Consider the following 56,829-nt stretch of genomic DNA (forward strand, 5'->3'; position numbering starts at 1 on the left):
CTGGATCTCTTTTTCAGAGATGTCAGAGTCCATCAAAGCGATATTATTTTCATTAACCAACGCAAAAATCCAGTTGAGAAAAAAAGATTTCAGGTTGGGATAGATGTAACAATCTATATAAGTATTTTCGGAATTGATATGTTGCAGAATTTCTTCGTATGACAAAGAAAAATTCTGATCTATTAAGAAAAACATTGGAGTTTTTCGTAGATTTCATTAACCGTATTTACCAATCCATTTTCGAATATATCGATTCCAAATTCTTCTTCAATCTTTACGGTAAGTTCTGCTAGATCAAAGGAATCGAAATTAAGGTCTTCTCTAAGTTTTTGTTCGGGGCTGATTGCTGCAACAGGCTCTTCGAATTTATTTTTCTTAATAGAATTAATAATCGCTAATAATTTTTCTACCATCTTTTTGTGTTTACAGCGCAAAATTAACAATATTTTCGTGTTATTACAATTAGAATTGGAGAAATTTAGAATATAACAGATGTAAATTATTATTTTTTAATTTTTAGAAAGAATTCGGATTTATAAGTTTCGCCTATCGGAATTTCTTTTCCGGAGTTGAGGAAAACATTTTTCACATCGATTTTCTCTATTTTTTCAAGATTAAGGATAAAAGATTTATGAACTCTGGCAAAGTTTTCAGGTAATTGATTTTCCAGAGATTTTAACGTGTCAAGAACGATATATTCCTGATTTTCAGTTTTGATGTTGACGTAATCTTTGATGCTTTCTATATAAAGGATCTCATTGAAATTGATGCGATGCTGCTGACCGGAAGATTTGACAAAGAAATAAGAATCATTAGAATCCCTATTGACAGCAAAACGTTCCTGGGCTTTCAAAGCGCTTTTTTGGAAACGGTCAAACGAAATCGGTTTCAGAAGATAATCCACAACGTTGTGTTCATAGCCTTCCAAAGCATATTCTGCATAAGCTGTTGTAAGAATATACTTCAGTTTGTTGCCAACGATTTTCATAAAATTAATTCCGGTCAGTTCCGGCATTTGTATATCCAAGAAAATCAAATCGGCTTCTTTTTTCTGAATGTATTCCAAAGCCTCAATCGGATTCTCTGAAGAATAAACCAATTCCAGGAAAGGCATTTTCTCCACATAACTACTTAATAAAGAAACTGCCAGCGGCTCGTCATCGACAACAATACATTTAATTTTATTCATTTCTCAAATCAATTTTCAAATCTACAGAATATTCGGTTTCGGTTTCAATGATATTGAGTTTGTGTTTTTTGGGGTAAAGGATTTCCAGCCTTTTTATTACATTGCCAATTCCAATTCCGGAAAGAGAATCTTTTGATTTCAATTTTTTAAAATTATGAAGGTGAAACTGGAGTTTTTGATTCTCATCAGAAATTTTCAAAGTAAAACCTTTTCCACCAAAATCTCCATGTTTGAAGGCATTTTCAACAAACGGAACCAGCAACATCGGAGAAATATTAAGATTCGGGAAGTTGATTTTTTTATTAATTATTAATAATTCGGGATTTTTAATCCTGAGTTTTTCCAGTTCTATCAGACTTTCAAGATAGCCGACTTCCTTTTCCAAAGAAATAAAATCCTTCTCCAAATCTTTTGTGCTGTAACGCAGCAACTGGCTTAATTCTTCGATCGCAGGAAGGGCTTTTTCTGATTGCTGGTAAACCAAAGAATAGATATTATTAAGTGTATTAAATATAAAATGCGGATTGATCTGGGTTTTCAAAGCCTGAAGTTCCGAGTTCTTTTTTTCTTCTATCAATTGTCTCTTCTCAATTTCTGCTTCGGACATTAATTTAAAAAAACAGAAAACGGTACTTATAAAAATCGTAGTACTGCTGTAATAGATATTATCGTAAAAATAAAATCCAAAACCGGTCCCTTCGGCATAATTCCTTATTCCAAAAAAATAAGGCGAAAAAATCTCTTCTACAAAGTAGCGAATCAACACAAAACAAAAAACACTTAACAGAAAAGCAAGCAATGTCTTAGAAAGATTTTGAATATTAAAGAACTTCGGAATTACAAAAAAATAGTTAACGTAAAAACATATAAAACTTGTAATAGCAAAGGTTATTTTAAAATAATCAACTTTTGTCCCGAATATCAGATAAGGAAATATAAAAGTTCCGAGAATGTATACACACCAATAAAATAGGTGTAGAAATAATAGCTGTTGTTTTTTCATACCCAAATTTAAGCTTCTGAATTTTCTTTAACCAAATCATTTCCGACAAACCTCCTTTTTTCATCGATGAAAAAAGTTTGGTCGGATTAAAATTCTGTAAAATCTAAACACTATTTCATAAAAACATTAGTGAAAATACATTTGCATCAACAAATCAGAATTATGACAACAAAATATCTATTTATCGCCACATTATTTTCCACGCTTACTTTTGCTCAATCTCAGCAAGACAGCCTTAAGCAAATCGAGCAGGTTAATATCCTTGTAAAGAAAAAACTGCTGGAAAGAAAGGCTGACCGGTTAATCTTCAATGTTGATGCGTCCATCGCTTCACAAGGTATGGATGCAGGTGAGACTCTGGCTAATGTCCCAATGCTGAAGGTAGATGAAAATATGGGAACCATTTCAATCATTGGAAAAAGCAATGTCAATGTGATGATCAACGGGAAAATGCTGAATCTCTCTGGAATGGCTCTTCTGAATTACCTGAAATCGATTCGCTCAGAAAATATTTCAAAAATCGAAGTCATCACCACACCGCCGTCAAAATACGAAGCTCAAGGAAACAGTGGACTTATCAATATTATTCTGAAGAAAAACCCGAATCTCGGATTCAGTGGGAATATAAGCACTGGTTTGACACAACGAACTTACTTCAATGGCTACACCAACGGGACACTGAACTACCAAACCGAGAAATTTAGTCTAAGCTTAAAGACCAACTATATCAAAGGTGCAAAACGCTCTAACGAACGCTTTAATATTATTGGACAGTCCCAAAACTACAGCGAATCTACCCGAAAAGATATGTGGGAAGATTTGACACCTAGCTTAAACGCTTCTTATAAAATCAACAAGAACTCAGAAGTTGGGATTGAGTACATTTTTGATAATGGTAAAAACGGAATGAACATACTGAACACCACGAAAAACATCAGCCCGGAATTGGATGAAACTAACTTCATTACCAATACATTCCACAGAGAAAAGTCACCAACACATACTCTTAGCACTTATTATGATTTGAAGTTGGATTCGCTTGGAAAAAAACTGAGTTTAACCGGAAATTTTTACCGCAATGATAATCCAACCGAAGTTAATTTTTCAACCTTGACTTTGCCGCAAAACACCATTCAGGATGTGAAAACATTATCAAAAATAAAACCTCAGATTTTTTCTATTCAGGGTGATTTGGAACTGCCTTTTTCATTCGGGACGATAGAGACTGGTGTGAAATATAATCAGTTCAGGAATTCTGCGGATTTGAAATATCTTACGCTTGAAGATAATCAATATATCATTGATGAAGAAAAAGGAAGTCAGTTTCTGTATAAGGAAGAAAATTATGCCGCCTATGCCAGTTTTGCAAAAACCTTTGGAGAACATTGGGAAACCAAAGCAGGATTGCGTTATGAAAACACGTTGGTGAAAAGTTCTGTCAAAGATTTCACTTACGGACAGTGGTTTCCTTCGGCTTATATATCTTACAAACAGGAAAAAAACGTCTTCAGTTTGTCCTATTCCAGAAGAATCAACCGGCCAAGTATGAGCAATCTGAATCCGTTCCGCTGGTACTCTAATCCAAATTCTTACTCTACGGGAAATCCTTTGCTCACGCCGTCTTACATCAACAATTATGAGTTAGGCTATACTTATAACAACAAATTATCAGCAAGCATCTATTACCTCAGACTGAAAAATGCTTTTGGACAAGTTTCTAGTTTGGACCTGGTGTCGCAAACCGGAACTTACCTTAACTATTACAACAATAGTTTTTATGGCGCCAATCTCTCTTATACTGACAGCTTTTTCAAGTTTTGGGAAACATCATTCTCGATGAATTCGAGTTATCAGACTTCAGAAGTTTTTAATATTGAAGCTGATACGTTTGACGGATATTCGGTAAGTTATTCCTGGAACAATACATTTTTTCTCAATAAAAATAAAACGGTTGCCGTATTCCTCAACTATGAACACCAGTTGCCTTACAGAAACGTGGCATATCATTTCAAAAATTTTATGGAGATGAGTTCGGGAATCAAAATTTCATTAATGGAAAAGCAACTTCAAATCAATGCAACTGTGAACAATATTTTCGCGATGCGTTACAAAGCCGATATCTATTTTCGTGACAGCCAGCAAAGCTTCAATAATTATTGGGATGGACGCGCTTTCCGACTTAGTGTGAATTACACATTTGGGAACAAGAAAAAACAAATCCAGAAAAAGGCCATCAATTTTGAAGAAAAAGATAGAGCTCAGTAATCTATTGATGTAACAAATCGGGCTTTCGGGAGTCTAATAAGTTACAAACTAAACTATGAAGTTAAAATCTATTCTTCCAATCTCTGCATTATTTCTAAGTCAAATCTACTTTGCTCAAGAAACACCAAAAAAAGAAACCGGCAACAAAGAAAAAGAAATAGAAGCGGTAAACATTACTAAAACTAAAAAAGCCGTTGAACAAAAAGCGGACAGAACCATCTATGATTTTTCCGAGCAACCACATCTTAACTCCGGAAATACATTAGAAGGTTTACAAAAAATCCCTGGATTGGTAGTTTCCGAGATGGCGGGAATGATTTATCAGGGAAAATCGCTGGACGTTTATATGGACGGTCGTCCGCTGAATATCTACAGTTCGCAACTAACAGCTTATCTGGAAGGACTTCCGGCAAACAGCATCGAGAGAATCGAAATCATTACACAACCTGGAGCAGAATTTCCTGCAACTTCTGGTGGCGCGATTATCAATATTATCACAAGCAGAAATGCAAAATCGTATTTGTCTGCAACTTATGCCGGAGGTTATCGTTTCAGTAATTATGAGCATTACAGAAGTAAGTTCAATAATAGTTTAACGCTCAACTCAAAAAATAAATGGTTTGGATGGCAGCTGAATGTCGGACAAAATTATAATGAAAGCGAAACAAAATCCACGATTGACGAAATCTCTCGACTTTACAATGATAACGTCAACAGAAATCAATATTTGCGAAGCGCCTTCACATTTGATATCGGGCAAGACCGACTGCTTTTGAATTACAATCTATCGCTGGGTTCTTCGGATCGTTATGTGGATGGTTATTCTCTGTACAAAGGAAAAGAATCTATTGATAAGGACAAAATTGATCAAAGCAATACGAGAAATGAAGTGACGGCGACGTATCAGAAAAAATTTGACGATAAGAACAAAAAACTGGAATTCAAAGGTTCTTATACTAACTTCATTAATGATTTTGCGCAAGCAAGTCTAATTATAAAACCAGATCCAAATGCTTCAGAAAATGGTTCTAATCAGAATGTTTACAATTTCAGAATCGATTATGCACAACCAATTCAAATTTTGGATGAAGGAAAATTAAGTTTAGGTGCTTATTATGACCAATTAGAATTTTCTGCAGATCTTTTTGGAATAGAAAATCTGGATTATAAAAGTAAAACTACAGCATTTTATTCCGAAGCGAGTGCAACTAAAGGGAAAATGGATTTTGTTTTAGGTCTTCGTGGAGAGTATTACAACATTAATGGGACAAGCTTAGATTTTGAAACTGGGACTTATGATAAATTAAGATCATTTGAAAAATTCAAAGTATTTCCGAATGCGAGTATCCAGTACAATATCATTCCGAAAATCGCTTTCTTTAATGTCAATTACAACAAGAAAATCACTTTGCCTAATGTTGCTAACCTGAATCCAAACAACACCAGATACGGAGGCAATAACATCAATTTCTCAGGAAATCCCAATCTACAGCCAACGATTTTTGATAATTTCGAGATCAAGTTAAGCGCTTTGAATTACGCATTCATAGGATATAATTTCACGAATACAAAGAATCAGGTTGTTCAAATTGTAAAAAGAGAAGGTGATGCTATCTCTCAAACCAGCGACAATCTTGACCGTTTGAAAACGCATAATTTCAATATTGGATTCCCAATTCCTTTGGCCATTTTCAATACGCCGTTCAAAGACATTATGAAAATGGATATGAATCCTGACCAAGTGAGTTTTATTTTCCTCTATGGTTCTTACCAGTTGCAGCAAATGGACCAGATTATCAATCCGAAAGGCTACTGGACATATAATGTTTCCGGACAGTTTATTTTGCCATACAAAGTTAAATTCAATGCCAATTACACGTATCTTACCAAAGGAAATGAGTTCTTTTATTATCCAAACAAATCATTCTACAACACATTGAATTTATCACTGTCAAAGAAATTCAATAAAGACAGAATGACGTTAACCTTGTTTGCAAATGATGTTTTCAATACCAACGAAACGAACCTGAGAACAACTAACGCACTTCCAAACGTGTACATCAGAAATAAAAATGATACGAGAAACTTTGGACTTTCTTTCAATTATAAAATCCCGACGAAAAATAAGTTGGCGAAAGAATCTCCAAACCTGCTTAATCAGGAGAAAAAAGAAGAAACGTCCACTTTATAAAAACTAAAAAAACCGAAAGATTCCTTTCGGTTTTTTTATTAATTTATTCTTCACAAGCTTTCCAGACTGCATCGTTTTGCGGAACAGGAGCGATTATAATAACATTTTCTTTTGTCACTGGATGTACAAATTCCAATTTCCTGGCGTGAAGAGAAATTCCTCCATCAGAATTGGAACGAGGCGCGCCGTATTTCAAATCACCTTTGATTGGAATCCCAATTTTTGAAAGCTGAGCACGAATCTGATGATGTCTTCCTGTTTCCAAATCGACTTCCAATAGAAGATAATTGTCTAAGGTCTTGATCAAATTGTAGGTAAGTATCGATTCTTTTGCGCCTTCAGTTGCTTTGGGATAGACAATCGCCTTATTATTTTTCTCATTTTTCTTGAGATAATGAACCAATCTCTGCGACTGTGGAATCATTTCTTTTCCAACAACTGCCCAATATGTTTTTTTAACTTCACGATTCTTTACCATCTGAGTCAATCGGGAAAGCGCTTTGGAAGTTTTTGCATAGATAACCAAGCCCGAAGTTGGTCTGTCAATCCTGTGAACCAAACCAAGAAAAACATTACCTGGTTTTTTATCTCTTTTCTTGATGAAATCTTTAATCAGTTCCAGCAAAGACAAGTCACCGGTTTTGTCGCCCTGAACAAGTTGTCCGGCTTTTTTGTTGATGACAAGCATATGATTGTCTTCGTAAACGATTTGAGAATCGTCAAAATATTGACTCATTTTATTTACTAAATAATTACAGTAAGTGTTGCAGCTTTTTCCAGGTTTCTGGGTCATAAAGACCTTGACTTTTCAGATAATCTGCAATTTCTCTCAAGTCACTAATCAACTCAATGGAAACCGGAATTTCCTTTAATTTATTATGGGAAATTATTTCCTGCATCTCTTTCAGTTTTTTCAACAGCTTTTCCATTTGATTGAATTTTTCTTGTCTAGCCGCCAAAGTATCAATTGTAAAGTTTTCTATTCTTTCAACCAAATCATCCAATTCCTGCAAATCCTGCACGGCTTCGAAATCGTCATTTTCGATAGCCAGTTTCTGCATATAACTTTTATATTCGAGAATCAGAGCCGGCGCTTCAGTAATGGGACAATCGGCAATCCATTCTTCGAATTCTAGCTCATCGTTATCCAGAAAACGTTGTATTTCTTCTTGGTAATTCATCAAAATTGTGTTTTAAAATTTCCTATTAAAATTAATAAAAAATTTTAAACTATCGATGTTGTTGCAGAAGCCACTTCGGTATTTCGTCCACAAGTTCTGCCGAAAGGATATTGTTATGATATTTGTCTTTATATTCCCAAAGAAAAACTTGACCTTTAGATTTCATTTCATCAAAAAATTTGAAATTGCTTTGAGGAAAATTATCCGTGTCTAAACTTCCGTGAACAATCCAAATCGGCATTGTGAGAAATTCATCTATTTTATCAAATTGAGAAATTCCGGAAACATTAATTGCAGCGGCAAATAAGTCAGGTCTTTTGGAAATCGCATTGGAAGTCGTCGCGCCTCCCATAGAAAATCCCATGACATAGATTCTGTTACGGTCAATATTTTCATTAATGACTAAAGAATCAATGGACTTCAAAACCAAATCCAAATACTCATTAGACTCAGAAACTTTAACATTTCTACTTTCATCGAGATGATAATTGGAGGAACGAATTGGGAATTGTGGTGCTAAAACATAAACCGGATATTGTTTTCTATTTTCTGGCAACAGCCACATTTTGGACAAAACGCCCATTTGAGAAGTATTATTCGTACCAATTGCACCAGAACCGTGAAATACCAAAACCAACGGATACTTCTTATTTTGTTCAACTTTTTTTGGTTTTAGAAAACGATAATTCACAACTACTTTTCCGTTATCAAATTTTCCGGGTTTGAAATCAGAATAATCTAAGCTTTTGATGTATTTGATTCTGGCCAAAGATTGTAAAGAGTCGGCTTTATCAAGAATTTCAGTCTTTGTTCCATATTTCATTTTCTGCGAAGTGCATGAAAATAAAAATAAAACAGAAAATAGAATTGTAAAAATTTTAGAAATCATTCTTTATTATTTTAACCACAAAAGTCACAAAAGAAATATTCATCAAATCTTTTGTGACTTTTGTGGTTTATTCTTAAAGTTTAATAACTTTCCTTGTCATTTGGAAAATCAGAACTTTTCACATCTTTTACATACTGAGAAACTGCTCCTGTAATTTCAGAGTACAAATCCAAATACCTTCTTAAGAATTTTGGAGAAAAACCTTGATTCATCCCAACCATATCGTGATAAACCAAAACCTGACCATCGCAATCTGGTCCGGCTCCGATTCCGATAGTCGGGATAGAAATGCTTTCCGATGCTTTTTTAGCAAGCGTTGCAGGAATTTTTTCCAAAACAACAGCAAAACATCCTAATTCTTCCAACAATTTGCAGTCAGAAATCAATTTTTCAGCTTCCGCTTCTTCCTTTGCTCTTACTTTATAAGTCCCGAATTGATAGATACTTTGTGGTGTCAAACCAAGATGTCCGCAAACAGGGATTCCTGCGTTCACTATTTTTCTGATGGAATCTTCAATTTCTTTTCCACCTTCGATTTTGATGGCGTGTGCGCCACCTTCTTTCATCATTCTCACTGCAGAATCCAAGGCCTTTTCAGGATTACTTTGATACGTTCCGAAAGGCAAATCTGCCACAACCAAAGCTCTTTCTACACCACGAACAACGCATTGTGTATGATAAATCATTTGGTCAAGTGTAATTGGCAAAGTCGTTTCGTGGCCAGCCATAACGTTTGCCGCAGAATCTCCAATTAATATAGAATCCACACCGCCTGCGTCCACCATTTTCGCTGTTGTAAAATCATAAGCCGTCAGCATTGTAATCTTTTCCTTATCGAATTTCATTTTTCGTAAGGTTTCAGTCGTGATTTTTTTAATTTCAGAATGTACAGACATAGGAATTATAAGTGATAAATTATTAATGATAATTGATCATTAATAACGATTGATATTGTAGAATTGATCAGTTTATGAAAACGATGGAATGAAAATCACTTATCATCTATACAACGACGTGACCAAGCTTGATTAATTTTTCTCTGTTTAGGATTTTGATGTTTCTTCCTTCAACCACAATCAAGTCATCTTGTTTGAATTCGGAAATCAATCGGATGGCACTTTCGGTCGCAGTTCCAATCAGGTTGGCGATTTCTTCTCTGGTTAAAGAGATTTTGATGAAACCTTCCGGGTCAGTTCCCAGTTTTTGTTCTAACAAAATTAAAATTTCCGCCAATCTTTCTCTCACTGTTTTTTGAGCAAGGAAAGTGACTGTGTTTGCAGATTCGCCCAATTCATAAGCAATTTTCTGAAGCATTGCGTAAGATAATTTTGGATCAACTTCTAACAGCTTCAAGAAAATATCAGACGGTAAAAACTGAACTTTCATTGGTGTCATTGCTTCCGCTTTGGCCTGGAAATTTTCTCCGCAAAGCAAAGAACGGTAGCCTATCAAATCGTTTTCTTTACAGAATCTCAGAATCTGGTCTTTACCATAAACGCCTGATTTTGACAATTTTGCAGTTCCTTTTTCGATAAAATAAACACCTTTTGGCGATTCGCCGTCTTCGAAAACGACATCACCTTTAGAAAATTCAAGAACTTTGAGTGCATTGCTGTAAACTTCAAAATCTTCCGGAGTAAGACTTTCACGCAAAGATTCTTTGTTAAATGCTTTTGAGAAGTTTTCTTCTATAACCAATTGTTGTTCAAGAGACATACCTATGACATTTGTCAGCAAAAATAAGACTTTTTAACACTACATACCAAGATTTTTGACGTAATTTTGCAATCCAAATATCTGAGTATTTTTTAATGGCAGAACAATGCTTTCACTGCGGTCAGAAAATCGACAAGGAAAGACTTCTTTTCGATGAGAAAATCTTTTGCTGCAACGGTTGTCAATCGGTTTACGAAATCCTGAACGTTCACAATCTCGACAATTTTTACAATATCAATAAAAATTCCGGAATCCGGCCAAGCAATGAGAACAATGCTCAGTTTGATTACCTTGACTCGCCCGAAATTTTCACCAGAGTTGTCGATTTTTCCGAAGGCGGAACAACGCTGGTAACTTTCAAAATTCCTGTAATCCATTGCTCTTCCTGTATCTGGTTATTGGAAAGCCTTCACACCATCAATAACAAAATCAAATATTCTCAGGTTAATTTCACAAGAAAGACAGTTCAGATCTCTTTCAAAGAAGACGAAATAAAACTGAGTGAAGTTGCAAAATTCTTGACCAACCTTGGGTATAAACCTGTTATCAACCTGGAAACAGCTGAAAAAAAACAGGATAAACTCGATAAAAGCTTATTAATCAAATTAGCCGTTGCAGGGTTTGCTTTCGGAAACGGTATGTTTTTTAGTTTCCCGGAATATGTTTCGGGTAACGATGTCTGGTTCCATTCTTTCAAACATTTATTCAGGGTTATTTTATTTTTACTGGCAACTGCTGTGGTATTTTACTCTGCTTCAGATTATTATAAATCAGCTTGGTATGGATTAAAAAATAAAATCATCAACATCGATGTTCCGATTGTTCTGGGAATCTTCGTGCTTTACGGAAGAAGCATCTATGAAGCTGTAACAGATTATGGACCAGGTTACTTCGATACACTTTGCGGATTATTGTTCTTTATGTTGCTTGGAAAAACGTTCCAGAAAAGAACCTACAACTCATTATCTTACGACAGAGATTACAAATCTTTCTATCCTATTGCCGTTACCAAAGTGGATTTTGATGGAAAACAGGAAAATATTTTGTTATCCGATTTGGCTGTTGGCGACAGAATTATGGTTAGAAATCAGGAAATCATCCCAGTCGATTCAATTCTGATTAAAGGTGAAGGAAACATTGACAACAGTTTTATTACTGGAGAATCTGCACACATTTCTAAAAAACCTGGTGACAAAATTTTTGCCGGAGGAAAACAATCAGGCTCGGTTTTAGAATTGGAAGTCATTAAAAGTGTTGACCAAAGTTACCTTACTCAGCTTTGGAATAAAGAAGCGTTCAAGAAGTTCGAAACTGGTCTTGACACAATGACCAACACAATTAGTAAATATTTCACTTTCATCATTTTAGGAATCACTCTGGTTGCCGGAATCTATTGGTCAACTATTGATTTGGAAAAGATGTTTCAAGTGATTTCCGCAATTTTGATTGTAGCTTGTCCATGTGCATTAGCATTGTCTGCACCTTTTACTTTTGGTCATACTATGAGAATCCTGGGTCGAAATAAATTCTATGTGAAAGATACATTAACCATAGAAAGATTGGCTAAAGTTGACACATTAGTTTTTGACAAAACTGGAACAATTACTGAAAATAAGAAAACGAATATCAATTTCATCGGAACTGAAATTGAAGAATTTGATTTGAAAAATATTAAATCCTTACTTAAAAATTCTAATCATCCACTTTCCAAATCGCTTTATGACTTCCTGAAAGTGAATGATGACTATTTTGAAATTGAAGATTTTGAGGAAATTTCCGGAAAAGGTTATCAGGGAAAAGTAAGAGGAATTATTTACAAAATCGGTTCTGCAAGTTTCACAGGACAGGAATCTCAGAATCTTGAAACCGCAGTTTATATCAGCAAAAATGGAGAATTTATTGGAAAATTCATCTTCAAAAATGAATACCGAAATCATTTGTCTCAACTTTTCAAAAATCTAAAAAATTACCGAATCAATATTCTGAGTGGCGACAACTCTTCCGAGAAGCCTATCCTGGAAAAACTGATTCCATCAATTTCTGAAATGAAATTCAATCAAAATCCTGAAAACAAACTGGATTTCATCAAAGCGTTACAAGATAAAGGAGAAAAAGTAGCCATGCTTGGTGACGGATTGAACGATGCGGGCGCTCTGAAACAGAGTAATGTCGGGATTGCTATTGCAGATGACAGCAACTCTTTCACCCCTTCTTCCGATGTGATTATGAACGGCGAAAAAATCCCGGAACTGGATAAATTCCTGAAGCTATCAAAAGATGCCATCAAAATTGTAAAATTCACATTCATAATCAGTTTATGTTATAATGTTGTCGGAGTTGGGTTTGCTGTTTCCGGCCATATGCATCCACTTTTCGCAGCCATTTTTATGCCTCTGAGTTCTGTAACGGTTGTAACATTCACAACACTTTCTACATGGATCAGAAGTTCAAAATATTTTAAAATAAGTATTTAGAAGCCTCTTATTTAGAGCGATTATAAATTATCCATATTTTGTCCATTCTGACCAAAGTCAGTAATTTTCACTAAATTTGACGACCGTTTTTGCTTTAAATTTGTGAGCTGATATGGAGATTCTCTACTTAATGATTATCTGCAGCGTTTCTTTAGCTGTTATATTCCTGATTATCTTTATAATCGGCGCAAAAAAGGGGCAGTTCGAGGACGATGAATCACCTGCTGTAAGAATTTTATTTGAGGACGAGGTGAAATCAGAAGAGGAGAAAAAAGACACTCCGGAACAAAACAAAAAAGAATAATTGCTATTTGTAGATATGGAAACACAAAAATTTAGTTATGACAACGGGATTGTTCGCGCCTTTCTTATTGCGACAGTCGTTTTCGGTTTAGTAGGTTTTTTATTGGGACTTACGGCTGCGTTGTTGCTATTTTATCCTGAATTACCCGAATTTTTCTTGGGAACAGATGACCCGACAATCAGAACGCTTAGAAGTGAAGGATTACAAGGCCTTGTTAACTCTCAGGGAGCGTTTGGATTTGGCCGTATAAGAATGATGCACACTAGTATGGTGATTTTTGCATTTGTCGGAAACAGCTTTTTCTCAGGATTTTACTACTCAATCCAAAGATTATTGAAGACAAGAATGTGGAGTGATACGCTGTCTTGGATTCATTTTTGGGGATGGCAATTAGTACTTGTAAGCACGATTATCACTTTCTTTATGGGGCTTAACACCTCTAAAGAATACGCAGAACACGAGTGGCCGATCGATATTTTGATTACCTTAGTTTGGGTTCTGTTTGGTCTTAATATGTTTGCCACTGTAGCGATCCGAAGAGTGAGACATTTGTATGTGGCAATCTGGTTCTACATCGGGACTTGGGTTGCGGTTGCAATGCTCCATATATTCAACAACCTTGAGGTTCCATTATCGTTTACAACCTGGAAATCATATTCGGCTTATGCCGGTGTTAAAGATGCTTTAGTGCAATGGTGGTACGGTCATAATGCCGTGGCATTCTTCCTGACGACTCCGGTTCTTGGGATGATGTACTACTTCGTACCAAAAGCTGCTGACAGACCAGTTTTCTCATACAAATTATCAATTATCCACTTCTGGTCATTAATCTTTGTTTATATCTGGGCAGGACCTCACCATTTACAATACACGGCACTACCGGCATGGGCACAAGCAGTAGGAACAGGTTTCTCTATTATGCTGATCGCACCATCTTGGGGAGGTATGCTGAACGGACTTCTTACACTGAGAGGAGCTTGGGATAAAGTAAGAGAAAATCCGGTGCTTAAATTCTTCGTAGTCGCTGTAACTTGTTATGGTATGGCAACTTTCGAAGGACCGCTTTTAGCAACTAAAACTGTAAATAAAGTTGGTCACTTTACGGACTGGGTGATTGGTCACGTACACTTAGGTGCACTTGGATGGAACGGATTCATGGCATTTGGTGTCATTTATTATCTCGTTCCAATTTTATGGAGAACCAAATTGTGGTCTGTGAAATTAGCTAACTGGCATTTCTGGTTAGGAACTTTCGGGATTATTTTCTACGCGGTTCCATTGTATATCTCAGGATTCACACAAGGGTTGATGTGGAAACAGTTCAATCCGGACGGGACTTTGGTTTATAAAAACTGGTTGGATACTGTAACGGCAATTCTTCCTTATTTCAAAATGAGATTTGTTGGAGGATTCTTATATTTCTCCGGAGCCATATTAATGGTGGTTAATTTGGTTGCTACGGCAAGAAAAGGTTCTTTCCAAAAAGAAGTTCCTGCGGAAGCACCAGCTTTGGCCAATGTAAAAAAAGGAAGAAAAGAAGGCGAAACTTTCCACCTTTGGTTAGAAAGAACACCGCTTTACTTATCCATATTATCTTTCATTGTATTAGCAATTGGTGGCGCTTTGGAGATCCTTCCTACGATCTTTGTAAAAGACAACGTTCCTACGATTTCTGCGGTTAAGCCTTATTCTCCATTGGAATTGGAAGGTAGAGATATCTATATAAGAGAAGGATGTAACGCTTGTCACTCACAGATGATCCGTCCTTTCCGTGATGAGGTGGTAAGATTCAATGGGAAAAACGGACAATACTCTAAAGCAGGAGAATTCATCTATGACAGACCTTTCCTTTGGGGATCTAAGAGAACAGGGCCGGATTTGCAAAGAGAAGGCGGTGTAAGACCGGATTCTTGGCACTTCAAACATATGTACAATCCAAGATCGACATCTGCAGGTTCCATTATGCCTAGATATCCCTGGTTAATCGAGAATACTCTTGACAGAAGCAAAACAAAAGCTAAGTTGGAACTGATGAAAAATACTTTCGATGTTCCTTATACAACAGCACAGATTGATACGATGGACAATTGGATGAATCACCAAGCTAATGCTATTGTTAAGAATGTATTTGCGGAAGCTGATGATGTTAAAAAATCTTTTGCAGAAGCCAAGGCTAATAAGACAAAAGCCGGTGAGCAATTTGTACCGCTTGAAAAGAGAGAGATTGTGGCCTTGATATCTTACCTGCAAAGGCTGGGAACCGATATCAAAACAACAGAAATAAAAACTGCTAGTAATTAAAATTAAATAAAATGATTCCGCAAAGTTTTAAAGACATCGTCTCCAATGTGGAAAACGCAGGTTTTTTCCAAACTTTAGCAATGATCATCTTCATTCTGTTTTTTCTGGTTGTGGTTTATATTGTAATCAACAGACCGAAAAAGTATTACAACGAAGAAGAGAATGCACCGCTGGAAAAAGACGATGACGAAGATCAAACTTTGTAACTTATAAAGAAATTAATCATGAAAAGAAGAACACCTGTTTATATTAATATTTTAATCGTTTTAGGATTATTACTTGTCGTTTTTTATATGTTCTCACAAACATCAGACTTTCTGACATCCAGATATTTCTTGGGAACAGCTTTGATCAGCATCATTGTAGTTTTCATTCAGAATGCAATTGGTGATTTGATTGAGAATGAAAAATTCAAAAAATTAACGGACACCGAAAAAGCAAAATATCTGACCGAGAAAAAAGTGCCTTATTTCCAATACCTATGGAACGGAGCATTCAAAAGCCAGTCTGAAAAAGAAGAAAAAGATATCCTTATCGACCATGGATTCGACGGAATTATGGAGCTTGACAATCAGCTTCCAAAATGGTGGTTAGGCCTTTTCTACTTTGGAGTTGCATATTGTATTTTATATGTATCATCATATTTCCTGACAGATTTCGCACATCCTTACAAAGAATACGAGCAAGAATACAGAGAGCAAACCGCTGCTATCAATGATTATATGGCAACAGTAACTCAACCAACACTTGAAACGGCTGTTTTTTCTGAAGATAATGTGGAAGCTGGTAAAGCCGTATTCGAAACTAACTGCGTTTCTTGTCACGGTGAAGGCGGAAAAGGAGGAATCGGACCTAACTTAACAGATAATTTCTGGATCAATCAGCCGGAGAAAACATTATTCAAGAATGTATTCTACATGGTTGAAAACGGAAGTAAAAATAACCCTACAATGCAGGCTTGGGGTAAGAATGGCGTTGTGAATGGTTTTGAAATGCAGGCTGTAGCAGCTTACGTCTATCATATCAATCAGGAACAGGCTCCTATCACACCTGCACAAGGTGGTGCTGCTCCTCAGGGAACTGAGGCACACTGGGAAAAATCTAATTAATACATACAAAGAGATTGTCAAAGGATATCGTTCTATTTAGGAATGATATTTGAAAAAAGAATTATAACTAATTCATTTTTCGGACAATCTCTTTTTTTATCTAAATAACATGAGTACTACAGAAAAAAAATACAACGAAGCCGAAAGCTGGGTAGTAGAAGCTGAGACATTCAGAGACTCTGTTGGTACAATGGATAATACCGGAAAGAGAAGATGGGTTTATCCAAGAAAACCTAAGGGGAAATATACCAATTACAGAGTTCTCGTAAGCATCTTCTTATTAATAGTCTATTTTACATTGCCATTCCTTAAGTTCAACGGGAATCCGCTATTGATGTTCAATATCATAGACCGTCAGTTTTTCATATTCGGTCAGCCTTTTTATCCTCAGGATTTTTTCATTCTGGCGTTAGGGGCAATTACTTCATTAATATTCATTATTCTTTTTACGGTTGCCTTCGGGAGGATCTTTTGTGGATGGATTTGTCCGCAAACGATCTTTTTAGAAATGATTTTCCGCAAGATAGAATATGCAATAGAAGGCGACAGAAACAAGCAGATCAAGCTGGACAATCAACCCTGGAATTCTGAGAAAATCTGGAAAAGAGCATTAAAATGGTCAATTTTCATTCTGATTTCAGTCATTATCACTCATATTATGTTCATGTACATTGTGGGTTATGAGGAAGTCTTCAGAATCATGCAACAGGGGCCGTTTGAAAAACCTACCAATTTTTTGGTCATGATTCTTTTTACTGCTGCATTTTATTTTGTGTTTGCATGGTTCAGAGAACAGGTTTGTACAATGGTTTGTCCATACGGAAGATTACAAGGCGTTTTGATCGATAAAGAAACCATCAACGTTTTCTACGATTATAAAAGAGGAGAAAACCGTTCCAAATGGAAAAAAGGAGAAGACAGACGAGCTGTAGGAAAAGGTGATTGTATAGATTGCAAACAATGTGTTGTGGTTTGTCCTACCGGGATCGATATCAGAGACGGATTACAAATGGAATGTGTCAACTGTACAGCCTGTATTGATGCCTGTGATGAAGTAATGATAAAAGTAGGCTTGCCAACAGGTTTGATCCGTTATGCTTCCGAAAAAGAAATCGAAGAGCAACAACGCTTCAAATTTTCCGGAAAGATGAAAATCTACACTGTCATTTTAACATTATTGGTTGGATTCTTAGGCTATCTTATTTACAACAGAGGCGAAATGGAAGCAAAATTCCTGAAACCTCCTGGATCCACTTTCTTTGTAAGAGATGGGAAAATCACTAATACTTATAATTATACGTTTCTCAACAAATCTAACGAGACAAAAACTGTTATTATCAAAATCATTGAACCTTCCAACGGAGAGATATCATCGGGTTATTCATCGAACAAAATTATTTTGAAACGTGATGCAATGATAAAAGGAACCATTAATGTAAGTTTCCCGGAAAGTCAAATTAAACTTTCAAAACAAAATCTGACGCTTGGGGTTTATGATATGAATGGTGAATTGCTGGATTCTTACAATACTTATTTCGAAGGTCCTTTCAAATTTCAATTTTAATAAAGATCAGAAATGAAAAAATTACATTGGGGACACGGTTTGGCTATTGCATTGGGATGTTTTATCCTCTTCATCTTATTTCTGATTTTTATATTCCCGATTGGGAAGCAGAATGCAGATATGATCTCCAACAATTATTATGAAGAAGAATTGGAATATCAGAAAATAATTGATGCAAAAGACAATGCGGCAAAACTGGAACAGCTGCCGGCATATAAAGCAACAAGCGAAGGCATGCTGATTACTTTTCCGGAAAGTATCAAAACAGATGAAAACAAAGTAAATTTTATACTTTTCCGTACAGATGATTCTAATCTGGACGTAAAAAAAGAAATCGTCTTACAACATAATCTATTCCTGATTCCAAAAAAAGTAATTTCCAAAGGTTCTTATACATTGAAATTGAAATGGACACAAAATAAAAAACCATATCAGATAGATTACGATATTCAATGGAAATGACATTCATAATATCAGCGATTGGATTGGGCTTCGCATCAGGATTCCATTGTATTGGGATGTGCGGTCCTATCGCTTTGTCTATGGGTCTTACCAAGAATCAGAAAGCTAACTTTTATTTACAAAACCTCACTTATCAACTAGGAAGAATCCTCACCTACTCTATTTTGGGTGCCGTTCTAGGAATTATTGGTCAGAGCTTTGAACTGGCTGGGTTTCAAAAATATTTAACCGTTTCTGTAGGAATTCTTTTAATAATTATGGCCATTTCGTCATTTGGTGGGAAGGACTTTGCAACCAAAATTCCTTTTGTTTCGAAAGCGCTGCTAAAAGTAAAAATGAAATTGGGAAAAATTCTCCAGCGCCCCGATTACAAATCCCGTTTTGCAACCGGAATACTTAATGGTTTTCTACCCTGCGGAATGGTTTATATGGCTCTGACGGCTTCATTAGCTGCAGGCGGAATCTGGCAGGGCTCACTGTTCATGTTGCTGTTTGGTCTGGGGACGTTTCCGTTTATGTTTACTGTAGTTTTTTTAGGAAATTTCATTACAACAACTTTCCGGGTAAAAATTTTAAGACTGATTCCTGTAATGATGATCTGTTTGGGCGGATTATTTATTCTGCGAGGGTTGGAATTGGGAATACCTTACGTTTCGCCTAAATCAGAATCATTGCAGGTTCAACACTCTACAGATGGATTCCATATGGATCACACCAATTGTCATTAATTCTTAGATTTAATTTTTTAATTATACAAATCACTCATGATTAAGTACTTCACTTTTTGGAATATCATTATTCTCATTGTCGGGACATTTGCATTACAGTCCTGTTCCGTATCTACGACCAATCATTATTATGCTGATAAAAAATTCAGCTTTGCGACAGATATCGATATGGCTCAGGCTTTGGAAATGATGAAAGGATTGATGCCAGATTCTCTAAATCAGGATCAGGACTTCCTTAAAATGGAAAAATATCCGAGAGATTGGAAAAGTCTTTACGACCTTCAAAAAGAGGATGGAAAAATAACCACAAATCAGGATTCTATAAAAATTCTGAAAAAATTATTCTTCAAAGGTAATTTCGATGCAAATGATTTCAAAGGTTTTTCTGTAAAATCGGAACCTCTGACAAAGGAAGAATTAGCCGCTGCCGGACCATTGATGGGAAAGGAAAGTTCTGTAATGAATAATTCGGCTTTTGAAGATTGGGATGGCAAAATCCTGAGAATTGATACGTCAAAACTTCAGATGTCTCCGGAAGAACTTCAGGGTATTCTGAAAGGTGATGATAAAGGAGACTCAGCAAGCCCCGAAGAGATGAGCACCTTTTTGAATATGATGGATATGGATTTTAAAAACAAATTGGTTTTTGAAAAGAAAATCAAATCCATCAAAGGTAAGCACGACTGGATTAAAAAAACTGATAACAATACAATAGAAGCTGTTTTCAACCTCAAAGATCTGATGGATAAAGATCATCAGTTTAAGGACAAAGATCAATTCATCATTATCGAAACAGAATAAATAAAAAAGTCGGCTCATTGCCGACTTTGGTATTATTTAGAAAGTAACTTCTGCAGATTCTTTTCCTTTTTGGAAATTGAGTGTTTTCAGACTCCCTTTGTAAGTAATGTTCATTATATTGACTTGTTTCGGAAACTGGCCAATCAGGATACTGTTTTTGATTCTCAGGCTGGAAATATCAGAAACATTTCCCACTTCGTAATAAACCCAAACAGATTCTCCATTGACTTGGCTTCCTGTAAACGTCAATGTTTTAGGAGCTCCATTTACTGCAACATCCACATTGTTGTTCACATATTTTTTTACTTCAGCCTCGAAACCTGCTGTTGCCGGATCAATTCTTACCGCTTGTGAGATATGATTAGTATTAAGTTTGGTAGTAAATTTAAGAGTCTTGCTTCCATCAATATAATCCACTTTGGTCATTGACGAAAAGAAGTCAAAATCTTTGAAACTGAAAAAGCTGATAAGCAAAATCCCCAAAGACAATATAAATAATGATTTTTTCATTTTTGTAATATTTAATAACTTTTAGTATCGGTATCGGTCAAATTATATGCCAGATGTTAGAAGTTGACACTCACCGAATATTTATCATAAAATGCTTTGATGTGCGCTACCGCATCATCCGCAGTATCCACAACTCTGAAAAGCGAAAGATCCTGTTCTGCGATCAATCCTTCTTTTACTAACGTTCCTTTGAACCAATCCAGTAAGCCGCTCCAGAACTCGCTTCCAACTAATACAATAGGAAACTTTCCGATTTTGTTGGTTTGGATTAATGTCAAAGCTTCCGATAATTCATCCAATGTTCCGAAACCGCCAGGCATTACGACGAAACCCTGGGAATATTTCACAAACATTACCTTTCTAACGAAAAAATAATCAAAATTGATATTATAACCTTTATCTACATATGGATTAAAATGCTGTTCAAAAGGCAGTTCAATATTCAGCCCTATCGATTTTCCGTGCCCACTTGCACCTCTGTTGCCGGCCTCCATTATTCCCGGACCGCCTCCGGTAATAACTCCAAATCCAATTTCGGTAATTTTCTTAGCAATTTCTGAAGCCATTTTATAGTAATAACTGTCTTCTTTCAGTCTTGCAGAACCGAATATGGAAACGCAAGGCCCAATGCGTACCATTTTCTCGTAACCATCTACAAATTCCGACATAATCCTGAAAACCATCCAACTGTCTTTGGTAATGGTCTCGTCCCAGGTTTTTTGCCTGAGACTATCGTGCAGTCTTTTTTCTTCGTCTTGTTGTGTCATTTGAATAATTTTTCTGCTTCAGCAATCGATTCGGGTTTACCGACGTCTATCAAATTAGACGTGTGCTGATAGCCAATAATAATATCTTCTTTCATCAGGTCCATATATTCATCCATAATAGAGAATTTCCCCGTTCTGGTCATCTTGTCAAATATCTCCGAATTTACACAATGAACTCCACTGAAAGCTAATTCTCTTAATTTAAAAATTCCGCCAACGACTTTCTTTTTATTATCCTTCAGATTTTTCCAACCTTTCAAATACATATTATCATTAAACAACAGTTTTCTGGAACTGTCTCTATCCGAAACTGCTAATGTAATCATTGCACCTTTGGTTTCGTGAAGTCTGATAAAATTACTAATATTAAGATCTGTCAGAATATCAACATTCATGATCAGAAATGTTTTCTCATTTTCTAAAAAACGTTTAGCAAACAACAATCCGCCTCCAGTTTCCAGAAGTTCCTCGGACTCGTTAGAGATTTCGATGTTGGCTCCGAAATTATCATTCTCAGCTAAAAAAGCTAAAATCTGACCTCCGAAATGGTGAATATTAATGACAAAATCATTAATCCCATAACCCTGAAGATACTTGATATTTCTTTCTAACAACGGAACGCCATTAACTTGTGTCAAAGCTTTCGGATGATTGTCAGTGAAGGGTTTTAACCGGGTTCCCATTCCTGCCGCAAAAATCATTGCTTTCATACGGTAATGGGATTTAGATGTAATTGTTCATCGTGGTAGACTCTCACTTCCGCATCCGGGAAATTTTGTCTGATGAATTCAGCCGTTTTAATCGCAGAATAAACCGAACGGTGTTGCCCACCAGTACAGCCAAAATTGATCTGCAGGTGTTCAAAACCTCTTTCCAAGTAGTTTTTGATACTGATAGAAATAAGACTTTGAACCGATTTTAAAAACTGAGGCATTTCTGTTTTTTGTTCCAAAAACTCCTGAACTCCTATATCGTTACCTGTCTGTGATTTGTATTCTTCAATTCTCCCTGGATTCAGGATTCCCCGGCAATCAAAAACGAAACCACCGCCATTCCCTGATGCATCTTTAGGAATTCCTTTTTTTTTATAAGAAAAACTGTGAATATCAATAACCAATTTGTTCTGCATTAACTGTAATTTTCCGTAAAGTTACTTTTTTTAATTTTCTTTGAAAAATCGGAAAATTATAAATTTTAAATTTAATTTTGCATATTAATTGATCTAAGGACTTACGAATCAAACTTATTTCTTATTTTTAAAAATAAATCTTACTGAAAATGAAGCACATAAAATATTGTCTCTTAGCAGCATTGTTCCTGTTTATGATAGGATGTAAAAAAACAAGTGTTGACGGAAGCAGCCGTAAAAGTTTCCAGGAAAGTATAAATGATATGGCTTCCAGTCTTCCAACTTTGAAGCAGGTAAAATTTAATGAAGCTTTATACATTCTGAAAACCTTCGGGGTAGAAGCAGACGGCGACATTGCAGAAATCGCAGCTCTCGGAAAACTTCTCGACGGTAAAAAGACAGCAGAAATCTTTGCAATGGCCGATCAGGTTGCCCAGAAAAACGGCATTGCATGGAGCAGTACGGCGCCACCAAGCTTAGGAGAAATGAACATTTTCGGTAACGAGATTGCTTCTGAAAAAGATCCTAATGATGTGGACGCAGCGGCTCTCAATATTGTGGTAAGGAATATTGCGGGTGATAGCCTGACGGGTTCAAAAGGATTAATTGTAATTCCGCAATTGGTTGATAATAATGGCAACAAGGTCAGTTTCGACGGAGCAGCTTTGGAAACGATAATGGAAATCTCCAGCGGAGGCAACAAAATCTCAACGTCTAAAAACCTGATGCAGGATCCTGCATTCAGAGGATTCACCATCATGTATTCAAAGCTCCCAAAAGAAAAAATCTTTGAAGATAAAATCGATGTAAAATTGAGTGTTAAAACAACTAAAAAGTTGTTACAAATGATCAAGACAGGAATTCCTGTAAATGGCAATGCCCTTTACACTCCGCCGGCTCCTGTTGCTTCTGATTCTACTCAGGTTAATCAAAATCCTGAAGTCAATCCACAAACCGGAGAAACTATTCCACCTCCGGCTCCAGCAAAAAACACAGCTGATCCAAAAGCAACGGTAACAAAATTTCTTAATAATTTATCCTCACAGAATTTCAAGGCGGCCTATGAATCAGCTGATAATCCAAACTGGGGATCATATGACAAATTTTCTAACCCTAACTCAGGCTTTGGTTCGGTTAAGAATATCAGTGTTAAGAACATTTCTGTTCCCTACAACAAAGATAATTCTGCTAATGTTAACGTAACGTATGATGTGACCGACAAAAACGGGAAAACAACTTCACTCAATGTCACTTACGGACTGAAAGCTGTTAATAACAACTGGAAAATCACCACTTATAAAATCAACAACTAAAACAGAAGATGGCATCCGCAGAATTGATTAAAAAATTAGAAGACACAATAGAAAATATTCCTGACTTTCCGATTCCGGGGATTCAGTTCAAAGATATTTGTCCGATTTTTCTTCAGCCAAAGTTATATGAAGAAGTGATTGCTGATTTAGCCAATTTCAGTCGTGGAAAAATTGATGTCGTTTGCGGAATCGAAAGCCGTGGTTATCTCTTCGGGATTGCCATTGCCGTTGCTTTGGACGTTCCTTTTGTTTTAATAAGAAAAGCAGGCAAATTACCACCGCCGTTTATCGGAGAAAAATATGATCTGGAATATGGCTCTGCAGAAATCGAAATGAAAACAGGTCATCTTAAACCCGGACAACGCGTTCTGATCCATGACGACCTATTGGCAACAGGCGGAACTACGGAAGCTGCAGCGAAGTTAGTTTCAAAGCAAGGGGCAATTCCTGCACAATTCAGTTTTTTGATTGATTTGAAAGATCTGAATGGTGTGGAAAGACTCAAAAAATTTGACGCAGAAGTTTATTCTATTCTGAAATATTAAAATATTTTAACCATCAGAAAAAGAAGTTTTTGCATATCAAAAGGAAAACATTAAATTTGCACTCTATTTATTAAAAAAATTATGGCAAACCAGCATAACAAAAATCACGAACAAGAAGGAAAGGAAACTGTGGAATTCTTCAAAGACCTTGATAAAGAAGCACTTAATATCGAGTCATTTTTGGAAAAAAATGCAAAAGCACTCAGCATCGCATTTGGAGTTCTAATCGTTGCAGTTTTGGGGTGGTTCGGATATCAGCAATTTATTATTGGTCCTAAAAATGAGGAAGCTACAAAAAGTTATCTTGCCGCTCAGAAAAACCTAGCCGATGGAAAAGAAGACCTTGCTCTTGGTGGAAAATCCGTTGCAAATCCTGGTTTTATCGGAACTTATGATGAATACAGCGGAACAAAAGCGGGTAAATTATCTGCTTACAACGCGGGATTGATAGAATTCAAAAAAGGAAATTATCAGAAAGCTTACGACTTGTTGGACAAATTCAGTTCAGATAACAAAGTTTTGGTAGCGCTTAAATATGGCGCAATGGCAGATTGCCTATCCAACCTTAACAAAGCTGATGATGCATTAGCAATGGCTGACAAAGCTTCTTCTGCTTCAGACGATGCTTACACATCTTATTATTTCACAAAAAAAGCGGGAATGTTAGCTTTGGCTCTTAAGAAAAATGCTGATGCTAAAAAATATTTCGCTACAATCGATGAAAAATATCAAGACTATGACAATGGGCAATCCGATGCATTCATAGAAATGACAAAATATTACTAAACAATGGCAACAACTAATCTATCAGATTATAAGCCGCTCAACATATCCAATGCCGATGAATATTCTATCGGCATTGTTGTTTCTGAGTGGAACGATTTTGTAACCTACAACCTGAGAAACGGCGCAGTCGAAACGCTGAAAGCAGAAGGCATCAAAGAAGAAAACATTCATATTTATTATGTTCCTGGCGCATTCGAGTTGAGTTTTGCAGCAATGAAACTTTGCCGCTCCAACAAATTTGCAGCAGTGATTGCAATTGGCAATGTTATCCGTGGGGAAACGCCACATTTTGAATATGTCTGTTCAGGTGTAACGCAAGGGATCAAAGATTGCAACATATTGACAGATACACCTGCGATTTTCTGTGTTTTGACAGACGACACCAAAGAACAATCGATTGCCAGAAGTGGAGGAAATCTTGGTAACAAAGGCGTAGAAGCAGCTGTTACGGCATTGAAAATGATTGACTTCAATACAAAAGTTTCTTTATAATAAAATTTCCAGAAGCTTAATCCCGCTGGTAGTTTAGTCGAAGAGTGCTTTCTTTTGTTTTTTCAGATCAAAAAGAGAACAAGAAAAAGGGGTGCCGGTACTATCGGGCTATTGACAAACAACGGCATAATTTTTCGTTATAGCTATAAAAGAATTTCTTAATTTTAAAAACACAAAACATCAATTATGAAATGGACAAACGATAGAAGTGACAATGTTGACGACAGACGCGGCTCAGGTGGCGGCGGTGGAATGCTTGTTGGTGGTGGTCTGGGAACGATCATTATCGCGGCAATAGTTTTCTTTCTTGGTGGTGATCCTTCTGCAATTCTCAATAATGGAAGTAATTCTGCACCACAACAGACCGAACAGAGACAACTTTCTAAAGAAGAGCTCAACATCAGAGAATTTGTAAGAATGCTCACTAAAGAAAATGAAAAGACTTGGACAAATGTTTTTAACCAAAACGGAATCCAGTTCAGACCGGCAAAAGTTGTTTTGTTTAAAAGCGTAACCCGGTCAGGATGTGGAACTGCTCAATCAGAAATGGGTCCTTTCTATTGTCCTAATGACCAAACGATCTATATGGATATGAGTTTTTTCAATGAGCTGCAACAGAAATTCGGAGCTAAGGTTGGGCAATTTACAGTCGCCTATGTTCTTGGCCACGAATATGGACATCACATTCAAAATCTGTTAGGAACATTGGACAAAGTAGACCAGCTGAGACAAAGCGGAAGATATTCTGAAACAGATATGAACAGAGTTTCTGTTGCCAACGAGCTACAAGCCGATTTCTACGCAGGATTATGGGCCAAGCAAACGGATAGCCGGGAAAAAATCTTAGAGCCGGGCGATATCCAGGAAGCAATGAGCGCTGCTGCAGCGGTTGGTGATGATAATATCCAGAAAAGAGGCCAAGGTTATGTGAATCAGGAAAGCTTTACTCATGGTTCCTCAGCTCAAAGAGAAGAATGGTTTATGAAGGGTTATAATACCGGAGACATCAGACAGGGAGATACGTTTAATGCGTTACTGAAATAATTCCTGTAATGTTATAAAATAAAAAAGCATCAATTTTAAAATTGATGCTTTTTTTTAATCCTTTTATTATTAAAACAAAAACGACTGAAATCAAATGATTAACAGTCGTTTTAAGTACCCCAGACGGGACTTGAACCCGTACGTCCTTGCGGACACAGGATTTTAAGTCCTGCGTGTCTACCAATTCCACCACCAGGGCAAAGTAGAAAATGAGCGAAAAACGGGATTCGAACCCGCGACCCCAACCTTGGCAAGGTTGTGCTCTACCAGCTGAGCTATTTTCGCATAAAAAAAATTCCTAATTACTTAGAAATTTTTATCGTTGTGCGGATGAAGGGACTCGAACCCCCACGCCTCACGGCACCAGATCCTAAGTCTGGCGTGGCTACCAATTACACCACATCCGCATTATTGAAGAACTTCTTTTCTTTCGTTTTGGTGAGTGCAAATATATAACTCTTTTGTATTCTCTCCAAAATAAAATCAACATTTTTTTAAAGTTTTTTGATCGGACGATTTTTGATTAACATCAATACTTTTTATTACCTTTACACTCTTAAAACATTTTCGAGATATGGAATTAACAGGAACGATAAAGAAAATTTCTGATTTACAAACTTTTAACAGCGGATTTCAAAAAAAAGAACTGGTTCTTTTGACTGAAGAACAATACCCGCAGCCTATTAACATTGAATTTTTGTCAGAAAAAGTTGATCTTCTAAACACCTATAAAGTTGGAGATAAAGTAAAAGTTCATATCAATATCAGAGGTAGAGAATGGACCAGCCCTCAAGGTGAAGTGAAGTATTTCAATTCGATTACAGCTTGGAGAATGGAAAAGGACGGTTCATCTGATTTCAATGAACCAACTGAAGCCGCACCTTCTCACAATTCACCTGCAACTGAAAACAAGAATGTTTTTGCTGAGGATGAAGATGATGACTTACCTTTCTAATTTATAGGAATAATTATCACATACATCCCTGCATTTTAAATTAAGTGCAGGGATTATTTTTGTAAATGCAATATTTGAACTAATGATCTGGCTGGATCCTGATGACATATCTTTTCCCGACCCGGAACTGTATGACCCTGAAAATGGTTTGGTTGCTATAGGCGGTGATCTGAAGCCGAAACGGCTTTGGTTTGCTTATCAATTAGGATTATTTCCTTGGTATAACGAAGATGAGGACATACTCTGGTGGTGTCCCGATCCAAGATTTGTTCTATATCCGGATGCAATCAAAATTTCAAAATCGATGAGAAAAATTCTTAGAGATAATGTTTTTGAGTTTACGGAAAATGAATGTTTCGAAGAGGTGATGCGAAACTGCAAAACTTCAGAACGAAAAGGACAAGACGGAACCTGGATCAATGAAGAACTTATTAAATCATTTGTTACGCTTCATCAATTTGGAAAAGCAAAAAGTTTTGAGGTTTGGCAAAATGGAGAATTGGTGGGAGGTTTTTATGGAGTACAAGTCGGGAATGTTTTCTGTGGCGAAAGTATGTTCTCCAAAATTTCCAATGCTTCGAAAGCGGGATTTATCCATTTCACAACCAAATATCAAAATCAATGGGAATTGATCGATTGCCAAATCCATTCCGAACATCTGGAAAGCCTTGGTGCGAAAATGATTCCAAAACAAGACTATCTCAAACTCTTAAAACAACAAAAGCCTTGAATACTGAAAAACAAAAATGGATTCTATTAATAGCATTATCTGTCATTTGGGGATCATCATTTATACTGATAAAAAAATCACTTGAACATTTCAACCCTTTTGAGGTTGGCGCATTACGTGTTTTGATTTCCGGAATCGTTCTAATGCCTTATGCAATTTCTAAAATCAGGCAATTCCCGAAACAACATCTTAAATGGCTGATTGTTGCCGCACTTTCCGGAAACTTCATCCCGATGTTTTTATTTCCGCTGGCCGAAACAGAAATCAGCAGCAGCATTGCCGGCATTATCAATTCTATGATGCCTATTTTTGTGATTATTGTGGGTTCCCTTATCTGGAAATTCTCAACAACGAGAAAACAACTTATCGGTGTGATGATAAGCTTTGTCGGTGCATGCATCCTGGCTCTCGGAAGCGGTGAAAGCGGTGAGATCAAAATCTACCCCATCTTGTTACTGATTTTGGCAGTTTTGTTATATGCAATCAGCACAACGACAGTAAAATCAAAATTACAGGAAGTTCCTGCAACGATAATGTCTGCATTTGTATTTTCATTCGTGTTGTTTCTCCCATCGTTACTCGCGTTGGTATTTTCAGGATTTTTCAAACATTTTGAAATGAACCAGGACAGTCTTACAGGATTAGGATTTGTGGCGATGTTATCCGTTTTCGGGACTGGACTGGCAATGATGATGAACTATAAACTTCTGAGTATCTCTACTCCACTTTTCGCTTCTACAGTTACTTTGTTAATGCCAATTGTGGCCGTGATCTGGGGAATTCTTGACGGCGAAACTTTGACGACACTTCAGTCTGTTGGAGCATTGATTATTCTGGCCGGATTGATATTTTTGAGAAGTAAGCCTAAATCAGTTTAAATTAAACTATTCTTCAATAGAATCTTTTGACAAAATATATTTGTTCAGCATATGATCCGTTAACTGATGCAGTTCTGTATTATTATCAGGATTTTTTCCGTCCGCAGTAAAAAACTCAACTTCATTCTGATATTTGGAATACCAAATTCCTTTTATTGATCTAATTGTATCTGGCCGGGTAATTTTTTTGAAATTGGCTACTTTTTTAGGATCAATTGCGACTAAATTATCTTTAGTCTGATTACAATCTTCCGGGATGTATTCTTTTCCATTCCAATACATACACTGCTTTGACAAAGTTTGAAGCAGTCCCAGTCCTTGTCCAACATTTTGTGTTTCCACAAGCTTATCATCAGCTTTATACATTTTGCTTCCAACGACCAGGCTTCCACAAAGGATGATGCCAATTATTCCAAGATTGCTTTGTTTGGTAAGAAACTCTGGAAGTTTAAAAACCGGAGCTGTTGTTATATTCACGACAATCTGAGATAGCTTTTCTACTAAAGATTTTGCTTCGTCATCAAAAGTGACATTAACATTGGTAATTGATGAATCATCATTCAACTTGCTGAAATTATGTGTACTACAAAAAGTTTTATAGTCTTTATAACCGAGAGATTCACTAAACCAGTCCAAGGTAACATCATCTATATCATAATCTTTGTCCTTTTCTACCAAAGAAGTATAGAATCTAACAAACGTTCTTTCATCCTTTGAAAATCCAAATCTTTTTTCAAATTCCAAACTTAGATAAGACGCGACTGAACTTTTGCTTCCTCTCGGAAGCATTTTTTTTGTCTCATCAAAAACAGTTTTGACTAAAATTTTCTTCTTTTCATACATATAATTTATTTGAAGAATTAAATCGTTGTCCAAATTAGACAAATGCCTGTCCTAAAAATTACGGATTCCCATAAAACATATCATTTTTACGTCCTTCTCATGTCCATCGCCTGTCTGGGATCGGACAATCACTTTAACTGAAATTTGTAATCAGAAATCAGTGATAAACAAAACCTTACGAAAACAAAGTTACAAAACTGGTTTCAAAAAACAACCTGATAAGACGGAGGAAGATCTCTGGCTTGGGAAGCAGATATTTCTCTTCCGTTTTTGAAGGTTACTTCCCAAAAATTTAAGAAGCGCTTCTTTTTTCAACAATGTGTAAACATGCTTGCGGCCTGTGTCGCAGGGAAGAACACGAATGTCAATTTTTAAATTTTTAAAACAATGTTAAACTTACTTTTAATATTATTGGGATTAATTTCAAATCCTTCAAGTTCAAATACTTCTAACTGTGGAAATGATGACGGCACAACAATCACCGTTGCACAGCCAAATCCTGCACCGCCAACTGGTGGAGAAGAAGGGCAAACTCCGAGAAAATAATTATTAAAAGCGGTAAATATTTTACCGTTTTTTTATATTTGTTTAAATAAGAATTTTAACAAATGATACAATTACTTTTAATTTTATTAGGATTAGTTTCAAATCCTTCAGATGTAACAGCTAAAAGCAACAACGGAAACACAATAATTCAAACTCAACAAACAACGGCTTTAGATACAGGTGGAGAAGATGGACATCCAATACCACCAAGAATTATTGGCGGATAATAAATTTATTACATGGCGAAAGAAAGTTCTTTCGCTATTTTTTTTAAATTTGATAAAAACTAAACATATTGAAATTTCTTTATTTCTTATTAATCTTTTACATCATAAGTTGCTCTGAGAAATCGACTATTGAAGAAAAAACAACTAATAACTATTATGAAAAAGCTTGGAAATATCTTGACAAAGGAGAAAGCTTAAATGCCTTTATATATTTTGAAAAGGCAAAAGAAGTTTTTTCAAGAAATAGGGATAGTCTTGGTATTGGAAAATGCTTAATGAATATGGGAATTATTTCTACAGATAAGGGTGATTATTTTGGCGGACAAGAAATATCTATTGAAGCAATAAAATATTTTAATGAATCTAATCCTGAAAATTTTGACTACATCAATGCAAATTATAATAATTTAGGAATAGCTACCAGCAAATTACAAAACTATACTGGAGCAATAGAATTTTATAGAAAAGCCATAAAATTTACAAACGATTTTTCGAACAGTAGTATATATATAAACAATCTTGCAAATTCATATAGAAAAGAAAAAGAATACGAAAAAGCAATTTATTTTTTTGAAAAATTAATTAAAGATAAAAAAATCAATAGCTTAATTAAAATAAAATCAAAAGTGATTGATAATCTAGCCTTCACAAAATGGTTGCAGAATATCAACTATAATCCAATTCCAGAGTTCCATAAAGCATTAAAAATCAGACTAAAAGAAAAAGATAATTGGGGTTTAAATTCAAGTTTTGCTCACCTTTCAGATTATTACAAAAAAACACGGCCTGATTCTGCATTATTCTACGCCAGAAAGATGTATGATATTGCAAAAAATATAGATAGTCCTGACGATCAGATAGAAGCTCTTGAGAAATTAATTTCTCTGGAAAATCCTCAGAATTCAAAACAATATTTTCAAGTTTATCAATCACTCAATGATAGCCTTCAAACAGCAAGAAATAAAGCAAAAAACCAGTTTGCGCTCATCCGTTATGAAACCGAAAAGAATAAGGCAGACTTTCTAAAAGCAAAAGCAGAAAGCACGCAAAAACAAAATCAAATTATAAAACAATATGTTGTAATTGCAATTATAATCTTATCATTAGTATTATTAATTATAACATTTAGAAAACGACAAAAAAGGCTTCAACAAGAAAAATTATTAGAAGTAAAAAATACAGAACTGAAAATCTCTAAAAAAGTTCACGATAAAGTCGCCAACAGGATATATCAACTGATGTCACAAGTTGAAAACAAAGATCTGATAGACAAAGATGCGCTTCTATTTGGTTTGGAAAACGCTTATGAAACTTCCAGAGATATTTCTTATGACAACAAAGATATTAATGAAAACCAGAGTTTTTCCGAGCAGCTTCATAAGATGCTGGATTCTTATTCTTCTGATTCTGTAAAAGTTGTCTTTATTGGAAACAACGAAAAATTGTGGGAAGGCATCAACTTTCAAAACAAAACTGAGGTCTATTTGGTTTTACAGGAACTGATGACGAATATGAAAAAACATAGTCAGGCCAATATCGTTTCTATTAAATTTTCCAGAGAGAATCCAGTCATAAATATCTCATACACAGACAACGGAATAGGAATCAAGAAATTTTCTCCAAAAAATGGCTTGCAAAATATGGAAAACCGTATTAATGCGATCAATGGAACAATTATTTTTGACACAGAAAACAATAATCTATTGAAAATCAACATTACATTTCCTGTCTAAAATAATACATATGTTAAAAAAAATTTTAATTGCCGAAGATTACGAAAGCTCCAATATCTCTGTTCAAAAAGCTTTGGAAGATCTCAAAATTCCAGACCCAAAATATGTCAATTATTGCGATGATGCGCTCAGCAGAATCAAAATGAGTCTGCAAGAAAATAATCCTTTTGAACTCCTGATCACAGACCTCTCCTTTGACGAAGATCATAGAGAGCAGAATATCAAAAATGGTCAGCAATTGATCTCTGCTGCAAAAGAACTTCAGCCAAATCTGAAAGTAATTGTTTTTTCTGTTGAAAAAAAAGAAGTGATCATCGAGAAACTTTTCAAAGAACAAAAAATCAACGGCTATGTAAAAAAAGGTCGCGAAGATGTGAAAGATCTGAAAAAAGCGATAAAAGCCGTTTTTAACGGTGAAAAATACCTTTCTTATGAATTAAAAGGTAAAAGCGAAGAAAGAAATTCTTTCGAATTTTCAGAATATGACACATTGCTCGTTTCTCTTTTGGCTAAAGGAATTCTCCTGAAAAACATTCCTGATTATTTAAAAGAAAATCAAATTAAGCCTGCCAGTATGAGCGCAGTTGAAAAGCGGCTAAAAGAAATAAAAGAATCTCTGAACATCAACAGTAATGAACAATTGATCGCGTTCTGTAAAGACTTTGGAATTATATAAAATATTCAACAATAAACAGATTATGTTAAAACTTTCGAAACTTTTCGAAAGTTTTTTGTTTTACGGAAATCCGTAAAAACAAGCTTCTAGTCTCCTATATTTTTGTACTTATAATAACGAAAACTCATATAATGGCTAGAATCCTTTTTCAAAATGAATCCTTAAATATTCAATCCGAAAGCAAAGAAACTTCACCTAAAGTTCTCAGCGATCGCGAAATTCTCAAAAAACGTTCTGAAGGATATTTAAAACTTATCAAAGGACTTGATGCTGAACTTTTAGCAGAAACAAGAGGTAAGGAAGAATTGATGGCAAAAATCTATGATGAATTCGGAACGGCTGAGTTGGCAAATCTTCCGTTGGGAATTTTAGCGAAATGCTATTTAGGCCATCCTCACGAAGTTCACACCTTAGATTTAAGCGGCGGACAAATCATTCAGCATTACAAGATAGGAGAACCACTCCCCGATCATTTTGAAAAAGCCAGGACACTCGCCAAACACAATGCTTATGCTTTTGTAGAAGTATTCAAAGATAAACTGATTCTCATCCGCGAGGACGGAACAGCAACAAAATTATAACTCTGAAAACTTAAATAAAATGTCACAAAAAGTAATTTCATACGCGGATCTTTCATACATAAATAGTGCTTTACGATCTATCAAAGCAGATATGAGTGCAGTAAATGTAGAATTGGGAGGTCTTAATACCAAACACGATCATCTTAAAAATGAGTTATTACAATTGGCCAATTCGTTTTCTGATTTTGTAGAATCAGATATCAAACACAAGGCTTTACAGCTTGCCGAAACCCGACAGGGAAATCTAAAGCAGGATCTCCAGATAAAATTCGGATATTATGCAGAGGTTCGCAGAATGGCAACAGGAATTCTTCAGGGAGTAGATACAGGTATCATCAGTGATGATACTTTGCGACACACCACCGAAGAAGTTATGATAAAAGCTCCTAATTATTGGCTGGCTCCATCTTTAGTTGTTTTAGCTTCATGGATTCGTGATGATAAGGACACAACAAAAAAAGCACTTACCGAAAGTTTAAAAAGAGACGATTACAAAACGACTCTTTTCTTCATGCTTGTCATGCGAAGATTGGGAAGAAATGATGCATGTTTACAATGGATGCACAGATATTTTCTTCATCAAAATCCTCATAATCTGGATCGGGAATTTATTGTTATTCTTGAAGCCATCACAACAGGAGTTTTTCAGCCTGCCTCTCATCAATTGATGATCACTAATGTAAAAACCTGGATTGATCAGCTTACACAAACAGATAATTATATTGATAAACAAAAAGCACAGTGGGCAGAATTCTTTAAAACAAAAGGTTCATTATCCGATAAAAAATATCCTTTGCTGGAAGAATTTGCGACCAATTGGGATTCTTTAAAATCTTCCGTAACACAGGCAAGATCTCATCATGCATTAGACAATCATTTTAAAAGTATTTTTGAAACTACGACAGATTATTCCAAATCAATAAAAATCCAGCTCGATGAAATTCTTTCTTTGCTCGTAACCAATTTTGATGATGAGGAACTTCCGTTGCAAAATGAAGTAAGATTAAATCAATTAATCATTCAAAAAGACGGGGATAAAAAAGCAGCGCAAGCCTTAATAGACAATGAAAAGCATATTTTTGATGAGAAAGTGGATTTCCTTCAAATGTTGACCAATGCCGCTTTCGATCCGGAATTATCTGGCGCCACAAAAGTTACACAGGCTCTTGCTGTTTCGATCAGCCAGCCTTGGATCTTAGAAGCTCATGATACCTTTACGGCTGATTACAGAAATAAGGTTGAAGAAAAAGTTGAATTAATTATTGATGGATTCAAAACCTCGACAACAGACGGGACTGATGAAACAGAACAACTCCAAAAGCATGATAAATATTGGGCTGATTTTTTAGAAAATGAATTAAAAAAACTCTCTTCTCCAAAAACCGGAATTATTATCGGGGTTTTAATTGCTTTATTAGCTTTAGTAATTTTCGGATTTATCGGGATCATCGGTGCTTTGATTGGTGGAATAATTATTTACAGTTCAATTAACAATCATAAAAAAGCAAAGAAAAAAACTATAGAAATCGTCACCGAAAGAAAAGCAAAATCTAAGGAAGTTTTACGCGGCTGCATCGTTGAAACTGTTGATTATCGAAAAGAATTTGCAGCAGAAGATGCCAAAGCGGAAGTTTTAAGACAAACTTTAACATCCATAACTCCTGAAGATTTTTCAAGCAGTTCCAGAGAGACAAGATCTATTTTACAACCTTCTTAAAACCAAAACAATGAAAGATATTAAAAATAACTCTGAAACAAATAAAAATTCTAAACAGCAACAAACACCAAGACCCAATTTGTTTCAAGGCAGAACGGAAGGCGAAAAACAAAATGCAAAATTTTCAGACTGGGATATTTTGCCTCCTCATCAATTTATTAATCCAAGAATAAAATCAGGAGCATGAAAAAAACTGTGACTTACGCAGATTGGTGTAATTTATTTGAACGTTTTGGTAACGGAGACGATACTGTTTTTGATGAAATGAATGCAGGAAGCTTTGACTTGGATGCAGGAACCGCCGAACGTTTTTATAATCAAGCCGAAGAAGCTTATAAAACAAGGAAAAAACTGTGGTTGGAAAAATTTCAAAGATCTTTTGAAACACAGAATATAAAATCTACCGACGAATTCGGAATGCTTCTTTTAATGGGTAAAAAAAATCTTATTCCTCTCTCAAAATTTTCACAAGCAAAAGGACTTCCGGAAGATTTAAAAACAGTTTTCAAAAAAGATTTGGAAGAATTTGTTGGGGAAATTAAAAAGTCTTTAAAGGAAAATCTGCCCAAAACAGGAAACGACAAAGAAAAAATGATACTTATCATCAATTCGTTTCGTCTTCCTGAGAATGTTGAAGCAAATCCTGTTCAAAATGATTCAAAAAATATCGAATCTAGTCCATTAAGAAGAAAAATTATCTTTTAACCATGTCAAATAAAATTGAATTTAAGAATTCTCTGCTGCGAATGTTTCGGGCCAGAATTCCCTTCATCTCGATAAGAAGTATTGAACGAGCCAGAGTTTTGGAAATCATTCAGGAATTGGCCGAAGAAATCAACATTCCGATGTATGTTCATAGTCTTTCTCACGGGATGATGGATATCAAAACCAGAAAAACCGTCAACGATGATCGTTCTGTTGTCGGGGGAATTGATTTTGCCGTTCAGAATATCTCGCAAAGACAAAATCTCACCTTTATTTTTACTGAAGTCAGCGATATTGAAGATGATAATATTGTTTCAAGACATATTTACGACTGTGTAGTTCAGGCTATCGAAAGAGGTGGAAGCATCTGTATTATTTCCACAAAAAGTGTTTGGTCTCAGCTTCAGCGTCTGGGAATGACCCTCACTCTGGATCCTCCAAATGAAGAAGAAATGCTGGAAATAGTTAAAGATTGTGTTCTTCCTTATCAACATTCTTTTCCGATCGAGTGGGACGAAAAAGATTTTAAAATGGCGGCAACAATTTTAGCCAATATGACAAAAATTGAAGCTGAAAATGTATTGGCAACGCAAATGGCAAAAGGCTCTTTAACCCAGGAAGACATCAAACTTCTTACGCAGGAAAAAGACAAATTATTTAGTGATATTTCCGGATTAGAAAAAGTAAAAATCGATCCGAATATGCTTTCTGTAGGAGGGTTAAGTGGTCTTCAGCAATGGCTTCACAGCCAAAGACAGCTTTTAACAGCCGATTTAAAAGCAAGAAAACTTCGTCCGCCAAGAGGTGTTTTGTTAGTCGGTGTTCCCGGTTGCGGAAAATCTTTATCTGCAAAATTTATCGCTGCAACCTGGAATCTTCCCTTATACAGATTAGATTTCGCTGCTATTCAGGGAATGTATGTTGGCCAGTCTGAAAACAGATTAAAAGAAGCATTCGAATCTGCAGATAATGCCTCGCCTTGTATTTTATGGATTGATGAAATTGAAAAAGGTCTTGCAGCCAATTCCAATGATTCTTCGGGAGTTACTACACGAATGATTGGTCAGTTTTTGTTTTGGCTACAGGAAAGTACTGAAAAAGTCTTCGTTGTTGCCACCGCAAATGACGTTACAAAACTTCCTCCGGAATTACTTCGTAAGGGGAGATTTGACGAGTTATTTTTTGTTGATCTCCCTGAAGAACAGGAAAGGCAAGATATTATTAATCTTTACGTTAAAAAAAACCTTTTACCTCCTCCTTCTGTTGAAACTTTCGAAAAATTAGTATCCCTTTCCTCTGGATTTGCGGGTTCTGATCTGGAAGGTGCAGTGAGAGATGTTGCAATTCAGGCTGTCATCAATGGTGATAAATTTATAAATGATGAATTGTATGAAACCTGTTTCCGAAATATTGTTCCGCTAAGTAAAACAAGTCCGGAAAAAATTGAATCTATCAGAAATTGGGGAAAAGAAAGGGCTCTTCCTGCTTCCGGATTATCATGGAGCTCTTCAAATGATCCGATGACAGCGAGACGTTCGATTATTATTTAAATGAATTAAAATTAAACCTTTCAAAAATTGAAAGGTTTTTCGTTTTACGGAAATCCGTAAAAAAAGTATATACAACAGAGGTACTTTTGGATTGTTAAACAAATAAAAACAAACTATTATGGCAGTAAAACACACTCCCACAGAAATTGTTCACAAAGGAACAAAAGGCGGAACCACTGGTTGCGGAACAAACACCAACATTAATCCAAGTCATTGGGTAGATACTACAGCTACAATAACTTGCGATAAAAACGGTTGCAAAAACTAATCTATTTCGGTGATAAAAAATCATCACCGAAATTTTTAAACATCAGAAAATTCTAACATTAAAACTACTATGAAAAAACTACTCTTCACTTTACTGACATTAGGATTATTAATCCCGACAACTTTCAGTGCTTCAACAAAAAATCCTTCACGCTCAGAGTTCTTTGCTAAAAAACAAAAGAAGAAAAAAGCTTCTAAAAAGAGAAAATCAAGAAAATCATATGCAGACAACGGCTGTACTTACAATGGATATCCTTTGATCAAAGGAAAAAGAGGTGGCTGCTATTATTGGGCAGGAAATAGCAAAGAATATGTTGATAGAAGTTATTGCTCTGGATGTAATTGATTTTCAACAAATAAGAAAATAATTATGAGAAAAATAATTTTATTTTTTATAATCTCTTTATCATCTAATTCTTGTTCCGGAAATGGAGATTCAGATAGAGATTTAAATGGAAGATGTACTTATAATGGACACACATTGTATGTAGGGGAAAAAGGTGGTTGTTATTATTTATCCTCTGGTGGAAATAAGGAATATGTTGACAAAAGTTATTGTTCCGGATGTAATTAATGATGGAAACAGCAACTTCTCAAAAAGATTTCAGGCGACTGGAAATGATCTATAAAACATTATTCACATTCTGTGCGCTCTGTTGTTTCATCGCTATTCTTCCGTTACCATTACTGTATTACACATTTCTAAGAATCATTGTTTTCATTTCAGCGGGAATTGTGGTTTACCATTTCGGAAGACAGAAAGAACTGCTTTGGGTCATTGTTTTCGGGATCATCCTGATTTTATTCAATCCGATTGTTCCTGTTCATCTTTATTTTAAAAGTATCTGGATTCCGATTGACATTGTCACAGCAATTTTGTTTCTGCTGTTAGTTATCATCAGACTGAAAAAGAAGGAATTACCTCAGGAAATCATTCCGGAAAAACCTCCTCAACTCAAAACATTCAGCAGAGACAGGATTATTAAAACTTCATCAAAAAATAATATCAATAATGAATGAAACTATAGCAACAACCGAAAATCTTAAAGCACATTTTTTAAGGCTTTATCAAATGGCAATCTGTGATGATAATTTTAGTTCACTGGAACTGAAAGCACTTTACAAATCTGCAGAAGAACGAGGAATCTCTCAGAAAAATCTCGATGAAATTCTTTTAAATCCAACGAATTCAAAATTGACAATCCCCGAAAGCATCGAAGAAAAAATCGATTATCTATATGACCTTACCGTAATGATATGGGCTGACGGAGAAGTTTCTGCCAACGAAAAATCTTCTTTGGAAAAGTACGTCATAATGTTTGGGTTCATGGAAGAAAATGCCCTCCAAATTGTGGATTTTCTTATCAATTCTGTAAAAGAAGGAAAAAGTAAAACTGACATTTTTAACGATTTAAAAAACTAAATTATGACCAGTAATATTAAAAATATTTTCAGGCTAAAACCTGTTTCGGCTGTTAAGGAAGAATCTCCTCTTCAAGTTGTTGACACCGACAACAATGCAGAATCAACAGAGGAAACAAGAAAAAGAACCTACCACGAATCCGGTTATAGAGACAGTTCCCGAAATAATGGAAATCATACTGCTTTATCAATTTGTCTGGACGCAATTTATTCCAAATTTCAAAATGAGGAAAAAGAATTGGCGGACAAACAAAACAAACTGAAAGAGCCTTACATCAACGAGCAGAAAAATAAAGAAACGGAAATCAAAGGCCTTACTGTTTCTCTTGATAACAAGGAAGATCAAATCAAAGAAGTTCAGCAAAATATTGAAACCGTACAGAATAAGATCGAAACGCTGAAATTTGAAATTAATGATATCCCTAGAAATCCGGAAACTTATCACATCAAAGCCAGCAAAGGTGCTTCTACAAAGTTTTGGATTGGACTGTTACTTTTGATTCCAATCAGTTTGTATCTGTTCACATTTTATATTTCGACTTCCTTTTCGGCATTTTTTAAAACATTTGACCCGAATGTCAGCATAATGCAAAGTGTTCTGGATGCACAGGCATTCAACAAAGCCTGGGACGAAGGTCCATTGGAAGGTGCTTTTGTAACATTGATCCCTTTCGTATTTCTGGGTTTAGGTTATCTCATCCACATGTTCGGGGAAAACAAAAACTGGCTCAATTATGTGAAAATGTTTCTGCTCTTTGTGGTAACTTTTGTTTTCGATGCCATTCTTGCTTATGCAATCGAATCCAAAATCTATGAACTTAATAAAACCTTTGATTCTCCGCCTTTTGACTTATCTATTGCTTTTACGAAGAACCAGTTTTGGGGAATTATCTTTGCCGGATTTGTGGTGTATATTATCTGGGGACTCGTTTTCGATTTCATCATGAAAGAACACAAGGAAAAAGATAAAATCAAACACGAACAAATTAAAAAACAAAAAGACATCCTTGTTCATCAGGACCGGATTACCGGATTTGAAAAACAAATGGAAGATATCAAAAACAGTATAGCCAGCATCAAAGAATTGATTATCAAAGCCAGAGGAAGAATCGAAGAGCTTCAGAATATTATCGATGGCGTTATTATTCCTACCAAAGAATACAAATCGTATGCTTCGGAATATGTCCAGGGCTGGATTACCTTCGTCAATGAAAAACTAGCTGTTTCGCATTCCGTAAAGCAAGAAATGATCGAAGAATGTAAAAACCAATACAATTATAATCTGAATAAAGTCGGCGCAAACTCTGACAGTCAAAATTCCGTTTATGTTTCTGTCCTTTAAAAAACCAATACCTATGAAATATATATATTTTCTGCTGCTTTTATCATTTTCTTTGATTCAATGCAAAAAACACGAACCGAAAGTCGGAGACACACACAAGAGTGACTCTATTTCTAACAGCAAAAATCTGAACATCAGCATTCTCATCGATCTTTCCGACAGGATTGACCCGGAAAAATATCCCAATCCTTCAATGCAATATTATCAAAGAGATTTGGAATATATCAAAGCGATAAAAACAGGATTTATAGATCACATCAAAGGCAAAAAAGTGATGCAGATGAATGACCAGATGCAGATTTTCTTCAATCCTGAGCCATCAGATTTCAAAATCAATGATTTTGCGAAACAGCTGAAAGTTTCGTTCGATAAAAATACTTCTAAGGAAAATATCAAATTGGTTGATGAAAAATATTCATCACTTCCGGAAAAAATCTATCAATCGGCCATTGATGACAAACAATATGTCGGTTCGGACATTTGGGGATTTTTCAAAAATAAGGTCAATGACTATTGTATCAAAGATAAACACAGAAACATTCTGTTCATTTTAACGGACGGTTATATGTTTCATAAAGATTCTAAATTCACAGAAAATGGAAAGACTTCTTATCTCACACCGGAATTTGTAAAATCATTAAAACTAAACACTTCCGATTTCAAAACTAAAATCAATGACAAAGGTTTAGGATTTATAAAAGCTAATGACAATCTCGATAATCTAGAAATTGTAGTTCTTGGAATCAATCCTGAAAAAGGAAACCCTTTTGAAGGTGATGTCATAAAAATGTATTGGGAAAACTGGTTAAAGGAAATGAATGTCAATCAATATCAGGTTAAAGATGCTGATTTACCAACCAACCTCGACCCGATTATCCAGAAAATTATTTTCAATAATTAGAAAAAGCTCAGATTACTCTGAGCTTTTTCTATTTTTTCTTGGTCTTTATTTTCTTGACCTGTTCTTTGATGAACGGATACTTCTGCTGCATATCTTTGCTTAATGATGGATCCAGTTGCAAGGCTTTCTCCAGCTTCTGAATGCCTTCGGAATCGTTCTTCAGATTGAAATAACAGTTGCTAAGCTGGTAATACAGCTCGGCACGCTGGTGAGTTTGTAAAGCTTTTTCCAGAACAGTAATGGCTTCTTCATACTCACCAATCAACATCAGGACTTCCGAATAAGCATACCAATTGTAGAATCTGCTTGGTTCCGCTTCTATCAGCTTTTTCAGGCAACTTAAGCTTTCCTCATATTCTCCACAGGTTATATAGAGAAAGGCCAGGCGTTTCTGGTATTCCAGATTACCTTCGTTAAGTGTTGCCGCTTCATGTGCAAAGTAAAGTGCTTCTTTTGTATTTCCCATCTCTTCATAGATCTGGGACTGTTCCATCATTGCCAGATAAAACTGAGGATCTTCTCTTAATGATTTTTGGAATGATGTGAGTGCAGGAACCAATTTACCTGCTTCTTTGTAGCACAGACCAATTTTATAAAAGGTGAACGCTTTGGTATATTCTAGCTCCAGCATCTCCTTGTAAACCGAAATTGCTTTGTCCCACTCGCTCATGGCTTCATAACAGGACGCTTTGTTTGCATACACGCCTACTGCACCCGAGTTGATCGCTAGAAGATAATCGAAACCTTTGATGGCTTCTTCATAATTTTTCTTGTTGAAGAAGAACTGTCCGTACTCGTACCAGGCTGTTTCTGAAAACGGGAATCTGTCGAGATATTGATTAAGGAAATCTAATGCTTCCTGGGGACGATTCAGCTTACTGTAACAAATCATTACATTCTCCAAAGAATAATCGTCATAAGGATCATGTTCCAAAGCTGCCGTGTAATGTTTCAGCGCATTGAAAGGATCGTCGAGATTGACGTACTCATCCGCAATGAAATTGTGAAGAAAGTTTTCTTCTTCTTCCAGCTTCAAGGCTTTCAGACAATATTCTATGGATTTTTTAGGGTTTCCGAGATTAGAATAATATTTAGCGCAACAAACTAAAAAGTCTGTGTCCTCCAAAGATGACTGATGCAATTCGTCAATCAGTTCTTTAGCTTTACCATAACGCTCCAGTTCCAAAAAAACTTCAAGCTGTTTGGTTTTGATTTCCAAAGAATTAGGATGAATTTTCAAAGCATGATTTACGGCAAGTTCCGCATAACTGTAATCTCCTAATTCCAGATAATAAATAATGATATCTACATATTCTTCTGTATCGAAGTACAATTCCTCATTATTCTCTATCATTTCTTCGAACTTTTTTGCAAGTTCGTTTTCAAAAAATTCTTCCAATATGTGTGATTTAGATTTGAGATTTAGCTCCGCTCAGTTAGATTCTGTCCAAGTGAGGTCTGTAAATCAATTACAATTAGCCGGGTTCTTAAATCTTCTTGTATAAAGTTAATCAATTTTATTCTGAAAATAAGTCATACTATTGTTATAACTTATTAACATTAGTCCTTTTTCTGTTCAGAATATATTGTAGTCAAAAACATACCAAACGACTTCTCCAATCCTGTGATGTCGCCTGATTTTAAGTTGATTCCTCCATAGATACTGTCGTTACTACGAATTTTGAAATCAGTCAAAGAAAAGTACAAAGACGGCTGATCTTGTTTTCCTGACAATTTTACCGCTGAACCTAATAATTTTCTTGTAGAAACTGTCAAAACTTCATTATTGATCAATTCCAATCTTAGGAAACTTCTTGGTTTTACCTCAATCGTCTTGTTATTAATATTGATTTTCTGATTTTTGTCCGATGACGAAACCAAATAAACGACATTTTGCTCATCAGTAATATAATCAGCAGGCGTGTAAAAAAGATTTAGAATATAATAAGCCGGATTAAAGTTCTGGAATGTTCCGTCCACATTTTCAATAGGTTTTAATGAAAATGAATTGGCTCCGATTTGCTTTGCTTTTTTATATACCTCTCCAAATACTGTGACGTCATCATTTGAAAATCCATTCACAAGAATTTCGCCCAGAAATTCGGATTTCGATGGTTCTGATATTCTGTAAAAAAACTTGTCTTTGTTATCGCTTGTCTTCTCAACCTTATTCAATGTAACCATCTGAAGATAAAACAACTGACAACAAAAAACACCAATTAAAAATAGTAATTTACGCATTCGTTAATTTTAATATTTCGATGCAGTCGCGAAGACTGTTTTCCCAATGTTTTGGTTCGATATGATAATCGTTTTCAATCTTATCCAATGACATTGTGCTTCTTTTAGGGCGTTTTGCCGGCGTCGGGAATTCTTCTGTCGTGATTGCTTTTAATTGAACGTGAGAATCTGAAAATTCTTTTATTTTACTGGCAAAATCAAACCAAGTGGTTTCCGGATAATTGGAAAAATGATAGATTCCGAAAGTCTTCTTTTCAGAATCGATGATTTCCATAATCGCTTCCGCAAGATCATTTGCATTGGTTGGCTGTCCAAACTGATCACCTACGATTCCCAGTTCATCTTTAATTTCAAATAAATGAAGCATTGTTTTTACAAAGTTCTTGTTGAACTCAGAATATAACCATGATGTTCTCAGAATCACAGTCTCCGGATTATTTTCCAAAGCCAGTTCTTCACCCTTTCTTTTGGAAGCGCCATAAACGCCAATCGGATTGGTAAAATCGTCTTCAGAATAGCTAAGATTAGTTTCCCCGTCAAAAACATAATCTGTAGAAACGTGAATCAAGATTGCATTGTTATCTTTACAAACCTGAGCCAGATTTCCGACACCATCTGCATTGACAGCAAAAGCATTTTCAACTTCTTTTTCCGCCAGATCCACAGCCGTGTAAGCTGATGCATTTATTACAAAATCAGGCTGATATTCTGCAAAAACAGTATCTACCTGCTCGTAATTTGTAATATCCAGAACTGATGACCCTGTAAAGTTAAAGTCATATTGATCATGGTATTTTGGCGCTAACTTTTGCAGACAATGTCCTAATTGACCGTTACCTCCAATAACAAGTATTCTTTTCATACTATTTTGTTTTATTCTGGATTCTTAAATAGTTCACACGTTCCTTAAATGTTTTATGGTCTATCTCGACCAGAAAATGAGCAAACTTTTGCAATGTTGCTTCCGGCATTTTCTCTGCTCTTCTGGTTTTCATATTGAAATAAATAACCGTCAGCCAAAAAACGGCATGAACGATCCCGTTCTCATCTTTCATTAATAACTCCACAATTGCTGTCAGATCATCCACATATATGGTTTTACTTGTAATTTCAACCGTAGAATTATACCTTACTTCCTTGAGATAAGCAATCTCGTTCTGAACGGTAACCCATGTACAACCGGTCTCTCGGGTATATTGTTCGTAAGTGAATCCATAATTCTGTTCAACATGATCTTCTCTGGCGTTCAGCATATATTCCAGATATTTGACATTGTTAAGATGGCCGATCGGATCGCAATCTGCAAAACGGATTTTAACGGTAGATGAAAATTCTTTTTCCATAATACAAAAATAAAAAAACCGCTCCGAAAAAGAGCGGTTTTAATGGTTTAGTAATCTATTAAAGACCTAATTCTTTTTTAACAGCTGGTGTAGCATCGGTTCCTGCTTTATACACTAAAGCCGGGCTGGAAGCGTCAAATACAAACTCATATCCGGCAGCTTTAGAAACTTTAGTAATAGCATCGTTGATTTTTTTCTCAATCGGAGCTAATCCTGCATCTCTTTTATCAGCGATATCTTTTTGAGCAGCAGCATACATCTGCTGAAGATTGTCCTGAAGCTTTTGAACTTCCTGACTTCTTTGCTCGTTGATAGCCTGAGTTTGCTTAGGCGCTTCGTCCTGATATTTTTTCATTAAATCCTGTAAAGATTTTCCTTGCTTTTCCAACTCACCTTGTTTTGCTGTCTGCAAGTTTTGTAATTGCTGATCCAACGCTTTCATTTCCGGCATTGATGTAAAAATTGAATTCACATCAACAGAAGCAATCTTCTGTGCGTTTGCAAATCCTGTAGCAAAAACCATTACAACAGCTACTAATAATACATTTAATTTGTTCATTTTAAAAAGTTATGTTTATATATTTAAATTAATTTTCACTAGCTTTCAGTTCAGTAGCCTCATTTGATGACGCTTTCCTTTGTAAACTATTTATTTTTCCTTTCGGAGTTCTTCCGTTTTGTCCCTTATTATTTCCCCCTGGCAAAGCGTTGTTTTTCGTCTCATCAGCTTTTGGCAGATTTTTAACTAATAGACTGAGCACTGCATCCGTATAATCGTATCTTTTATCCAGGAACAAAACATTGTTGGTTGTTTTATCCAAAACTATGCCCAAATTATTTTTTGTAGATACCGTTTTAATAGCGTTCCAAATCTGATCCTGATATGGTTTTGTAAGATTGGAACGAAGCTGGTTAACTTCTCCGTTTGAACCAAATCTTGCACCAATTGTATTACGGATACTGGCTTCCATATCGACAATTTCTTTTTCTCTCAATTTCAATTGTTCTCCAACCAAAAGAACCTTTTCATTTTCAAAAGCTTCTTTTTTTCTTTCATACTCTGTCTGTAATCTCTGTAAGTCCGATTGCCATTGAGAAATCTGAGTATTAAGCCTATTTTCGGCTTCTTTGTACTGAGGTAATTTGCTCAATATATAATTCGTATCTACTACTCCGATCTTCTGCGCATAGATTTGTGTTGCAGTAAAAAGAATTGTTACAATTAATGCTATTTTTTTCATCCTATAAAAATAATATTTTATTTTATAATGGTTGATTCATCAAGAAGTGTGTCTGCCATCCTGATGGTTCTGAACCTCCCAGAGTTTTATCAAATCCATATGCGAAGTCAAATCCAATCAAACCAAATGCTGACATTGAAACTCTGATACCGATTCCTGCAGATCTTTTTAATCTGAACGGATTATAAGTTCCAAAGCTGTTCCAGGCGTTCCCTGCTTCTACAAATGTCAAAGCAAAAATCTTTGCTGTCTGATTCATAGAAATAGGATATCTCAATTCCGCAGCAAACCTGTTATAGATTGTTGCTCCACCATAAGGTGTTATATCATAAGGAGATGAAGAGCTGAATCCTGTAGATGAAGCATTTTCATAACCTCTCAAAGGAACTAATTCTCTACCATCAAATCTACCATTGAACAAACCAACTCCTCCTACATAATATCTTTCAAATGGTGGTGGTCCCAGTTCTTTACTATAGCCATTCAGGAATCCCATTTCTCCTGTTGTTCTAAGAACCAATTTCCCGATCACTTCATTATAGAAATCAGCTTTTAGTTTCACTTTATAGAATTCCATCCACTTATATTTGTCCAAAGTACTCATTGTTGAGTAGTCTTTGTTACTAAACCAGGAATAAGGCGGTGTAAACTTCAACGAGGCTTCTATGTTAGAACCATATGTTGGGAACACAGGATCCAAACCAGCTGAGTTTCTACTTAAACCAATATTGAAACTGAATGATTTTGTACTTCCGTTATATTCCAGCGCATCTCCAAAATAGAAAGGATAATTACTGAAATTATAACTCTGAAACTGTACCCCGGTATAAAGCGAGAAATAATCATCCGGCCACTTCAATAGCCTTGTCAAACCTGCCGTTGCCGAGAAAATATTCATCGTTTGATCTCCTGTGGAGTAAGAATAATTAACTCTGGAATAATTTAATCCAACACTCAAAGCTGTAGGTCTTGTTCCAAACAACCAAGGTTCTGTAAAAGAAACTCCATAATTGGTAAAATATTGTCCTGCTTGTGCCTGAAGTGATAATGTTTGTCCGTCACCTTGCGGAACAGGTTTGAAATCCTTGAACTTCAGGAAATTCCTCAAAGAGAAGTTATTAAAGGTTAAACCCAGTGTTCCAATGAAAGATCCTCCACCGTAACCCGCTTGTAACTGAACCTGAGAAGAACCTTTCTCAACCAATGTCCAGTGCATATTAACCGTATTATCCTGCGGATTAGGTTTCACATCAGTTCCAATTTGCTGAGGATCAAAAAACTGCATCCCGGCTAATTCGAAGTATGTTCTTTTGATATCTGATTTTGCAAATAAAGTTCCTGGTTTTGTTCTAAGCGCTCTAAGAATAACGTGGTCATGGGTTGTTGTATTTCCAGACCAAGTTACGCGGTTCCAGGTTGCTTTTTCGCCTTCATTAATCCTGATTTCCAAATTAATAGAATCACCTTTAATCGATTTTTCAATTGGAGTTACATTAGAGAAAAGGAAGCCGTTGTTCATATAAACAGATTTAAGGTCAGAATCATCTTCTTTACCTCCATCTTCTCCAACTTTTTTGTTGAATCCAACAGCATCGTAAATATCTCCTGTCTTATATCCTAAAATTTTCTGTAAGAACTCAGTCGTGAAAGTCGTATTTCCTACGAAGTTGATATCACCGATATAGTACTTTTTACCTTCGTTAAGTTTTACATTGATATTATAACCTTTTTCATTTCTGGTCACAGAATCTGAAACAATTACTGCATCTCGGAAACCTAATGAGTTATAATAACTTATCAAGTTTCTTTTGTCCTCGTCATACTTGTCCTGAACAAATTTTGACGGCTTCAAAATCCCTAGCAAAAATCTTTTCTGCTTAGTATTTTTGAATCCTTTTTTTCTTAGTTTTCTGTCAGAAACTTCTGTATTACCATCAAAAGTAATTTTATTGATTTTAACTTTTTTACCTTTAGCCACTTCAATTGTCCAATCCACCAAATTAGGATCTCCTGCATTAGCTTTTTCCTGGATATTGATCTTGGCATCAGCAAAGCCTTTTGCAATATATTCCTGAGGAATTTTGTTCTGTAAGCTGGAAACTAAGTTGTTATTAATTTTAGTTCCCGGTTTCAGATTATTATCCTTGATCAGTTTTTCGTTTTTGGATTTACCAATTCCTTTACCAGTAAATTTGATTTCTCCAAGTTCTTTAAGATCCTGCAGCTGGAATTGTAAGATCACATTTTGGCCTTCGACATCTTGTACATAGACCTCTACTTTCGAAAATGATTGTGTTTCCCAAAGCTTTTTGACAGCTGAGCTGACTCTTTGCCCTGGTATTTCTAACTTCTCTCCTTTCACAAGACCAGTGAAACGCAAAATCTGAGCTGGGGTGTATCTTTTGACTCCGTCAACAACGATATCTTTCAGAACATACTCTTGGTTTTGGTTTCCTACAAGTTCCGTGTTTTCTGCATTGTTACCCTGTGGAACAACCTGAGCGTGAAAATACACTGAAGCTGTTAACAAAATAATGGGTATAAATCTTAATTTCATTCTTATTGAAGTTGTTCTCTTTTCTATATATTTTTTATGAAAGCTGCTCGCTTGTCATTCCGTATCTTCTCTCCTTATTTTGATAATCTATGATACATTGGAAAAACGTATCCTTCGTAAAGTCCGGCCAAAGCACATCCAGAAACTGAAGTTCTGCATAAGCAATTTGCCAAAGCAAAAAATTACTGATTCTCACTTCCCCGCTTGTTCTTATCATTAGATCAACCGGTGGGAAATTCTTTGTGTAAAGATGATCTTCGAATAATTTTTCATCGATATCATCAACATCTATTTTACCATCTTTCACATCCTGACTGATTTCTTTGATCGCCTTCAGAATTTCTTTCTGCGAGCCATAGTTCAGTGCAAGGATTAGGTTTCCTCTGTCATTATTCTTAGTAAGTTCAATAACATTGAGTAATTGATCTCTAACTAATTCCGGAAGTTGTGTAATATCTCCAACGACATGCATTCTTAATCCCTTTGTAAAAATCTCTTCTGCCTCTAACAATAATGTTTCGGATAAAAGATTCATTAGCGTATCAACCTCTTCTTTTGGACGATTCCAGTTTTCTGATGAAAAAGTGTAAAGTGTAAGATAAGGGATGTGGATCTCGTTACAAGCATTAATAACATTACGAACAGCAGTGATAGCATTCTTGTGTCCAAAGGTTCTTTCTTCACCTCTGGATTTTGCCCACCTGCCATTTCCGTCCATGATGACGGCAACATGTTTGGGTAATTTATCTTTATTAATAAGCTTTTTTAAATCCTGCATAATCATTATTTGCAATAACAAGGTGGTCTTCCAAAAGAATAAGACAAAATAATTGAAGCAGAATTAATCCAATCTTTCGAATTCGGATTGCCGATATTCCTTTGCTGCAGAAATCCCTGAACAATTGTATTGGTCATGTCTTGCCCATAAACTGTTTTTACAACCTTAACATCACTTTCCTTTAATTCGCTATAATCCACCTGATCCGAAAAAGTCGGCCGGAAGGTGAATTCGCCAGATAATGCCCAGTTATAATTGAACTTGTACTTAAGCCCTACCCCAAAAGGCAAACCCATTGTAAAAGTTTTATCCTGAATATATTTTGCCTGAACATTGGTAAGGGATGAGATTGTAAGTTCTGCCTTTACAGAGTTCATATATAAGCCAGAAACTCCGACAAATATATAGGGGCTAATCATACTCACCTGCTCTTCATTCACCGGTAAGAAATTGTATTCGAAAAGCAGATCTGCGGACAGTACAGAATTAGTTCCCCACAATTTTCTCATTCTTCGGTAATTCTCGTTTGCATATCTATCGTCAAACTGAATATTGTTAAACCCTACATTAAGTCTTACCGTTTGATATGGATTAAAATTCATCCGATACATCACACCTCCATAAAAAGGCAATCCATAATCAGAAACATTCCCAATAGGTTTTTGCAAAATATAATTGGTTCTACCAATATCTCCAACAAGATTACTCATACCTAACTGTACTCCTATCTCATGTCTCTGAGCTTTTACAAAACTCAAAAAACAAAAAAATACGATAAAGGTATAAGTTAACTCTTTCTTCATTTTCAATACGATGAAACGTGTATTATTCAAAAATTTGGTGCAAATATAAAACATTTTTAGATTAGGGAACTTCTTAAAGTTTAGTTAAATAAAAACAAAAAAATATAATTTATTGTTATAAAAACGAACTTATTGGCAAAATAGTCTATAAAAAAATAAAAGCCTTGAGAAAGGCTTCTATTTTTTATTAAAAAACATTTTCAGCTTGTTCCTTATTTTAATTATTGTTGGTTCTTTATAATTTTTGTCTTCATCAAAATAACCATAACCATAGCCGTAACCATAACCGTAGCCGTAGCCATAACCGTAGCCATAGCCGTAACCTTGCTTAACGACAAAATCATTATAAACTAATCCCAGGTTAGAAACTTCTTTGTTAAAATATTTCTCAGTGATCATTCTCAACATATGCTTTTCCGTGTATTCATGACGAACAACATATATTGTAGTATCAGCTTTTTTGATCAATTCAAATGAGTCTGCGACCAAACCTACTGGAGGAGAATCTATAATCACGTATTCATAGATTTCTTTTAATCTTTCTATAAATTTCATATTATTATCGCTCATCAATAACTCCGAAGGATTGGGTGGTATTGGTCCGGAAGTGATAACATCTAAACCGGGAATACTTGTATGGTTAATGATTTCTTCCAGTTCTGCTTGTCCCGTAAGGTAATTGGAAATCCCATTTTTGTTATTAATTTTGAAATCTCCAAAAATTTTAGGCTTCCTGAGATCCATTCCCAATAAGACAGATTTTTTTCCACTAAGTCCCAGAACCGAAGCAATATTAATTGAAACATAGGTTTTCCCTTCTCCACTAATGGAAGATGTTACCAGAATCACCTTACTTTTTTGTTCTTCATCAAACAAAAAGCGGAGATTGGCTCTTACAGCCCGGAACGCCTCTGATATTGATGACTTTGGCTCTTCCAAAACTGTTAAGTTATTATCATAGCTGTTGTGACCAATTACTCCTAATAATGGAATTTTAGTTGCAGTAAGCAGTTCTTTAAGATTTCTGATCTTATTATCAAGTAATTCTCCTATCAGTAAGAACACAAGAGGAATGAGCAATAATCCACCCATAATCTGCATTTGCGTTGCATTGACATCAGGAGCAATCGGCCCTTGTCCAAGATTTTTTGCGTTGTCAATAATATTCAAATTACTTTGGTTTGTAGCTACACGCATCTGGGATTTTGCCTGTTCCGTAAGTAGGGTGTTATAAGTATTTTCAATAATGTTATAACCTCTTTGTGCATCAAGAAAAATCCTTTGTTTCTCGGGAAGCGTCACCAATTCTTTATCAATCTTCCCAATCTGTGCATCCAGATCTGAAAGCTTATTATTGTAACCCTGGAAGTACTTCCTCAAACCATCTTGCGATGTATATTTTGCTTCATTAATCAATCTGTTGATCTCCCGCATCGGCTCAGAATTGGGAGTATAAATCTGCGCCATTTCTCTGCGCTTTGCATAGAGCTGCTTGAGCTCCGAAACTGATGCCGTGAAACTTCCGTCTTCTATGCCTGCAACATTCAGGCTTATAATTTTTTCTATACTATTTGTACCGACAGAATTCCTTATATCATTAAGAGAGTTGATTTTAGTAAGCAATTCTGCTTTTTGAGTTTCAAGATCAGTCAATTTGCCAAGTGTTTTGGAGTCGATATTTTCCATATCGAAAAGACGATTGTTGATCTTGAGATTATTCAGTACTGCCCCACTGGAATCCAGTTTTTTTCTAATCAAAGAAAGATTTTCATTAAGATATTCTACGGTATTTTTATCTACCATATTCTGATCCAACAATCTTTTCTTTATCAGTTCCTGTACAGAATTATTAAGGAAGTTAACCGTGTTATTCAGGTTATAACCAGTCTTTGTAATAATCATGATAGAAGACAATTCTTTGTCGAAATCTACATACAAGCTTCCTATTATGCTATTTACAGCCTGATTTACAGGAACAAGCGTTACAATGATATTATCAAGACCCAAATTGCTCGGATTCGGATTTGAGATCAACTTGAATTTGAGATTGGGTGATTCATACCATTCATTCAGATTCAAAATCCTGTTTTTCGGTCTGGCATAAGAAGATACAGACTCAACACTTTCCGTATTATAATTATAAAGATTTCTGGATTGTCCCTCTTCGGGTAAAATAATTTCGTATTGATTTTTGCCTTTAGGAATAATACTTATCGGATAATTAACCTGCTGTAAATGAGACTTATCAATTTCCAAAAAAACCGGGCTATCTTCCTGATCAAGATAAGTTGTTTTTATTAGTCCTTTTGTTGTGTAATTGGTAATCAGATTTAGTTTTTTTACCAGAAACTCATTGTGGCTTCTTGATAATAATATCTTCTTAAGATAAACCCCATCCTGGTTACCACCCTGCCCCCAGATGAAATTAATAGACTGATTGGGTGTAAAGTAACTTGCTGTATTACTCGAAATACTTAATGACAAACTGGAAGAATAGATCCTTTGTGCATAATACTTACTATAAACATAAGAAATACAGTAACCTATGAATCCCAGGATTACAAACCAATACCAATTACGAATAACTCTCTGCACAAAGTGAGCAGGGTCAAACAAATTGAAAGAACCCATTTTCTCAGCCGCCTGCGCTGAACCTTGTGTATTATTTCCGCTTTTATCAGGAATCATTATAATCTGGTAATAATTAAGTAAATAGACATTACTGTTGTAATCAATGAGACGCCCGTTGTCAGAGTTTGAAGCGGTTCTTTTCCAAAACCATTGATACTCTTACCATTCGTGTTAAGATAAATTATATCACCATTCTGAAGCCAGTAATATGGAGAGTTCATCGCATCTTCCCTTGTCAGATCCAATCTTGCCGTTTTTATGCCTTCCGGATACTTTCTGTGGATCATAATATTTTTACGGTCAACCGTTCTGTTAAGACCACCATTCATTGCCAGAGCCTGCATTATATTAAGTTGGGTAACATAAGCGGTTTTTTCTCCCGTTATTCCTACGGTTTCCATATCACCCAGAATGTAATAGCGGATGCCGTCAAGATTCAGTCTGACTTCGGATTTCCCTTGCAAAAAATTCTCGTTGACCTTTTCTTGTAGTTCTTTGGTCATATCTTCCAATGTTCTGCCTTCTGCTTTGATATATCCGATCCCAAAAATATTAACGTCACCATTGGAATCAACCTTTAATCCATTGAAATAAAATGTAGCATTGCCGCCGGAACCGCTACCATTTCCACCAGACTGTGCATTAGAGCCTCCTGTGATTTGCTGACTCCCATTAGCCCCATTGGAAGCATTAAGAGATGAATAGAATTGCGCCGCATCTCCTTTTGGTGTTGTCACCACATTAAGGCTCAAGATATCACCTTTAGTCACTCTGTATTCCGGAACATTATAAGGAACCAAACCTTCTTCATTAATTGTAAGGCTCTCGCTAGGCTGCAAGTACCGAATATCCTTCTTGGAAATACAGGAAGTGCTGATCCCGACTAAGGTTAGCAATAAAAATATATTAAATAAATAACGTTTTATCATCAATAGTTTTTTACAAAAGTATAACAATTTTAATCTTTTTTGAATCGTAATAAAAATATCGGAAGATATGCTCCTAAAAACCCAAGTGCCATAATCAACACCAATAGCCAGTTAACATTCAGATGTCTGAAAAAATAAGCTACAATAATGATTAACAAATAATAGCTTATTATATAAACCGTTGATCTCCTATGGGTTAATCCCAGGTTTAATAACTTATGGTGAATGTGATTCTTGTCCGGAGATAACACCGATTTTTTATGATAGATTCTTGTAATAATCACAGTAAGTGTATCGATGATCGGTAAGATCAGAATTGCAACTGCAATAACAGGAGCAGATTGCAAGTGATAGAAAACCTCATCTCTCTTTGCAATAAAAATCTCTATGAAGGAAATACCGGTAAATGACAATAAGAATCCCAAAATCATAGACCCCGTGTCACCCATAAAAATTTTGGTACTTCTTTTATTTGACAAATTATAGAATAAAAATCCTAAAGATGCCGCTATTAAAATACCACAAAGAATGACCAGCGGATCATTATGACTTCCCAATCTGAAAAAGCTTACACCAAACAAAGCACTTGTTATAATGGTATAACTTCCTGCAAGTCCGTCAATCCCGTCAATCAGATTAAAAGCATTAATTAAAATAATAAATGTTAGTAGACTGAATGCGACACTTACATAATAATTGATCTCATAGATTCCAAAAACACCAAATAAGCTTCTTATACGGACATCAGAACCAATAACCATTAACGCGGAAACTAAAATTTGAGCCAGTAACTTTTTATAAGCTCTCAGAACCATAATATCATCCATAACTCCTACAAAAAACAGAATTATAAAAGAAGCAAATAAAAATTTGTACCGGTCAAATAGTTCGTAAGCGAAAATCGGTGCGCAAACACCTAATGAAAAAAAGATGGCAATCCCGCCCAAATTTGGGATTTTTCTGAGATGAGAGCTTCTTGCGCCCGGTTCATCCATCAGGTTTTTTCTCCTGGAGATTTTTATTATTGTAGGAATTGCGAAGTAAGTAATCAAAAACGAAAACACAAAGCCAAGCAAAAGCTTAAAATAGAAAAAAGATATTCCGGTGCTTTCCAAAAAAGTTTCGAAATTATTAGTCATTAGTGTTTTTTGCTTTGTATTATTGATTAATCAATATCCTGACAAGTCTCCTCAACTTAAAAAGACTAAGGATATAATAAATTTTTTTCTTCAATGGCAAAGATAATAGATAATTCTTACCAAACCGCTTATATTGCAATATATCTTTAATTTTTAAATTATTGACTGTTATAAACCGATCCAATCCTTCTGACATTCTGTAAAAATCAGAGTCCGTTCTCACAAAGGCCAGATAGGCCAGGAAAGTATAAACGCCCTCCAATATCTGAAAATTCTTCAAAGCTTTCGAGTGATTGGAAAAACGGCTCAGGTTAAAACTTTCGCTCACAGTTTCTACAGCTTTCAGTATATCCAAACCTTTTATTGTGTGGCTTTTACTGATAGAATCCTGTCTTTCCAGATATTGATAATGATAGCTTGGAGTGAATGCCAAAACACGACACCGAAGCAGCAATTGCGGAATCAATTCGATATCTTCAAAATGAATCCCTTTTTTAAACCTTTTATTTTGAAATAATTCCTTTTTAAATAATTTGTTACAAGCGAAATAAGAGATGTCCGAAAAAACAGAAAGGTTATTCTCCAGAACGATTTTCTCCGGAAACCCTGGGAGTTGGGTTAATTTCTGAGTCAAATTACCATTTTCATCAACCTTTTGAAGATTACAAATCGTCATTTCTGCCTGATGCTTGACTGCCAGTTCATACATCTCTTCGAACATCGATTCCGACACGTAATCATCACTATCAACAAAACCCAGAAATTCTCCTCTTGCTCTGTCGATTCCGAAATTGCGCGCATCGCTGAGTCCGCCATTTTCTTTTATGAAACCAAAAATCCTATCCGGATATTCTTGCTGGAATTTTTCGATGATTTGTTGAGAATTATCGCTGCTTCCATCATTCACCACCAAAATTTCGATGTATTTCAAAGTCTGATTGACCAATGACAACAAGCATTTTTCCAGATATAATTCGACATTATAAACCGGAACAATGATTGAAACTTTGATGTTTAATTTTTCAGACATTACAAAACATATCGCTCCTCTGGAGCTTTACCTGTTGGTTTTTATCTACAAACATTTCGCTCCTACGGAGCTTTCTTCTTGCACCTTTCTTCTTTTGAACAGTAGTTTTACAACAGCATTACTAAATATTAATTTCTGGTAAATCTCGGTCCTAAAAATCCTTTTTTAGCCTCATCAAAATCCGAACGCGAACAAGGGATACAATTATCAATATCCTCATCATCTCCAAAATACCAAAGATTACTGAAAACTTCTCTCTTGAAAGCATATTGCTCGTCATTAATCAAAACATAAAAAGTCT

The 56,829-nt window shown here is 35.6% G+C and carries 62 protein-coding genes and 3 tRNA genes (2 of these 65 only partly in view); 34 read left to right on the forward strand and 31 right to left on the reverse strand.

Features of this window, described 5'->3' with window-relative positions:
• From AC5P2S_RS15845 to AC5P2S_RS15860, 4 genes are all read right to left on the reverse strand, one after another.
• A protein-coding gene (locus AC5P2S_RS15845; RefSeq protein ID WP_494555552.1) for an ANL family adenylate-forming protein crosses the window boundary here: on the reverse strand, window positions 1-195 show its start. The gene continues 1,020 nt to the left of window position 1, outside the view; the window shows 195 of its 1,215 coding nt (coding positions 1-195); the start codon lies at window positions 193-195; its stop codon lies off the left edge, out of view.
• A complete protein-coding gene (locus tag AC5P2S_RS15850; protein ID WP_494555553.1) occupies window positions 183-413 on the reverse strand; it encodes an acyl carrier protein in 231 nt (76 codons plus the stop codon). The genes AC5P2S_RS15845 and AC5P2S_RS15850 overlap by 13 nt, the downstream gene beginning before the upstream one ends.
• Before the next feature lie 89 nt (window positions 414-502).
• A complete protein-coding gene (locus AC5P2S_RS15855; RefSeq protein ID WP_494555554.1) occupies window positions 503-1,189 on the reverse strand; it encodes a LytR/AlgR family response regulator transcription factor in 687 nt (228 codons plus the stop codon).
• Window positions 1,182-1,796: a sensor histidine kinase gene (locus tag AC5P2S_RS15860; RefSeq protein WP_283417642.1), complete on the reverse strand. Its 615-nt coding sequence runs from the start codon at window positions 1,794-1,796 to the stop codon at window positions 1,182-1,184. The genes AC5P2S_RS15855 and AC5P2S_RS15860 overlap by 8 nt, the downstream gene beginning before the upstream one ends.
• A 558-nt stretch (window positions 1,797-2,354) precedes the next feature.
• Here AC5P2S_RS15860 and AC5P2S_RS15865 point away from each other — a divergent pair.
• Together AC5P2S_RS15865 and AC5P2S_RS15870 are read left to right on the forward strand one after the other, a co-directional pair.
• Complete coding sequence (locus tag AC5P2S_RS15865) at window positions 2,355-4,457, forward strand: TonB-dependent receptor domain-containing protein (protein ID WP_494555555.1); 2,103 nt, start codon at window positions 2,355-2,357, stop codon at window positions 4,455-4,457.
• A gap of 55 nt (window positions 4,458-4,512) precedes the next feature.
• Window positions 4,513-6,648 (forward strand): outer membrane beta-barrel protein, encoded by a 2,136-nt coding sequence (locus tag AC5P2S_RS15870; protein WP_494555556.1) that lies wholly within the window; start codon window positions 4,513-4,515, stop codon window positions 6,646-6,648.
• Between the two features lie 43 nt (window positions 6,649-6,691).
• Here AC5P2S_RS15870 and AC5P2S_RS15875 read toward each other — a convergent pair whose 3' ends face one another.
• The 5 genes from AC5P2S_RS15875 to AC5P2S_RS15895 form a co-directional block, all read right to left on the reverse strand.
• Window positions 6,692-7,384 carry an RluA family pseudouridine synthase gene (locus tag AC5P2S_RS15875; RefSeq protein ID WP_494555557.1) on the reverse strand — a complete coding sequence of 231 codons (693 nt, stop codon included), beginning with the start codon at window positions 7,382-7,384 and terminating at the stop codon, window positions 6,692-6,694.
• A 16-nt stretch (window positions 7,385-7,400) separates the two neighbouring features.
• Complete coding sequence (locus tag AC5P2S_RS15880; protein ID WP_494555558.1) at window positions 7,401-7,829, reverse strand: hypothetical protein; 429 nt, start codon at window positions 7,827-7,829, stop codon at window positions 7,401-7,403.
• Between the two features lie 49 nt (window positions 7,830-7,878).
• A complete protein-coding gene (locus AC5P2S_RS15885) occupies window positions 7,879-8,652 on the reverse strand; it encodes a carboxylesterase family protein (RefSeq protein WP_494555559.1) in 774 nt (257 codons plus the stop codon).
• A 146-nt stretch (window positions 8,653-8,798) separates the two neighbouring features.
• On the reverse strand, window positions 8,799-9,614 hold the full coding sequence (gene panB / locus AC5P2S_RS15890; RefSeq protein WP_283417636.1) for a 3-methyl-2-oxobutanoate hydroxymethyltransferase: 816 nt from the start codon (window positions 9,612-9,614) through the stop codon (window positions 8,799-8,801).
• Window positions 9,615-9,720: 106 nt separating this feature from the next.
• The gene (locus AC5P2S_RS15895) at window positions 9,721-10,434 is read right to left on the reverse strand and encodes a Crp/Fnr family transcriptional regulator (protein WP_120212428.1); all 714 of its coding nucleotides are present in this window, start codon (window positions 10,432-10,434) and stop codon (window positions 9,721-9,723) included.
• A 95-nt stretch (window positions 10,435-10,529) separates the two neighbouring features.
• Here AC5P2S_RS15895 and AC5P2S_RS15900 point away from each other — a divergent pair, with 95 nt between their 5' ends.
• From AC5P2S_RS15900 to AC5P2S_RS15940, 9 genes are all read left to right on the forward strand, one after another.
• Window positions 10,530-12,908: a heavy metal translocating P-type ATPase gene (locus tag AC5P2S_RS15900; RefSeq protein ID WP_494555560.1), complete on the forward strand. Its 2,379-nt coding sequence runs from the start codon at window positions 10,530-10,532 to the stop codon at window positions 12,906-12,908.
• Window positions 12,909-13,020: 112 nt separating this feature from the next.
• A complete protein-coding gene (ccoS, locus tag AC5P2S_RS15905) occupies window positions 13,021-13,212 on the forward strand; it encodes a cbb3-type cytochrome oxidase assembly protein CcoS (protein ID WP_283417634.1) in 192 nt (63 codons plus the stop codon).
• 15 nt (window positions 13,213-13,227) lie between these two features.
• The gene (gene ccoN / locus AC5P2S_RS15910; protein ID WP_494555561.1) at window positions 13,228-15,513 is read left to right on the forward strand and encodes a cytochrome-c oxidase, cbb3-type subunit I; all 2,286 of its coding nucleotides are present in this window, start codon (window positions 13,228-13,230) and stop codon (window positions 15,511-15,513) included.
• 11 nt (window positions 15,514-15,524) lie between these two features.
• Window positions 15,525-15,719: a CcoQ/FixQ family Cbb3-type cytochrome c oxidase assembly chaperone gene (locus tag AC5P2S_RS15915; RefSeq protein WP_283417917.1), complete on the forward strand. Its 195-nt coding sequence runs from the start codon at window positions 15,525-15,527 to the stop codon at window positions 15,717-15,719.
• Window positions 15,720-15,737: 18 nt separating this feature from the next.
• A complete protein-coding gene (locus AC5P2S_RS15920) occupies window positions 15,738-16,622 on the forward strand; it encodes a cbb3-type cytochrome c oxidase N-terminal domain-containing protein (protein ID WP_283417916.1) in 885 nt (294 codons plus the stop codon).
• A 109-nt stretch (window positions 16,623-16,731) separates the two neighbouring features.
• Complete coding sequence (gene ccoG / locus AC5P2S_RS15925) at window positions 16,732-18,186, forward strand: cytochrome c oxidase accessory protein CcoG (RefSeq protein WP_494555562.1); 1,455 nt, start codon at window positions 16,732-16,734, stop codon at window positions 18,184-18,186.
• 12 nt (window positions 18,187-18,198) lie between these two features.
• On the forward strand, window positions 18,199-18,648 hold the full coding sequence (locus AC5P2S_RS15930) for a FixH family protein (protein WP_283417914.1): 450 nt from the start codon (window positions 18,199-18,201) through the stop codon (window positions 18,646-18,648).
• The gene (locus AC5P2S_RS15935; RefSeq protein WP_494555563.1) at window positions 18,639-19,376 is read left to right on the forward strand and encodes a sulfite exporter TauE/SafE family protein; all 738 of its coding nucleotides are present in this window, start codon (window positions 18,639-18,641) and stop codon (window positions 19,374-19,376) included. Before AC5P2S_RS15930 ends, AC5P2S_RS15935 begins: the two co-directional genes overlap by 10 nt.
• 36 nt (window positions 19,377-19,412) lie before the next feature.
• Entirely contained in the window at window positions 19,413-20,177 is a 765-nt protein-coding gene (locus tag AC5P2S_RS15940) for a hypothetical protein (RefSeq protein WP_283417912.1), read from the forward strand.
• A gap of 36 nt (window positions 20,178-20,213) precedes the next feature.
• On the opposite strand, the gene AC5P2S_RS15945 is transcribed toward AC5P2S_RS15940, so the two are convergent.
• Genes AC5P2S_RS15945 through AC5P2S_RS15960 form a run of 4 tightly spaced genes read right to left on the reverse strand, consistent with a single transcriptional unit; the run spans window position 20,214 to window position 22,583 of the window.
• The gene (locus AC5P2S_RS15945; protein ID WP_283417911.1) at window positions 20,214-20,687 is read right to left on the reverse strand and encodes a DUF6702 family protein; all 474 of its coding nucleotides are present in this window, start codon (window positions 20,685-20,687) and stop codon (window positions 20,214-20,216) included.
• A gap of 56 nt (window positions 20,688-20,743) precedes the next feature.
• Entirely contained in the window at window positions 20,744-21,454 is a 711-nt protein-coding gene (locus tag AC5P2S_RS15950) for an LOG family protein (protein ID WP_283417910.1), read from the reverse strand.
• On the reverse strand, window positions 21,451-22,164 hold the full coding sequence (locus tag AC5P2S_RS15955) for a nucleotidyltransferase family protein (protein WP_494555564.1): 714 nt from the start codon (window positions 22,162-22,164) through the stop codon (window positions 21,451-21,453). Before AC5P2S_RS15955 ends, AC5P2S_RS15950 begins: the two co-directional genes overlap by 4 nt.
• Entirely contained in the window at window positions 22,161-22,583 is a 423-nt protein-coding gene (locus AC5P2S_RS15960) for a RapZ C-terminal domain-containing protein (protein WP_494555565.1), read from the reverse strand. Before AC5P2S_RS15960 ends, AC5P2S_RS15955 begins: the two co-directional genes overlap by 4 nt.
• 149 nt (window positions 22,584-22,732) lie before the next feature.
• On the opposite strand from AC5P2S_RS15960, the gene AC5P2S_RS15965 reads away from it, so the two are divergent.
• From AC5P2S_RS15965 to ypfJ, 5 genes are all read left to right on the forward strand, one after another.
• Entirely contained in the window at window positions 22,733-23,896 is a 1,164-nt protein-coding gene (locus AC5P2S_RS15965; protein WP_494555566.1) for an NTF2-like N-terminal transpeptidase domain-containing protein, read from the forward strand.
• A gap of 8 nt (window positions 23,897-23,904) precedes the next feature.
• Entirely contained in the window at window positions 23,905-24,441 is a 537-nt protein-coding gene (locus AC5P2S_RS15970) for an adenine phosphoribosyltransferase (protein ID WP_494555567.1), read from the forward strand.
• 81 nt (window positions 24,442-24,522) lie between these two features.
• Window positions 24,523-25,227 carry a tetratricopeptide repeat protein gene (locus AC5P2S_RS15975; protein WP_494555568.1) on the forward strand — a complete coding sequence of 235 codons (705 nt, stop codon included), beginning with the start codon at window positions 24,523-24,525 and terminating at the stop codon, window positions 25,225-25,227.
• A 3-nt stretch (window positions 25,228-25,230) separates the two neighbouring features.
• Window positions 25,231-25,719 carry a 6,7-dimethyl-8-ribityllumazine synthase gene (gene ribH / locus AC5P2S_RS15980; RefSeq protein WP_283417904.1) on the forward strand — a complete coding sequence of 163 codons (489 nt, stop codon included), beginning with the start codon at window positions 25,231-25,233 and terminating at the stop codon, window positions 25,717-25,719.
• Window positions 25,720-25,905: 186 nt separating this feature from the next.
• Window positions 25,906-26,763: a KPN_02809 family neutral zinc metallopeptidase gene (gene ypfJ / locus AC5P2S_RS15985; protein ID WP_494555569.1), complete on the forward strand. Its 858-nt coding sequence runs from the start codon at window positions 25,906-25,908 to the stop codon at window positions 26,761-26,763.
• Between the two features lie 115 nt (window positions 26,764-26,878).
• Here the strand turns inward: ypfJ and AC5P2S_RS15990 are convergent.
• From AC5P2S_RS15990 to AC5P2S_RS16000, 3 genes are all read right to left on the reverse strand, one after another.
• Window positions 26,879-26,962 (reverse strand) — tRNA-Leu (locus AC5P2S_RS15990).
• 13 nt (window positions 26,963-26,975) lie between these two features.
• Window positions 26,976-27,048 (reverse strand) — tRNA-Gly (locus AC5P2S_RS15995).
• Window positions 27,049-27,088: 40 nt separating this feature from the next.
• Window positions 27,089-27,170: transfer RNA gene (locus tag AC5P2S_RS16000), tRNA-Leu, on the reverse strand.
• A 167-nt stretch (window positions 27,171-27,337) separates the two neighbouring features.
• On the opposite strand from AC5P2S_RS16000, the gene AC5P2S_RS16005 reads away from it, so the two are divergent.
• From AC5P2S_RS16005 to AC5P2S_RS16015, 3 genes are all read left to right on the forward strand, one after another.
• On the forward strand, window positions 27,338-27,718 hold the full coding sequence (locus AC5P2S_RS16005) for a DUF3127 domain-containing protein (protein WP_283417875.1): 381 nt from the start codon (window positions 27,338-27,340) through the stop codon (window positions 27,716-27,718).
• Between the two features lie 82 nt (window positions 27,719-27,800).
• Window positions 27,801-28,448 (forward strand): leucyl/phenylalanyl-tRNA--protein transferase, encoded by a 648-nt coding sequence (gene aat, locus AC5P2S_RS16010; RefSeq protein WP_494555570.1) that lies wholly within the window; start codon window positions 27,801-27,803, stop codon window positions 28,446-28,448.
• Window positions 28,340-29,326 (forward strand): DMT family transporter, encoded by a 987-nt coding sequence (locus AC5P2S_RS16015; RefSeq protein WP_494555571.1) that lies wholly within the window; start codon window positions 28,340-28,342, stop codon window positions 29,324-29,326. Before aat ends, AC5P2S_RS16015 begins: the two co-directional genes overlap by 109 nt.
• A gap of 6 nt (window positions 29,327-29,332) precedes the next feature.
• On the opposite strand, the gene AC5P2S_RS16020 is transcribed toward AC5P2S_RS16015, so the two are convergent.
• On the reverse strand, window positions 29,333-30,169 hold the full coding sequence (locus AC5P2S_RS16020) for a hypothetical protein (protein WP_494555572.1): 837 nt from the start codon (window positions 30,167-30,169) through the stop codon (window positions 29,333-29,335).
• 387 nt (window positions 30,170-30,556) lie between these two features.
• Between AC5P2S_RS16020 and AC5P2S_RS16025 the strand changes: the two genes are divergently transcribed.
• The 15 genes from AC5P2S_RS16025 (at window position 30,557) to AC5P2S_RS16095 (ending at window position 41,836) form a co-directional block, all read left to right on the forward strand.
• Entirely contained in the window at window positions 30,557-30,715 is a 159-nt protein-coding gene (locus AC5P2S_RS16025) for a hypothetical protein (protein WP_494555573.1), read from the forward strand.
• A 62-nt stretch (window positions 30,716-30,777) separates the two neighbouring features.
• Window positions 30,778-30,942: a hypothetical protein gene (locus AC5P2S_RS16030; RefSeq protein ID WP_494555574.1), complete on the forward strand. Its 165-nt coding sequence runs from the start codon at window positions 30,778-30,780 to the stop codon at window positions 30,940-30,942.
• A 68-nt stretch (window positions 30,943-31,010) separates the two neighbouring features.
• The gene (locus AC5P2S_RS16035; RefSeq protein WP_494555575.1) at window positions 31,011-32,675 is read left to right on the forward strand and encodes a tetratricopeptide repeat-containing sensor histidine kinase; all 1,665 of its coding nucleotides are present in this window, start codon (window positions 31,011-31,013) and stop codon (window positions 32,673-32,675) included.
• Between the two features lie 10 nt (window positions 32,676-32,685).
• Window positions 32,686-33,351, forward strand: coding sequence for a response regulator (locus tag AC5P2S_RS16040; RefSeq protein WP_494555576.1), 666 nt, complete (start codon window positions 32,686-32,688; stop codon window positions 33,349-33,351).
• Between the two features lie 131 nt (window positions 33,352-33,482).
• Window positions 33,483-33,932: a hypothetical protein gene (locus tag AC5P2S_RS16045; RefSeq protein ID WP_494555577.1), complete on the forward strand. Its 450-nt coding sequence runs from the start codon at window positions 33,483-33,485 to the stop codon at window positions 33,930-33,932.
• Window positions 33,933-33,951: 19 nt separating this feature from the next.
• A complete protein-coding gene (locus AC5P2S_RS16050; RefSeq protein ID WP_494555578.1) occupies window positions 33,952-35,649 on the forward strand; it encodes a hypothetical protein in 1,698 nt (565 codons plus the stop codon).
• A gap of 10 nt (window positions 35,650-35,659) precedes the next feature.
• A complete protein-coding gene (locus tag AC5P2S_RS16055) occupies window positions 35,660-35,836 on the forward strand; it encodes a hypothetical protein (RefSeq protein ID WP_494555579.1) in 177 nt (58 codons plus the stop codon).
• Window positions 35,833-36,354: a hypothetical protein gene (locus AC5P2S_RS16060; RefSeq protein ID WP_494555580.1), complete on the forward strand. Its 522-nt coding sequence runs from the start codon at window positions 35,833-35,835 to the stop codon at window positions 36,352-36,354. The genes AC5P2S_RS16055 and AC5P2S_RS16060 overlap by 4 nt, the downstream gene beginning before the upstream one ends.
• 2 nt (window positions 36,355-36,356) lie before the next feature.
• Complete coding sequence (locus AC5P2S_RS16065) at window positions 36,357-37,904, forward strand: AAA family ATPase (protein ID WP_494555581.1); 1,548 nt, start codon at window positions 36,357-36,359, stop codon at window positions 37,902-37,904.
• A gap of 118 nt (window positions 37,905-38,022) precedes the next feature.
• The gene (locus AC5P2S_RS16070; protein WP_494555582.1) at window positions 38,023-38,172 is read left to right on the forward strand and encodes a hypothetical protein; all 150 of its coding nucleotides are present in this window, start codon (window positions 38,023-38,025) and stop codon (window positions 38,170-38,172) included.
• A 69-nt stretch (window positions 38,173-38,241) separates the two neighbouring features.
• Window positions 38,242-38,517: a hypothetical protein gene (locus tag AC5P2S_RS16075; RefSeq protein WP_283417864.1), complete on the forward strand. Its 276-nt coding sequence runs from the start codon at window positions 38,242-38,244 to the stop codon at window positions 38,515-38,517.
• A 227-nt stretch (window positions 38,518-38,744) separates the two neighbouring features.
• On the forward strand, window positions 38,745-39,191 hold the full coding sequence (locus AC5P2S_RS16080; protein ID WP_283417863.1) for a DUF6804 family protein: 447 nt from the start codon (window positions 38,745-38,747) through the stop codon (window positions 39,189-39,191).
• The gene (locus AC5P2S_RS16085; protein WP_494555583.1) at window positions 39,184-39,594 is read left to right on the forward strand and encodes a hypothetical protein; all 411 of its coding nucleotides are present in this window, start codon (window positions 39,184-39,186) and stop codon (window positions 39,592-39,594) included. The genes AC5P2S_RS16080 and AC5P2S_RS16085 overlap by 8 nt, the downstream gene beginning before the upstream one ends.
• A 3-nt stretch (window positions 39,595-39,597) precedes the next feature.
• Window positions 39,598-40,935: a beta-carotene 15,15'-monooxygenase gene (locus tag AC5P2S_RS16090; RefSeq protein WP_494555584.1), complete on the forward strand. Its 1,338-nt coding sequence runs from the start codon at window positions 39,598-39,600 to the stop codon at window positions 40,933-40,935.
• A gap of 13 nt (window positions 40,936-40,948) precedes the next feature.
• Window positions 40,949-41,836 (forward strand): hypothetical protein, encoded by an 888-nt coding sequence (locus tag AC5P2S_RS16095; protein ID WP_494555585.1) that lies wholly within the window; start codon window positions 40,949-40,951, stop codon window positions 41,834-41,836.
• Between the two features lie 28 nt (window positions 41,837-41,864).
• Here the strand turns inward: AC5P2S_RS16095 and AC5P2S_RS16100 are convergent, their stop codons facing one another.
• The 14 genes from AC5P2S_RS16100 to AC5P2S_RS16165 all read right to left on the reverse strand — a co-directional run.
• Window positions 41,865-43,235 (reverse strand): tetratricopeptide repeat protein, encoded by a 1,371-nt coding sequence (locus tag AC5P2S_RS16100; RefSeq protein WP_283417859.1) that lies wholly within the window; start codon window positions 43,233-43,235, stop codon window positions 41,865-41,867.
• Window positions 43,236-43,396: 161 nt separating this feature from the next.
• Complete coding sequence (locus AC5P2S_RS16105; RefSeq protein WP_494555586.1) at window positions 43,397-44,077, reverse strand: hypothetical protein; 681 nt, start codon at window positions 44,075-44,077, stop codon at window positions 43,397-43,399.
• Window positions 44,070-44,939 carry a dTDP-4-dehydrorhamnose reductase gene (gene rfbD, locus AC5P2S_RS16110; protein ID WP_494555587.1) on the reverse strand — a complete coding sequence of 290 codons (870 nt, stop codon included), beginning with the start codon at window positions 44,937-44,939 and terminating at the stop codon, window positions 44,070-44,072. The genes AC5P2S_RS16105 and rfbD overlap by 8 nt, the downstream gene beginning before the upstream one ends.
• A 1-nt stretch (window position 44,940) precedes the next feature.
• Window positions 44,941-45,420, reverse strand: a complete 480-nt coding sequence (locus AC5P2S_RS16115; RefSeq protein WP_494555588.1) for an acyl-CoA thioesterase — start codon at window positions 45,418-45,420, stop codon at window positions 44,941-44,943.
• 58 nt (window positions 45,421-45,478) lie between these two features.
• Entirely contained in the window at window positions 45,479-45,979 is a 501-nt protein-coding gene (locus AC5P2S_RS16120) for an OmpH/Skp family outer membrane protein (RefSeq protein WP_283417855.1), read from the reverse strand.
• A 28-nt stretch (window positions 45,980-46,007) separates the two neighbouring features.
• Window positions 46,008-46,661, reverse strand: coding sequence for an OmpH/Skp family outer membrane protein (locus tag AC5P2S_RS16125; protein ID WP_283417854.1), 654 nt, complete (start codon window positions 46,659-46,661; stop codon window positions 46,008-46,010).
• A 22-nt stretch (window positions 46,662-46,683) separates the two neighbouring features.
• On the reverse strand, window positions 46,684-49,218 hold the full coding sequence (locus AC5P2S_RS16130) for a BamA/OMP85 family outer membrane protein (protein WP_283417853.1): 2,535 nt from the start codon (window positions 49,216-49,218) through the stop codon (window positions 46,684-46,686).
• 34 nt (window positions 49,219-49,252) lie between these two features.
• A complete protein-coding gene (gene uppS, locus AC5P2S_RS16135) occupies window positions 49,253-49,996 on the reverse strand; it encodes an undecaprenyl pyrophosphate synthase (protein ID WP_283417852.1) in 744 nt (247 codons plus the stop codon).
• Between the two features lie 5 nt (window positions 49,997-50,001).
• Window positions 50,002-50,799, reverse strand: a complete 798-nt coding sequence (porG, locus tag AC5P2S_RS16140) for a type IX secretion system protein PorG (protein WP_283417851.1) — start codon at window positions 50,797-50,799, stop codon at window positions 50,002-50,004.
• A gap of 177 nt (window positions 50,800-50,976) precedes the next feature.
• Window positions 50,977-53,487: an exopolysaccharide transport family protein gene (locus AC5P2S_RS16145; RefSeq protein ID WP_494555589.1), complete on the reverse strand. Its 2,511-nt coding sequence runs from the start codon at window positions 53,485-53,487 to the stop codon at window positions 50,977-50,979.
• Window positions 53,487-54,359: a polysaccharide biosynthesis/export family protein gene (locus AC5P2S_RS16150; RefSeq protein WP_283417849.1), complete on the reverse strand. Its 873-nt coding sequence runs from the start codon at window positions 54,357-54,359 to the stop codon at window positions 53,487-53,489. The genes AC5P2S_RS16145 and AC5P2S_RS16150 overlap by 1 nt, the downstream gene beginning before the upstream one ends.
• 29 nt (window positions 54,360-54,388) lie before the next feature.
• Entirely contained in the window at window positions 54,389-55,498 is a 1,110-nt protein-coding gene (locus tag AC5P2S_RS16155; protein WP_283417848.1) for a glycosyltransferase family 4 protein, read from the reverse strand.
• A 19-nt stretch (window positions 55,499-55,517) separates the two neighbouring features.
• Entirely contained in the window at window positions 55,518-56,528 is a 1,011-nt protein-coding gene (locus AC5P2S_RS16160) for a glycosyltransferase family 2 protein (RefSeq protein WP_494555590.1), read from the reverse strand.
• A 128-nt stretch (window positions 56,529-56,656) separates the two neighbouring features.
• Window positions 56,657-56,829, reverse strand: the final stretch of a protein-coding gene (locus AC5P2S_RS16165; protein ID WP_494555591.1) for a formimidoylglutamase. It continues 898 nt past the right edge of the window; 173 of the gene's 1,071 nt are visible here — the last part of the coding sequence; its start codon lies off the right edge, out of view; its stop codon occupies window positions 56,657-56,659.

Source organism: Epilithonimonas sp. 33E, from assembly GCF_059372615.1.

What these genes read in the sequence shown, in the direction of transcription:
- AC5P2S_RS15850 (WP_494555553.1), bottom strand. Translation starts at nt 413, where the DNA reads ATGGTAGAAAAATTATTAGCGATTATTAATTCTATTAAGAAAAATAAA.
- AC5P2S_RS15855 (WP_494555554.1), bottom strand. Translation starts at nt 1,189, where the DNA reads ATGAATAAAATTAAATGTATTGTTGTCGATGACGAGCCGCTGGCAGTT.
- AC5P2S_RS15860 (WP_283417642.1), bottom strand. Translation starts at nt 1,796, where the DNA reads ATGTCCGAAGCAGAAATTGAGAAGAGACAATTGATAGAAGAAAAAAAG.
- AC5P2S_RS15865 (WP_494555555.1), top strand. Translation starts at nt 2,355, where the DNA reads ATGACAACAAAATATCTATTTATCGCCACATTATTTTCCACGCTTACT.
- AC5P2S_RS15870 (WP_494555556.1), top strand. Translation starts at nt 4,513, where the DNA reads ATGAAGTTAAAATCTATTCTTCCAATCTCTGCATTATTTCTAAGTCAA.
- AC5P2S_RS15875 (WP_494555557.1), bottom strand. Translation starts at nt 7,384, where the DNA reads ATGAGTCAATATTTTGACGATTCTCAAATCGTTTACGAAGACAATCAT.
- AC5P2S_RS15880 (WP_494555558.1), bottom strand. Translation starts at nt 7,829, where the DNA reads ATGAATTACCAAGAAGAAATACAACGTTTTCTGGATAACGATGAGCTA.
- AC5P2S_RS15885 (WP_494555559.1), bottom strand. Translation starts at nt 8,652, where the DNA reads ATGAAATATGGAACAAAGACTGAAATTCTTGATAAAGCCGACTCTTTA.
- panB (WP_283417636.1), bottom strand. Translation starts at nt 9,614, where the DNA reads ATGTCTGTACATTCTGAAATTAAAAAAATCACGACTGAAACCTTACGA.
- AC5P2S_RS15895 (WP_120212428.1), bottom strand. Translation starts at nt 10,434, where the DNA reads ATGTCTCTTGAACAACAATTGGTTATAGAAGAAAACTTCTCAAAAGCA.
- AC5P2S_RS15900 (WP_494555560.1), top strand. Translation starts at nt 10,530, where the DNA reads ATGGCAGAACAATGCTTTCACTGCGGTCAGAAAATCGACAAGGAAAGA.
- ccoS (WP_283417634.1), top strand. Translation starts at nt 13,021, where the DNA reads ATGGAGATTCTCTACTTAATGATTATCTGCAGCGTTTCTTTAGCTGTT.
- ccoN (WP_494555561.1), top strand. Translation starts at nt 13,228, where the DNA reads ATGGAAACACAAAAATTTAGTTATGACAACGGGATTGTTCGCGCCTTT.
- AC5P2S_RS15915 (WP_283417917.1), top strand. Translation starts at nt 15,525, where the DNA reads ATGATTCCGCAAAGTTTTAAAGACATCGTCTCCAATGTGGAAAACGCA.
- AC5P2S_RS15920 (WP_283417916.1), top strand. Translation starts at nt 15,738, where the DNA reads ATGAAAAGAAGAACACCTGTTTATATTAATATTTTAATCGTTTTAGGA.
- ccoG (WP_494555562.1), top strand. Translation starts at nt 16,732, where the DNA reads ATGAGTACTACAGAAAAAAAATACAACGAAGCCGAAAGCTGGGTAGTA.
- AC5P2S_RS15930 (WP_283417914.1), top strand. Translation starts at nt 18,199, where the DNA reads ATGAAAAAATTACATTGGGGACACGGTTTGGCTATTGCATTGGGATGT.
- AC5P2S_RS15935 (WP_494555563.1), top strand. Translation starts at nt 18,639, where the DNA reads ATGGAAATGACATTCATAATATCAGCGATTGGATTGGGCTTCGCATCA.
- AC5P2S_RS15940 (WP_283417912.1), top strand. Translation starts at nt 19,413, where the DNA reads ATGATTAAGTACTTCACTTTTTGGAATATCATTATTCTCATTGTCGGG.
- AC5P2S_RS15945 (WP_283417911.1), bottom strand. Translation starts at nt 20,687, where the DNA reads ATGAAAAAATCATTATTTATATTGTCTTTGGGGATTTTGCTTATCAGC.
- AC5P2S_RS15950 (WP_283417910.1), bottom strand. Translation starts at nt 21,454, where the DNA reads ATGACACAACAAGACGAAGAAAAAAGACTGCACGATAGTCTCAGGCAA.
- AC5P2S_RS15955 (WP_494555564.1), bottom strand. Translation starts at nt 22,164, where the DNA reads ATGAAAGCAATGATTTTTGCGGCAGGAATGGGAACCCGGTTAAAACCC.
- AC5P2S_RS15960 (WP_494555565.1), bottom strand. Translation starts at nt 22,583, where the DNA reads ATGCAGAACAAATTGGTTATTGATATTCACAGTTTTTCTTATAAAAAA.
- AC5P2S_RS15965 (WP_494555566.1), top strand. Translation starts at nt 22,733, where the DNA reads ATGAAGCACATAAAATATTGTCTCTTAGCAGCATTGTTCCTGTTTATG.
- AC5P2S_RS15970 (WP_494555567.1), top strand. Translation starts at nt 23,905, where the DNA reads ATGGCATCCGCAGAATTGATTAAAAAATTAGAAGACACAATAGAAAAT.
- AC5P2S_RS15975 (WP_494555568.1), top strand. Translation starts at nt 24,523, where the DNA reads ATGGCAAACCAGCATAACAAAAATCACGAACAAGAAGGAAAGGAAACT.
- ribH (WP_283417904.1), top strand. Translation starts at nt 25,231, where the DNA reads ATGGCAACAACTAATCTATCAGATTATAAGCCGCTCAACATATCCAAT.
- ypfJ (WP_494555569.1), top strand. Translation starts at nt 25,906, where the DNA reads ATGAAATGGACAAACGATAGAAGTGACAATGTTGACGACAGACGCGGC.
- AC5P2S_RS16005 (WP_283417875.1), top strand. Translation starts at nt 27,338, where the DNA reads ATGGAATTAACAGGAACGATAAAGAAAATTTCTGATTTACAAACTTTT.
- aat (WP_494555570.1), top strand. Translation starts at nt 27,801, where the DNA reads ATGATCTGGCTGGATCCTGATGACATATCTTTTCCCGACCCGGAACTG.
- AC5P2S_RS16015 (WP_494555571.1), top strand. Translation starts at nt 28,340, where the DNA reads ATGGGAATTGATCGATTGCCAAATCCATTCCGAACATCTGGAAAGCCT.
- AC5P2S_RS16020 (WP_494555572.1), bottom strand. Translation starts at nt 30,169, where the DNA reads ATGTATGAAAAGAAGAAAATTTTAGTCAAAACTGTTTTTGATGAGACA.
- AC5P2S_RS16025 (WP_494555573.1), top strand. Translation starts at nt 30,557, where the DNA reads ATGTTAAACTTACTTTTAATATTATTGGGATTAATTTCAAATCCTTCA.
- AC5P2S_RS16030 (WP_494555574.1), top strand. Translation starts at nt 30,778, where the DNA reads ATGATACAATTACTTTTAATTTTATTAGGATTAGTTTCAAATCCTTCA.
- AC5P2S_RS16040 (WP_494555576.1), top strand. Translation starts at nt 32,686, where the DNA reads ATGTTAAAAAAAATTTTAATTGCCGAAGATTACGAAAGCTCCAATATC.
- AC5P2S_RS16045 (WP_494555577.1), top strand. Translation starts at nt 33,483, where the DNA reads ATGGCTAGAATCCTTTTTCAAAATGAATCCTTAAATATTCAATCCGAA.
- AC5P2S_RS16050 (WP_494555578.1), top strand. Translation starts at nt 33,952, where the DNA reads ATGTCACAAAAAGTAATTTCATACGCGGATCTTTCATACATAAATAGT.
- AC5P2S_RS16055 (WP_494555579.1), top strand. Translation starts at nt 35,660, where the DNA reads ATGAAAGATATTAAAAATAACTCTGAAACAAATAAAAATTCTAAACAG.
- AC5P2S_RS16060 (WP_494555580.1), top strand. Translation starts at nt 35,833, where the DNA reads ATGAAAAAAACTGTGACTTACGCAGATTGGTGTAATTTATTTGAACGT.
- AC5P2S_RS16065 (WP_494555581.1), top strand. Translation starts at nt 36,357, where the DNA reads ATGTCAAATAAAATTGAATTTAAGAATTCTCTGCTGCGAATGTTTCGG.
- AC5P2S_RS16070 (WP_494555582.1), top strand. Translation starts at nt 38,023, where the DNA reads ATGGCAGTAAAACACACTCCCACAGAAATTGTTCACAAAGGAACAAAA.
- AC5P2S_RS16075 (WP_283417864.1), top strand. Translation starts at nt 38,242, where the DNA reads ATGAAAAAACTACTCTTCACTTTACTGACATTAGGATTATTAATCCCG.
- AC5P2S_RS16080 (WP_283417863.1), top strand. Translation starts at nt 38,745, where the DNA reads ATGATGGAAACAGCAACTTCTCAAAAAGATTTCAGGCGACTGGAAATG.
- AC5P2S_RS16085 (WP_494555583.1), top strand. Translation starts at nt 39,184, where the DNA reads ATGAATGAAACTATAGCAACAACCGAAAATCTTAAAGCACATTTTTTA.
- AC5P2S_RS16090 (WP_494555584.1), top strand. Translation starts at nt 39,598, where the DNA reads ATGACCAGTAATATTAAAAATATTTTCAGGCTAAAACCTGTTTCGGCT.
- AC5P2S_RS16095 (WP_494555585.1), top strand. Translation starts at nt 40,949, where the DNA reads ATGAAATATATATATTTTCTGCTGCTTTTATCATTTTCTTTGATTCAA.
- AC5P2S_RS16105 (WP_494555586.1), bottom strand. Translation starts at nt 44,077, where the DNA reads ATGCGTAAATTACTATTTTTAATTGGTGTTTTTTGTTGTCAGTTGTTT.
- rfbD (WP_494555587.1), bottom strand. Translation starts at nt 44,939, where the DNA reads ATGAAAAGAATACTTGTTATTGGAGGTAACGGTCAATTAGGACATTGT.
- AC5P2S_RS16115 (WP_494555588.1), bottom strand. Translation starts at nt 45,420, where the DNA reads ATGGAAAAAGAATTTTCATCTACCGTTAAAATCCGTTTTGCAGATTGC.
- AC5P2S_RS16120 (WP_283417855.1), bottom strand. Translation starts at nt 45,979, where the DNA reads ATGAACAAATTAAATGTATTATTAGTAGCTGTTGTAATGGTTTTTGCT.
- AC5P2S_RS16125 (WP_283417854.1), bottom strand. Translation starts at nt 46,661, where the DNA reads ATGAAAAAAATAGCATTAATTGTAACAATTCTTTTTACTGCAACACAA.
- AC5P2S_RS16130 (WP_283417853.1), bottom strand. Translation starts at nt 49,218, where the DNA reads ATGAAATTAAGATTTATACCCATTATTTTGTTAACAGCTTCAGTGTAT.
- uppS (WP_283417852.1), bottom strand. Translation starts at nt 49,996, where the DNA reads ATGCAGGATTTAAAAAAGCTTATTAATAAAGATAAATTACCCAAACAT.
- porG (WP_283417851.1), bottom strand. Translation starts at nt 50,799, where the DNA reads ATGAAGAAAGAGTTAACTTATACCTTTATCGTATTTTTTTGTTTTTTG.
- AC5P2S_RS16145 (WP_494555589.1), bottom strand. Translation starts at nt 53,487, where the DNA reads ATGATTCCTGATAAAAGCGGAAATAATACACAAGGTTCAGCGCAGGCG.
- AC5P2S_RS16150 (WP_283417849.1), bottom strand. Translation starts at nt 54,359, where the DNA reads ATGATAAAACGTTATTTATTTAATATATTTTTATTGCTAACCTTAGTC.
- AC5P2S_RS16155 (WP_283417848.1), bottom strand. Translation starts at nt 55,498, where the DNA reads ATGACTAATAATTTCGAAACTTTTTTGGAAAGCACCGGAATATCTTTT.
- AC5P2S_RS16160 (WP_494555590.1), bottom strand. Translation starts at nt 56,528, where the DNA reads ATGTCTGAAAAATTAAACATCAAAGTTTCAATCATTGTTCCGGTTTAT.